The following is a 57,671-nucleotide window of genomic DNA, read 5'->3' as shown; positions in this document are numbered from 1 at the left end:
GTCTTCGCGCTTGAACCAGATTTGCGCCCCGCCCAGGCGCTCGGACCAGCGCCGCGCGTGGTACACCGGGCTGGGCCGCCCGACGAAGTGCTCGAGCTCGTCGGCGAACTCGCTGAGAAACTCGGGGTCGTCGCGGTAATGCGCGTAAGCATCACGCAGCGCATCCAGGGCGTGCACCAGGGTTTCGGCAACGAACGAACCACCAAACTGGCCAAAATGCCCCTGGGCATCCGGCATATGATAGGGTTTCAAATCCAGACTCGCTTCAAAGGATGGTGATGGGCACAGGCGCCCGGCACCTGTCAGCCAAACAGGCATTTTAGCAGTGCGGGCCAAACGCGCGCAGCCGGGCCGCACAACACAGGCTGGCGGCGTGGAGCCGACCAAGCAGCCGCAGCCACACCACCCGAGCCGGGCCACGCCTGGCCCCCGCCGCCTACTGGCGGCTGGCCTGCACGCCGGGCAATTCATTGACGGCGTCGAGCGCCTGGCGAATCTGCGCACCATCTTTCACCTCGATGGTGAACACCATGTGCGCCAGCGAGCGGCGGCTATGCGTGGTGACCCGCACCACCCGCAGGCGCAGGCGCGCAAAGACCTCGGACAGATCGCGCAGCAGGTTGGGCCGGTCTTGCGCATGGATGCTGAGATCGACCGGATACAGCGCCTGGCCGGTTTCGCCCCAGGCCACCTGGATGCAGCGCTCGGGATGGCGCTGCGCCAGCGCCGCCCACGACGCGCAGTCTTTACGGTGAATGGACACCCCACGCCCGCGCGTGACGAAACCCTCGATGGCATCGGGCGGTGCCGGGCGGCAGCAGCGCGCCAGCTGCGTGAGCAGGGAATCGACGCCCACCACCAGCACCCCGCTCTTGCCGGTGCGCGACACGCTGCCCGCGTCGCTGGCGTACACGCGGGCATTGTCTTCCTGCGGCGCCACGGGTTCGGGCTCGCGAAACACCTGATCCAGCTGGCGCAGGCTGAACTCTTCTTTGGCGGCGGCCACGTAGAGATCGTCGGCGCGCGCAAAGCCCAGCTGCTGGGCCAGGTGCTCTTGGTTGATGGCCGTCTTGCCCAGGCGTTGCAGCTCTTTTTCGATGAGCGTCTGCCCCTGGGCAATGCGCTGCTGCAGTTCGACGGCATTGAACCAGGCGCGCACCTTGGCGCGCGCGCGCGGGCTGGCCAGGTAGTTGAGCTGCGGGTTGAGCCAGTCGCGCGACGGCCCGCCCGACTTGGCGGCGATGATCTCGACCGTCTGCCCGGTGCGCAGTGGCGTGGACAGCGGCACCATCTGCCCGTCCACCCGCGCGCCCCGGCAGCGGTGCCCGAGGTCGGTGTGCAACAGGTAGGCAAAATCGACCGGCGTGGCGTGCTCGGGCAGTTCAAGCACACGGGCCTGCGGCGTCATCACGTAGATATGGCCTTCGCCGCGCGGCACTTCGGGGGCCGGCGCCGCGCCGCCTTCTTCCTTCCAGGCCAGCAGTTGACGCATCCAGGCGATTTTCTGGTCGTATTCGCCCGACGCCGATACCTGCCCGCCCCGGGCGCCGGCCTCTTTATAGCGCCAGTGCGCGGCCATCCCGTATTCGGCGAACTGGTGCATGGCCCGGGTGCGGATCTGCACCTCGAAGGCGCGCCCCTGGGCGTCGGCCACGACCGTGTGCAGCGAGCGATAGCCGTTGGGCTTGGGGCGGGCGATGTAGTCGTCGAACTCTTCGGGCACGGGCGTCCAGAGCGCGTGCACCAGGGCCAGCACCGAATAGCAGGTGCGTTCGTCGGCCACGATGACGCGCAGGGCGCGCAGGTCGAACAACTGGTGAAATTCGAGATGCTTGATGCGCATCTTGTTGTAGATGCTGTAGATATGCTTGGGGCGCCCGCTGATCTCGGCCTGGATATGCGCATCGGCCAGCGCGGCCTGCAGCCGCGCCACGACCGCGTCGATGAAGGCCTCGCGCTCGGCACGCTTTTCTTCGAGCTGCCGGGCGATGGCCTTGTAGGTGTCGGGCTGCAGGAAGCGGAACGACAGGTCTTCCATTTCCCATTTGAGCTGCCAGATGCCCAGCCGGTTGGCCAGCGGCGTGTAAAGCGCCATGGTGCTGCGGGCGAACGCGGGCGGGCACGGCGTCTTGCTGGCGGCATACCAGCGCAGGGATTGCAGGCGCGAGGCCAGGCGCATGAGCACGATGCGCAGGTCGGCGGCCATGGCGAGCAGCATCTTGCGCTGCATTTCTTTCTGATCGCCGCCCGCGTCGCCCTCGGTGCGCCCGGCCATCTCGCCCAGCCGCAGCAAGGCGCGCACCCCCTGTACCAGGGTGGTGATTTCCGGCCCGAAAGCCTTGCGCAGGGGATCGGTACGCGCCACCTCGCCCGCCGGCACGGGCTGCACCGCCAGCAAGGCCGCCGCGCGGGTCTGGGCGTCCGAGCCCAGTTCGCACAAAATGAGCGTGACCGCCGCACAGTGGGAATCGAGCGGTTCGCCCGTGCTGGCCTGCGCCTGGCGCAGCGGCTCGCGTACCCAATCGACCGCCTGCCGCAGCAAGCCCGCCCCGTCGGGATCGAGCCCCTGGGACGCCGCCTGGAACCACCCCGCGTCAAACGGGTCGGCGGATACGGTTTGCGAAGGAACACTCATGACGAAGGCAACAGAAAACAGTAAAAAATGAACCCCTCTATACTACTTGAGTCTCCCCGTCCTGCGCGCCGCGCGCGGCCTGGGCAGCGCCCCGGCCGACATGCTTGCCCCCGGCGCAAGAGACAGCAACCACCCCTGGCCGATATCAAGCTCTAGGGGTTGTCCCGGATAAATTCAGTAGAATATCAAAAGAGCCTATTCAGGCCTTTGTCTGTCCGGAGCCCCACATGACCCACGTCGTCACCGAAAACTGTATCAAATGCAAATATACCGACTGCGTCGATGTCTGTCCGGTCGACTGTTTTCGCGAAGGGCCCAATTTTCTGGTGATTGACCCCGAAGAATGCATCGACTGTGCAGTCTGTGTGCCCGAATGCCCGGCCAACGCAATTTTCGCCGAAGAAGACGTCCCCCAAGACCAAGTTGACTACATTCCGCTCAACGCCGAACTGGCCCCCACCTTCGGCCCCATCAACCGCTCGGTGTCGCCACTCGACGGCGCCGACGACTGGAACGGCGTGGCCGACAAGCTCAAGTACCTGCAACGCCCCTGAACCCGCCCCTGGCCCTGGGCTGCGCGCGCTTTTGCCCCGGCCCGCACGGCCAGGGGTTACAAGTCGTCTGCTAAACCCCACACAACACGGCAGGAAATACCCGATTACGGGTATTTCCTGTAGCGCCCCGTAACCTTTCCCGGTACTTTAGACCTGCACGAACGATTCCGACGTACGACCTGCGCCGGAGCAGATTACCGGAACGCATAGACCATGCTGTACGACCTTCACGAGCTGCAACGCACCCTCCTGGCCCCCTTCACCGCCTTCACGCAGACGGGGTCTCAACTGTTCTCCAATCCCTACAGCCCGTTGGCCTATACGCCGTTGTCGCGCCAGTTTGCCGCCGCGTACGAGCTTGCCAACCGCATGGGCAAAGAATACGAAAAGCCGGCCTGGAGCCTGCCTTTCACCACCATCGACAAGCACGAGGTCGCCGTCCACGAAGACGTGGTGCTGGCACAACCCTTCTGTCGCCTCATCCACTTCCGCCGCGACACGCGCCGCAAAGACCCGGTCATCCTGTTGGTGGCGCCTTTGTCCGGCCACCACGCCACCCTGCTGCGCGACACCGTGCGCGCGCTGCTGCCCCGGCACGACCTCTACGTCACCGACTGGATCGACGCCCGCATGGTGCCCGCCGCCGAAGGCACGTTCGGTCTGGACGACTACGTGCACTACGTGCAGACCTTCCTGCGCCATCTCGGCCCCGACACCCACGTGATGTCGGTCTGTCAGCCCACGGTGCCGGTGCTTGCCGCCGTGTCGCTGCTGGCCAGCGCCGACGAGCCCTGTCAGCCGCGCAGCATGATCATGATGGGCGGGCCCATCGACGCCCGCAAATCGCCCACGCAGGTCAACAAGCTGGCCACCACCAAGCCCTACGCCTGGTTTGAAGACAACCTCATCCATCGCGTGCCGGCCCGCTATCCGGGCGCCGGACGGCTGGTCTATCCGGGCTTTCTGCAGCACGCGGGCTTCGTCGCCATGAATCCCGACCGCCACGTCAAGTCGCACTACGACTTCTACCTGCACCTGCTCAAGGGCGACGAAAGCGACGCCGAAGCGCACCGCCGCTTCTACGACGAATACAACGCCGTGCTCGACATGCCGGCGCGCTTCTACCTCGACACCATCCGCACGGTCTTCCAAGAATTCCGCCTGCCCTGTGGCACCTGGGAAATCGACGGCCAGCGGGTCGACCCCTCCGCCATCCGCAAGACGGCGCTGCTCACCATCGAGGGCGAACTCGACGACATCTCCGGCGAAGGCCAGACCCACGCGGCGCACACGTTGTGTGGCAACCTGTCGCCATCCAAGCGCGAAATCTACACTGCGGCGGGCTGTGGCCACTATGGCATTTTCTCGGGTCGGCGCTGGCGCGCACAAATCTGCCCTAAAATCGCCGAGTTCATCCGCGCCCACGCCTGATTTCCGCCGGGCGGCCTGTCCACCGGCAGGTGCCCGCGCCATTCAGGCGGCGGCCCGGCCACGGTGCCCAGCACTGTTTTCAGCTCTTTTGGCCCGGGCATACCCGGGCCTTGTTCATTTGCCATGCCCTCTCTGACCGATGCTCTCGATGCCCTGCTGCCGCAAACTCAATGCGGGCAATGCGGCTTCGAAGGCTGCCGCCCTTATGCCCAGGCCATGGCCGAGGGGCGTGCCGACACCAACCGCTGCCCACCCGGAGGCCCCCAGACCATCGCGGCGCTGTCGCAGCTGCTGGGGCGCCCGGCCCGGCCACTGGATCCCAGCTGCGGCACGCACCAGCCCTTTCGCGTCGCCCTCATCGACGAAGAGCACTGCATCGGCTGCACCCTCTGCATCCAGGCCTGTCCCGTCGATGCCATCCTGGGGGCCAACCAGTGCATGCACACCATCATCGAGGCCGACTGCACGGGCTGCGAGCTGTGCGTGGCCCCCTGTCCGGTCGATTGCATCACCATGGTGCCCGCCGGGCGCGACTGGACGCCCGACGACGCCCACGCGGCGCGCGACCGCTACCAGGCGCGCAATGAACGCCTGAACGCGCGCCACGCCGAAGCCATCGGACCCGCGGCGCGCACGCTCGCCAACAAGCCTGCCCTGGCCACGCTCATCTCGGATCACGACAAACAAGACCGTATCGCTCAGGCCCTGGCCCGGGCGCGCGCACGCCGCTCATGAAACGCGCCGCCATCGAAGAATGCTTCCGCCGCCTGCGCGAAGCCAATCCGCACCCCAAGACCGAACTCGAATACGGCAGCACTTTCCAGCTGCTGATTGCCGTCATCCTCTCGGCGCAGGCCACCGACCGCTCGGTGAACCTGGCCACGCGCCAGTTCTTTCCGGATCACGGCACCCCCGAAGGCATTCTCGCCCTGGGCGAGGAAGGCCTGACCCAGGCGATCCGCACCATCGGCCTGTACAAAACCAAGGCGCGCAACATCATCCGCACCTGCGAGCTGCTGCTGGAACGCCACGACGGCCAAGTACCCGACCGCCGGGAAGCCCTCGAAGCCTTGCCCGGCGTGGGCCGCAAGACGGCCAACGTGGTGCTCAACACCGCGTTCCGACAACCCACCATGGCGGTGGACACCCACATCTTCAGGGTGGCCAACCGCACGGGCATCGCCCCGGGCAAGACCGTGCTGGCCGTCGAAAAGGCCCTGCTCAAGCGCGTGCCCAAGGAATACCTGCTGGACGCCCACCACTGGCTGATCCTGCACGGACGCTACGTCTGCGTGGCACGCAAACCCAAGTGCCCACAATGCCCGATCAACGACCTGTGCGACTACCCGGACAAGACCCGGCCCGGCGATTGACGCGGCGCAGCGTGGGGGCTCTTTTGCCGCCGGGCCGCCCCAAGGCAAAAAGCACCCCCTTGGGGGGAAGCAAGCCGAAGGCGCAGCGTGGGGGCTCTTTTACCGCCGGGCCGCCCCAAGGCAAAAAGCACCCCCTTGGGGGGATGAGCCAGGACACGAAATAGTCTCCGCAGACGATTTCGTGCCTGGCGAATCCGAGCAGCATGCAGGCTGCGAGGTGGAAGCAAGCCGAAGGCGCAGCGTGGGGGCCCCGTTCTCAGCCGGGGGAAAACTCTGTAAAACCCCTATGGAGCCTGCAGCCAAACCAGCCGATACTCGAAGTATTCCGCCACACGGCGCTGCACTGCGACAGAGGTATCTCGGCAATATGGGCACGGATCAATCCATCATTCTTGAAACCCGCGATCTCACCAAAACCTTTCTGGGCTTCACCGCCGTCGATGCCGTCAATCTGAAAGTCACCCGGGGCCACATTCACGCGCTCATCGGGCCCAATGGCGCGGGCAAGACCACCTGCTTCAACCTGCTCACCAAGTTCCTCACGCCCAGCCAGGGGCAAATCTTCTTCGACGGCCAGGAAATCACGGGCGACCAGCCCGCCGACATCGCGCGCAAGGGCATCATCCGCTCCTTCCAGATTTCCGCGGTGTTCCCGCAGCTGTCGGTGCTCGACAACGTGCGCATCGCGCTGCAGCGCAACACCGGCACGTCCTTCCACTTCTGGCGCAGCGACAAAAGCCTCGACCACCTCAACCCCCGGGCCCTGCAGCTGCTCGACGAAGTCGGCCTGGCCGAGTTCGCCCAAGAACTCACCGTCAACCTGCCCTACGGGCGCAAGCGGGCGCTCGAAATCGCCACCACGCTCGCCATGGAACCCAGCCTCATGCTGCTCGACGAACCCACCCAGGGCATGGGCCACGAAGACGTCGACCGCGTCACCCAGCTCATTAAGCAGGTCAGCGCCGGGCGCACCATCCTCATGGTCGAACACAACATGAAAGTCGTCTCCTCCATCGCCGACCGCATCACCGTGCTGGCGCGCGGCGCCGTCCTGGCCGAAGGCGACTACGCCACCGTATCCAGCAACCCCGCCGTCATGGAGGCCTACATGGGCACGACGCAAGGCGAACTCGAAGGGGCCCACGCATGAGCGCCGCCGCACTCGAAATTTCCAACCTGCAAGCCTGGTACGGCGAATCCCACGTGCTGCACGGGGTCAACATGCACGTCGAAGCCGGCCAGGTCGTCACCCTGCTGGGGCGCAACGGCGCGGGCCGCACCACCACACTGCGCGCCCTGCTCGGGCTCACCAGCCGACGCACCGGTTCGGTGCGCATCCACGGCACCGAATCCATCCACCTGCCCACTTACCGCATTGCGCACCTGGGCATCGGCTACTGCCCCGAAGAACGCGGCATCTTCGCCTCGCTGTCCTGCGAAGAAAACCTGCTGCTGCCGCCCACGCTCAACAACGCCCTGGGCGGGGGCATGTCGCTGGCCGAAATCTACGATATGTTCCCCAACCTGCTCGAACGCAGGCACTCGCCCGGCACGCGGCTGTCAGGCGGCGAACAGCAGATGCTGGCCGTCGCCCGCATCCTGCGCACCGGGGCCAACCTGCTGCTGCTCGACGAAATCTCCGAAGGCCTCGCCCCCGTCATCGTGCAGGCGCTGGCGCGCATGATCACCACACTCAAGGCCAAGGGCTACACCATCGTCATGGTCGAACAGAACTTCCGCTTCGCCGCGCCGCTGGCCGATCACTTCTACGTCATGGAACACGGCCAGATCGTCGAAGAATTCCCTGCGGCCCAGCTGCAAGAAAAGCAAAGCACGCTCGACAGCCTGTTGGGCGTCTGATGCACACTTCATCTGCCGGCACAACCGGCTTCCTCAGGAGACTTCCCATGAAATTGCGTACCCTTTCCGCTGCGCTGGCCGTTGCAGGCCTGGGCCTCAGCCTGTCGGCTCAGGCAGCCGGGATATCCGACGATGTCATCCGCATCGGCTTCATCACGGACATGTCAGGGGTGTATGGCGACGTTGACGGCCCGGCGGGGGCCGATGCCATCCGCATGGCCATCGCCGACATGGGCGGCGAGATCAACGGCAAGAAAATCGAACTGCTCACGGCCGACCACCAGAACAAGGCCGACATCGCCTCGGCACGGGCGCGCGACTGGTTCGACACGCAGCACATGGACATGCTGATCGGCGGCACCAATTCGGCCACGGCCCTGGCCATGGCCGGGGTGGCGGCCGAAAAGAAAAAACCCTTCATCGCCATCGGCCCGGGCTCGTCGCAGCTCACCAACGAAAAATGCACGCCCTACACCGTGCACTACGCCTACAACACCACGGCCCTGGCGCGCGGCACGGGCTCCGCCGTGGTGCGGGAAGGCGGCAAGAGCTGGTTCTTCCTCACGGCCGACTACGCCTTCGGCCACTCGCTCGAACAAGACACGGCCAAGGTCGTGAAGGACGCGGGCGGCAAGGTGCTGGGTGAAGTGCGCGCGCCGCTGTCCACCACCGATTTCTCCTCCTTCCTGCTGCAGGCGCAAAGCTCGGGCGCCCAGGTGCTGGGTCTGGCCAATGCCGGCGGCGACTTCATCAATTCGGTCAAGGCCGCCAAAGAATTCGGCATCACCAAGACCATGAAGCTCGCCGGCCTGCTGGTGTTCATCAACGACATCAACTCGCTGGGGCTCGACAACACGGCGGGCCTGTACCTCACCACCGCCTGGTACTGGAACCAGGCCGACGATTCCCGCGCCTGGGCCAAGCGCTTCTTCGACAAACACAACCGGGCGCCGTCCTTCCTGCAGGCGGGCGACTACTCGGCGGCGCTGGCCTACCTCAACGCCGTCAAGGCCACCGGCACCGACGATGGCGACACCGTCATGCAGTACCTGAAATCGCACAAGATCAACGACATGTTCGTGAAAGACGGCTACGTCCGCAAAGACGGCCTGATGATGCACGACATGTTCCTGGCACAGGTCAAGAAGCCGGACGAGTCCAAAGCCCCCTGGGATTACTACAACATCATCCGCAAGTTGCCGGCCGAGTCCGTCTACGGGCCCGAATCGCAGTCCACCTGCCCGCTGCTCAAGAGCTGACACCGGCGTTCTTCACGCATGCCCCCGCCTGTCGGCGGGGGCATGATTCACATCCAGCGTCTCCGTCACTTGCCTGTGCTGTAGCCCTATGACAGATCTCTTCGGTGTTCCCATCCAGGCCCTGCTGGGCCAACTGCTGCTTGGCCTGGTCAACGGCTCGTTCTACGCCGTGCTCTCCCTGGGTCTGGCCATCATCTTCGGCCTGCTCAACATCATCAACTTCACCCACGGGGCGCTCTACATGCTGGGCGCCTTCGTCGCCTGGCTGGGCCTGCAATACCTGGGGCTCAACTACTGGGTGATGCTGGTGCTCTCGCCCATCGTGGTGGGCCTGTTCGGCATCCTCCTCGAACGCCTGCTGCTGCGCCACCTCTACAAGCTCGACCCCCTGTACGGGCTGCTGCTCACGTTCGGGCTGGCGCTCATCATCGAAGGGGTGTTTCGCAGCATCTACGGCGTCTCGGGCCAGCCGTACTCGACGCCCGCGCTGCTGCAAGGCGGGGTCAACCTGGGCTTCATGTACCTGCCCATCTACCGCGCCTGGGTGGTGGTGGCCTCGGTGCTGGCCTGCCTGCTCACCTGGTTTCTCATCGAAAAGACGCACCTCGGGGCGCTGCTGCGCGCGGGCACCGAAAACGCCAAGCTGGTCGAGGCCTTCGGCGTCAACGTGCCGCTCATGATCTCCCTCACCTTCGGCCTGGGCGTGGGCCTGGCGGCCTTTGCCGGCGTGCTGGCGGCCCCCATCCTGCAGGTATCGCCACTCATGGGCTCGAACCTCATCATCGTCGTGTTCGCCGTGGTGGTCATCGGCGGCATGGGCTCCATCCTGGGCTCCATCGTCACGGGCCTGGGCCTGGGGGTCATCGAGGGCTTCACCAAGGTCTTCTGGCCCGAAGCCTCCAGCACCGTGGTGTTCATCATCATGGTCATCGTCTTGTTGTTGCGCCCGGCGGGGCTGTTCGGGAAAGAATCATGAATCGTCAACTCATCGGCTACCTGATCGCCATCGTCGTCATCGCGGCGCTGCCCGCGGCGGGCGCCTACCCGATCTTCATCATGAAGGTCATGTGCTACGCGCTCTTTGCCTGCGCCTTCAACCTGCTGCTGGGCTACACCGGCCTGCTGTCCTTCGGCCACGCCGCCTTTCTGGGGCTGGCGGGCTATAGCTGCGGGCAGGCGCTGGCCGTCTGGGGCTGGCCCACATTCGGCGGCCTGGTCTTCGGCACGGCCTGCGCGGCCCTGCTGGGCCTCATCTTCGGCATCCTGTCCATCCGGCGCAGCGGCATCTACTTCGCCATGATCACGCTCGCCCTGTCGCAGATGCTGTTCTTCTACTTCCTGCAGGCCCACTTCACGGGCGGCGAAGACGGCCTGCAAGGCATCCCGCGCGGCAGCATCCTGGGGCTCGACCTCAACCAGGACATCAACCTGTACTACGTCGTCCTGGCCATCTTCGTGCTGGGCTATGCGCTCATCTGGCGCACGGTGCATTCACCCTTTGGCCAGGCCCTGAAAGCCATCCGCGAGAACGAAGACCGCATGGTGTCCCTGGGCTATCACGTCGATCGTTTCAAACTGCTGGCCTTCGTGCTGTCGGCCACGCTGTCAGGGCTGGCGGGCGCCACCAAGGCCGTGGTGTTCGTCTCGGCCACGCTGTCGGACGCCACCTGGCAGATGTCGGGCATGGTCATCCTCATGACCCTCATCGGCGGCATGGGCACGCTCACCGGGCCGGTGCTGGGCGCCATCATCGTGGTCGCGCTGGAAAACAAGGTGGGCGACATCGGCCGCTTCCTCATGGACGAAACCGGCATCACCTGGTTCCGCGTGCTGGGCGAATCCGTCACGATCGTCATCGGCCTCATCTTCGTCATCTGCGTGCTCACCTTCCGGCGCGGCATCGTCGGCGAATGGCTGCACCACCTGCAGCTGCGCAGGGCGGCCAAGACCTCGTAAGCCACACAAGCAAATGCAAATGCGGGTGCCAACAGGCACCCGCATCGCGGTTCATGCGTCAGCCGCGGACGCGGCCAGGGTTCAATAGCGGAAACGGCCCCCCACGAAAATCGAACGGGGCGCGCCCGGATTCAGCACCCGGGCGTCGGCATCGGCCTGCGTCAGCACGGTCACAGCACTGACGTACTTCTTGTCGGTCAGATTGCTGAGTTCGGCATACAGATCCCAGCGATCACGCTCGACGCCCGCGCGCAGCCCCAGCAACTGGTAGGCGCCGACACGATAGGTATTGGCCATGTCGGCGTAGCGCGACCCGACGAGATCGAAGGTGGGCCCGGCATAAAAGCCCGTGGTCTGGTGGCGGTACATCACCTCGCCGTGGACGATGTAGCTGGGTGCCGACGGCAGCCGGTTGTTGCCGAACGCTGGGTCGTCCTTGAACCGGAAGCGCTGGTAGGTGGCGCTGACCAGCGGCTCGATGCGGTGCGGCGTGCCCGCCAGCGGAAAGCTCGCGCTGCCCAGAGCCTCGATGCCCTCGTGCACGGTCTTGCCGTAGTTGGTCGCCAGCATGCTGCCGGGTTTGGCGGGGTTGTCCACCGACAGAATCTCATTGCGGATGTCCGCATGATAGAGCGACAGACTCCAGCGCCCGGTAGCCGCGGCAAACGGCAGCGCCCCCTGGCCGCGCGTGCCGATCTCATAGGACACCCCATGCATGGCGCGCAACACCGCATCGTCCTGGCGCACGTCGTTGTCCAGATCGTAATTGTTGGGCGCCTGATACACCCGGCTGACGTTGGCAAACAGCTCGCTGTCCCGGTTCAACGCGTAAATGAGCCCCAGGCGCGGATTCACGGCAGAATACGTGGCATCCTGGCGCCGCTGGTCGCCGCTGGACAGCGTCGTGGAGCGCGAATCGCGCGAGGTAGCCACGCCCTGCGCGCCGTAGACCAGCGTCCAGCGCGGCGCGATATGCCAGCGATCCATCAGCGTCAGCGTGGCGTTGTCGGACTGCTGGTCGATGGCGGTCATCCGCGTACCGCGCTGGCCGCCATCATTGGCGTAGTTGCCGCCCTTGTTGCTCGTCTGCGCCAGGCTGAGGCCCGCCAGCAGCTCGTGATTGCCGGCCCTGAGGTGGTAGCGCAGCATCCCGCCCACCGTCTGCTGCCGCGTATCGACCAGCAGGCTGAAATAATGCGCGGGGGGTGTGGTGGCGAAATTGAACACGTCCACGATGGGGTGGTACAGGTGCTGCACCTCGTACGAAAGGCCAAATTCCAGGCGGCTGCGGGCATCGATGTCCCAATCACCCTTGAGCGCCACCCGATCCGTCTTGACATCCACGGCGTGATCGCCCAGCGCCGCCGAGGGGTCGGCCTGACGCGGGTCTTGCTCGAATTCCGAGCGCGTCAGCGCACCGGCCAGCTTCTGGCGGCTATCGACGTGCGAGGCGAACAGCCGCAGGCGCAGCCGGTCGGACACGCGCAAGCCGACGTTGCCTGACACACCCGTGCGCTCAAGCCCGCTGTGCTGCCGATAGCCATCGAAATGCTTGTTCTCCAGCGTCAGCAGGCCATCCAGCGAGTCTGCCACGCCGCCTACGCTGAGCTGGCCATTGAACAGACCGTGGCCGCCCGCGCTCAGGTAGATTTGCGTCGGATCGCTGTTTCTGGCCGTGCGCGAAATGGCGTCGATGGCGCCACCCAGCTCGCTGGCGCCATAGGTCAGCGCATTGGCGCCGTTGGCCACGATGAACTCGCTGGCCCCCAGGGGATCGATCAGGCGATTATGGTTGTTGCCGTCCGCCGCCGACACCGGCAGGCCATCCTGGAACAGGGCCACGCCGCCGTTGTCGTAACTGAGCGCGCTCAGGTTCGAGCCGCGGATGGACAGCACCTGATCGTCGCCCCCGGTATTGCTCTCGGCCATCACTCCGGGTACGTAGCGCAGGGCGCCACTGAGGTTGCTGACCGGACGCTGGTACAAAGAATCACCATCGACGACGTGTACGGCACCGGGGGTCAGGCGCTGTTCGAGCCGGACATCGGCGTCATCAGGGGTGGCGCTCACTTCGATCGGCGCCAGCTGGGCGGGCGTCGGCTGGCTGCCCGCGGCTGACGACGTCCCGACCGACACCGCCTGCGCGGACGATGGCTCCGCCACCCCCAGCGCCAGCGCCACGGCGGAGCCAAGCCACCACCACGCCCGGCCTGCCCAGGGAGCAAAGCGCAATACAGACACAAACTTGCTCATGATCCATTCCTTTCCTGCACGACGGGCGGCGCCGTCTGCAGCGTGATTTCATCGAAGTCATCGACCAGTACCGTCACCGTGATTTGCCACGAGGCCTGGGCTGACAGCGGTGGGATGGCGGCCAGCCAGCTGCCGTCGGCCTGGCGGCTGGCGGCACGGCTGAGCGGCTCGATGCCGCCCGCCGCATGGCTCAGGGACAGGGTCACGCCCTGGGCCTCGAACGGCGCACCGTCGGGCTTGAACAGCTGGATGTGCCAACCATCGGCCAGCGACGTGACACGCGCCCGCAGCCGCTCGTCGGCCAGCTCCACGGGCTGCGGCGCGGTCATCCGCGCCATGCCCGCCATGTCCGCCATGTCCGCCGTGCGCGGCGGCGGGGTGAAGCGCCACAGCGCGACGACCGAGAGGATCAGCACCGCCAGCACCACCTCCAGGCGGATGGCGGCCCTCAGCCGCCGACGCGCCGCTGGTTCCCCGGCCAGCGCCGCGCGCGTCAGCCCCCAGCGGTTATAGGCCGCCAGACACAGCAGCAAGCCCACCAGCGTGAGCTTGGCAAGCAGCACCCGGCCATACGCCGTGCGCCACAGGTCGCCGGGGCCATCGAGCTGCAAGCGGGCCAGCGTCAGGCCACTGAGCACCAGCAGCGCGACGGCGGGGACGATCCAGCGCGAAAAGGCCGCCAGCGGCATCGGCTCGGCGGCAGCCGACACGCGGCCCGCTGGCGCTGCGGCACGGACGCGCCCACGCGACAGGGCCCGCGCCAGCGGCACGAGCATGCCCACCCAGACCACCGCCATCATGACGTGCAGCACCACGGCGGGACGCGACAGCCATTGCGGCGGCGCGGTGCCCGCGTGACCGCTGACGGTCAGGGCCAGCCCCAGGCAGCCCAGGCCCGCCACGGCGGCGGCCTTCAGGATCGCTGAGCGCGCCGTGCCCAGCGCGACCAACGCAGCCAACAGCGCCAGCGCCTGCAGGCCCAGCGTGCTGGCATACGTGCTGGACAGCGCCTGCGCCCAGGTGGCGGATTCGGCCAGCGCGGGCCAGGAGGCGCCGCGCATGTCCAGCCCCTGCAGGCCCAGGTTCACGGGCAGCAGCACGAAGCCCAGGGCGATGGCGGGGCGCACCCAGGCCTGCCTGTCCAGCGGCTGGATCAGGCGGAACAGGGCCGCGCCAAGCGCCGCGAACAGGCACAGATAGCCCAGCCAGCGTGCCAGCCAGATCGCCAGCTTGAGCGAGCCCGGCGAGGCGCTTTGCGACACGCTGCCCAGCGCGCTGGGATGGCCGACCGAGTAATCCAGCGTCCCGCCCACCGGGTGACCGTCCGCGGAAGTCACGCGCCAGCTCAGCAGATAGGTGCCCGGCGCGGCGTGGCCGCCCGGCAGGGAAATCCTGACCTCCTGGTTGTGATCCATGACCGGCCCCGTGACGAGCTGCTGCCCGTCGGGCCCGAACAGCCGCAGGGCGGTCACCCCGACGGGTTCACTGAAGGTCAGCACAATGGCGCTTGGCGCCCGCTGCAGCACGGCGGCGGGCGCAGGCGAAGCGGCAACGAGCGCCGCATGTCCCCAGGCAGTCGGCGCGCACGCCAGCAGGCAGACGAAATAAAGAATCAGCCGTCTCATCGCGCATGACCCGCGGGCGCCGCCGGGCGCGTCAGTTCAAGGTGGGGTGCCGGCCCGGCGGCGTCGGGTTTGCCGGAGGTGTCGATCCAGCGCTCGACCCCCTTCTCGCACGTCTGCACGACGGGGAAATACAGCGGCTGCCCCGCGCTCAGCGTGGGCGACAAAAAGACGAAGAAGGCGAACTCGTCATAGTAGGCGTCGGGCAGCCGACCTCCCTTCCAGACCAGTTCGCGCACCCCGTGGTCGAGCGTCGCGCCGTGAAATTCCTGTGTGTGCTCGTAGGGCCCCTGGACGATGTTGATCGTCCAGCCCGGCTTGAGCTGGGGCTTGACACCCAGCACGCCCTCGGGGATGCGCACCCGCAACGCCGTCGTGTCGGAACCCTGGCAGCCGTGCGGCACGCGCAGCACGGCCTTGTAATAGCTGCCCACCGGGGCCTGCCGGGTTTGCAGCGTCACGTGGGCCTGCACCGCAGGCATGAACAACAGGGCGGCAGCCAGCGCGCCCAAGGCAAAAGATGCTTTCATCGAAACTCACCTGTATTCGTATTTCGCATTCGTGCGCGGACGAAGGCCACGCCACGAGGGCCGATGAAGCGGTCGCTCCACCAGCCTGGTTTCAGTCACAGAAAACAGCGAGTGTGCTTTTAAATGTACGGATTGACCGCGAACAGCACACTAGGCGAAATACGGCGGTGCGCGTGAACCGAGCGGCGAGCTGCGCACCCGGGAGGCGCGCCAGACGGCCACCGTGAAGACCAGGGCGACGAAGCCGCCGAACAAGGCCATGAACGCCGGGAACGCCACCGTGGGCAGCGGCGCCCCACCCAGGCACTGGGCCAGGAAGTGCAGCGGATTGTCGTAGGCGCTGGCGGCATTGGCGTGGTCGCCGTGCACCATGCCGCCCAGGCCCGGCCCTTGCATCTCGCACAGCGTGACCGTCGGCAGTTCGCCATTGGCGAAACTGGGCATATAGCCCGCGGGCACCAGTGCGCGCAGCACCAGTGCCAGACAAAGGGCCCACGCCCAGGAAAAGGCGCTGCCCCGAAGCGGACGACGGCCTTGGGGTTTCATGGAAAGGAAGTATACGCGCGGATCACGGGCCGCCACGCACGCGGCGCGGCGGCCCGCCTGGACAGCCGCGCCACGGCCTGATCATGCATCAGCCCTGTTTCACCAACGGGCAGGTGCTTTCGGACAAGGGCACCGACACCAGGCTGGCGGGCAGCGTGCGCAGTACCTTGTAGTAATCCCAAGGCCCCTTGGATTCTGCCGGGGTCTTGACTTCGACCAGGTACATGTCGTGTGCCATCCAGCCATCCTTGCGCACGACGCCGTTGTGGGCGAAGAAGTCGTCGACCGGCAGCTCGCGCATCTTTTCGGCCACCTTCTTGCCATCGGTGGTGCCCGCCGCCTTGACCGCCTTCAGGTAGTGCAGCGTGGAGGAATACACGCTGGCCTGCACCATGCCGGGCTCGCGGTGGGTGAGCTTTTCAAAGCGCGCCGAGAACTTGCGGCTGGCATCGTCGCGATCCCAGTAGAAGGGCGTGGTGGCCACCAGGCCCTGGGCCTTGTCCAGCCCCAGGGCATGGACGTCGCTGATGACGATGCCCAGCGCCACGAGCTTTTGCCCACCCTTGGTGAGACCGAATTCGGCCGCCTGCTTGATGCTGTTGCTGGTATCGGCCCCGGCATTGGCCAACGCCACGGCCTGCGCCTTGGACGACTGGGCCTGCAGCAGGAACGAGGCGAAATCGGAGCCGCCTACCGGGTGGAAGACCTCGCCCACGACCTTGCCGCCGTTTTTATCGACCACCTTGGTGAGGTCGGCGGCCAGCTGCTTGCCATAGGCGTAGTCGGCAGCCAGGATGAACCAGCTCTTGGCGCCTTCCTTGACCAGGCCCGTGGCCGTGCCCACCGAAGACGCGTAGGTGTCGAAAGCCCAGTGAAAGCCCGTCGGCGAGCAGGCCTTGCCCGTGAGCGCCGCCGAGAACGGCCCGGAAGCGATGGTGATCTTGCCCTTTTCCTGGGCCAGGCCCTGCACTGCCAGGGCAACCGCCGAATTGGTGAGATCGCCGATCATCTCGACGTGATCGAGATCGAACCATTTGCGGGCGATGGACGTGCCCACGTCGGTCTTGTTCTGGTGGTCGGCGGACAGTACCTCGATCTTGCGCCCCAGTACCTCGCCGCCGAAGTCGTCCACGGCCATCTGCGCGGCCGTGACGGACGTGACCCCGCCGAAATCGGAATACAGGCCCGACTGATCGTTGAGGATGCCGATACGCAGGGGCTCGGCGGCCCCGGCAAACTGAGGCAGGGCGGCGGAAAGCGCCATGCACAGCAACAACCGCTTCATTTTCATTGACTGTCTCCGTGGATATTGTTGTCTTGCAAGACCCCGGATGAGTCGGAACCAGCACCCCACGGGGACTTCTCCTTGAGGTTATCGTTCGGCGAATCCGCCTGTCAATGCGTCGGCGTGCGGAAAACAGGCGAAAAGCCTCCGGACAGGTCGCAACGCCTGCTTGCCGCTCGACGGGCTTCGGAGTTCCTTAACCATGTGCTGAAGCCATGTATTGCCTGAAAGCAAATCAGTGCGTGCTAGGATTTTCGAACAAACTTCATTTCTAAATTTTTTTGAAATGAAATAAACATTCCTGACTCAGCGGCCCGGCGGCTGGCGCCGGCCCAGAGATTACCAAGGAGAGGAGATGAGCGAATATGTATCCCCCGCGCTGGACAGACAGGCACTGCAACCCTCTGAAACCCTATCCCGACAGGCGCTGATCGCGCTGTACAAGCCCATGCAGCTGGCGCGCAGCTTCGAGACTCGGCTTGGGCGCCTCTACCGGCAGGGCAAGATTGCCGGGGCAGTCTACCTGGGCACCGGTCAAGAGGCGATCGCCACCGGCGTCACCAGCCTGCTGCAACCCGACGACTACATCTCCACGGTGGCCCGCAACCTTGCGGGCTGGTTCGTGCGCGGGGTAGACCCGCGCCACGTCATGGCCCGCTGGTTCGGCAAAGACCAGGCGCCCTCGCACGGCAAAGACCTGGGGCTGTTTCTTGCCGACCTCAAGCACTACGGCATCGCCCCCTATCACAACGGTTCCATGGCGTCGTGGATTCCATCCGGGGCCGGGTTCGCGCTGGCCTTCCGGCAGCGGGGCGAAAGCCGCATCAATGTGGCCTTCACGGGCGACGGGGCAACGAGCCCGGGCGACTTCTACGAAGGCCTGAGCATCGCCGCCATCCACAAGCTGCCCCTGCTGGTCATCATCGAGAACAACGGCTACGCCTACTCGACGTCGCCCGAACACGAAATGCCCGTCAAGCACGTGGCCGAGCGCAGCGCGGCCTTCGGCATTCCATCGGCCATCGGCTTTGGCAACGACGTCTTCGAGGTGCGGCGCATGGCCCGCGAAGCCATCGACTACGTGCGCGCGGGCAACGGCCCCTATCTGCTGGAATTCAAATGCTTCCGCATGCGCGGCCATGGCGAACACGACGACATGGGCTACGTCCCCGAAGCCCAGCGTGCCTGGTGGGACGCGCGCGACCCGGTCACTTTGCTGCGCACTTACCTGACAGGGCCCGGCGGTTTTTCTGAAGAGGAGGTCGCCGCCATCGACGAAGACTGCAAACAACAAGTGGACGAGGCCGTGGAATACGCACAGAACCTGCCCATGCCCGCCGCCGCCACCGCCCTTCAAGGAGTGTTCAAGGCATGACTACCATTTCATTTCTCGATGCCATCAGCCAGGCGCTGCGCGAAGAAATGCAGCGCGATGAACGCGTCTTTCTGTTGGGTGAAGATATCGGCGCCTTTGGCGGTGCCTTCAAGGTGACGCGCGGGTTCCTGGAAGAATTTGGCCAATGGCGGGTGATGGACATGCCCATTGCCGAAAGCGGCTTTGTCGGCATGGGCTGCGCCGCGGCCATCGAGGGCCAGATTCCGGTGGTCGAATTCCAGTTCGCCGATTTCATCGCCTGCGCCTTCGACCAGATCATCAACTTTGCCGCCAAGGTGCACTACCGCTGGGGCATGCCCTGCCCCATCGTCTTTCGCGCCCCTTGCGGCGGCGGCGTACGTGGCGGCCCCTATCATTCCGAATCGCCCGAAGCGTGGTTCACCAATGTGCCAGGCCTGAAGATCGTCTACCCCAGCACGCCCTACGATGCCCTGGGCCTGCTGAAATCCGCCATCCGCGACCCGAATCCCGTCATTTTCTTTGAGCACAAGCGCCTGTACCGCAAGATACGCCAGGAGATCCCTGACGGTGAAATTCTCGTCCCGCTGGGCAGCGCCGACATCAAACGTCCGGGCCACGATCTCACGATCATCACCTATGGCGCCATGGTGCACGACGCCATCGAGGCCGCCGAAACGCTCGGCCAGCAAGGGTACGAGTGCGAGGTGCTCGATCTGCGCTCACTGTGTCCGTTGGACGAACAGTCCATCTACCAAAGCATTGCCAGGACACACCGCGCCCTGGTGGTGCACGAAGCGCATCTCACGGGCGGTTTTGGTGGCGAACTGGCGGCCCGCATCGCCGCCGAAGCCTTTGACCAGCTCGACGCGCCCATCGCCCGCGTCGGGGCCGCGGACGTGCCCATTCCGTACAGCCCGCCGCTCGAAGACGCCGTCCTGCCCAATGCGGACAAAATCGTCGCAGCGGCCTTGCGCACCCTGGAATACTGAACTGGAGACGAACCCATGTCCTTAGTCGATGTCATCATGCCGCAGCTGGGCGAATCCCTCACCGAAGGGATCGTCAGCGAATGGCTGAAAGCCCCCGGCGACGCGATCGCCCGGGACGAACCGCTGCTCACGGTCGAGACGGAAAAGGTCAACACCGCCATCGAGGCCGAAATCAGCGGCATTCTGGAAGAAACCCTGGTCGAACCCGGCACCGTGGTCGCCGTGGGCACCGTGATTGCCCGCATCCGGCAGGCCGCCAGCACGTCGGCCAGCAGCGCTATGAGCGCACCGGCCGCCCCGTCCGGCACACCCACCGCATCCGACACCCGCACGGTCTCGGACATTGCCCCCGCAGCCCCTGCCCCGGCCGCCTCTGACGAACCCGCCAGTCGCGGACACCTGGGCGCCAACAGCCAGGCCACCCTTTTTCCGGCGCACACAGAGGCCCGCCAGCGAGCTGCCGCCACGCCGGCACACGACCTGCGCATCGGCAGCCGCGCGCAAGAGCTGGCGACACGCTACCACGTGACCGCGCAAGAACTGACACAGCTGGGCCGCTCGCTGGACAAGGCCCGGCCCAGCCCGCAAGACATCCTGCGTTACGTCGCCGACCGCAGCCTGCGCAACCCGCCACCGCTGGCCCCCACGGGCACCGTCCCGATGCAGGCCGCCCCGGCGGCACCCGCCCCAATGGCATACCCGCCCACGCCTCCGGCACGCTACCGCTATCGTCCCAATGACCGCGACCTGGTGCGTCATCTGTCGGCCAAGCGGATGGTCATCGCCGACCACATGAGCTGGTCGCAAACGATCTCGGCCCACGCCACGGCACTCATGGAAGTAGACATGTCGGCGGCGGCCCAGTTTCTGGCGACGCAGCGCGACGCCCATCAGGCCGCCACCGGCGTGCGCCTGACCTACACCACGCTCATCGCGTATGCGGCCGTCCAGGCGCTGGCGGCCTACCCCGAACTCAACGCCTCGGTCGTGGATGATTCCATCGTCATCAAGCCGTACGTGAATCTCGGCATTGCCGTGGCCACCCACGACAAGCGCGAACTGGTGGTGCCCGTGGTGCACGATGCCGATTCACTGCCCTTTGCCGAACTGGCGCGCCGCCTCACCGACCTGACACACCGCGCCCGCGCCCAGCAGCTCAGCCAGGCCGACGTTACCGGTGGGACGTTCTCGTTTTCCAACCCCGGCACCGTGGGCGGGCTCGCAGGCACGCCCATCATCAACCAGCCCCAGGTGGCGGTACTGGCGGCCAACGCCATCGTCCGGCGGCCCGTCGTTCTCGAAGGCAGCGACACCATCGTGATCCGCCCCATCATGGTGCTCTCGCTGAGCATGGATCACCGCATCATCGACGGCGCGCTGGGTTTCGCGTATCTGGCCGACGTGCGCCAGCGACTGGAGCAGTGGGCACCCTAAGCAAGAAACCCGGTGCCAGCCCCCAGCAATGGGGCGCTGGTGTCGGCGACCGCGCCCTGGCGCGACAGAAGCAGTCTGCCACGGCAAATCAGCCTGCTGTCTGGCGCCCCAGGCCCAGGTAGCTTTCAACCACGCGCGGGTGGCCCGCCAGCATGGCCGCCGGGCCGCTGAGCACGACCGCGCCGGTTTCCAGCACGTAGCCGGTATCGGCCACGTGCAGAGCGGCGCGGGCGTTCTGTTCCACCAGCAGGATGGACACGCCTGTCGTGCGCAACTGGGCGATGGTCTGGAAGATTTCACGCACCACGCGGGGCGCAAGGCCCAGGCTGGGCTCATCGAGCATGAGCAGGGCCGGGCGCGCCATGAGCGCGCGCCCCACGGCCAGCATCTGGCGCTCGCCGCCCGACAGCGTGCCCGCCAGCTGTGCGGCGCGCTCGCGCAGGCGCGGAAACAGGGCGTACACCTCGTCCAGGGTGTCCCGCCAGCCACGCACTCCCGCCCGATGCAGACGAAAGCCGCCCAACAGCAGGTTGTCATGAACCGACATGCTGGCAAAAAGCTCGCGGCGCTCGGGCACCAGGGTCAGCCCCTCGCCCACGCGGCGCTCGATGTCCCAGCCCTGGATGTCCCGCCCTTGAAACAGGATGTGGCCCCGGCTGTGCCCACGGTTGGGCAAGGCCCCCATGATGGCGTTGAGCAAGGTGGACTTGCCCGCACCGTTGGCCCCGATGACCGTGACGATCTGTCCTCGCTCGACGGTGAGGTCCAGGGGGTCGAGCGCGGCCACTTTGCCATAGCTCGCCGACAGCCCGCGCAGCGCCAGCAAGGTGTCGTGATCGGCCATCACGATCCCTCTCCCAGGCGGGTCGCCACGCCGGGCACCACCGGGGTGGCCGCAACCGGGGCGATGGCCGCCCCTGGCGCCCCGGTTGGGGCGGCAACGGGCACCTCCCAGTCATCATCCAGCCCGCCCAGATAGGCTTCAAGCACGGCGGGGTTGGCCTGGATGTCGGCGGGCACGCCTTCGGCCAGCTGGGTGCCGAAATCCATGACCAGCAGGTGGTCGGTCAGGTTCATGACGAAATCCATATCGTGCTCGACCAGCAACAGGCTCATGCCTTCGCGCCGCAGCTGGTCGAGCACGGCGGCCAGGGCCTGCTTTTCCTGGTAGCGCAGCCCGGCGGCAGGCTCGTCGAGCAGCAGCAAGATGGGGTCGCCGCACAGGGCGCGGGCGATCTCCACGACCCGCTGGCGCCCCAGCGGCAGACTGCCCGCGGGCTGCTCCATGACGTCGGCCAGCCCCACCCGCTCGATCTGGCGCGCGGCCTCGCGCAGCAGCGCGGCCTCGCTGGCCCGATCGAGGCGCAGCGCGGCGGCGGCCACGCCCGCCCGGCTGCGCAAGTGCGCCCCCAGGGCCACGTTATCGAGCACGCTCATGTCGGGCAACAACTGCACGTGCTGAAAGCTGCGCACCAGACCACGGCGGGCAATGTCGTGCGCCGAACGGCCATCGATGCGCTCGCCCATGAAACGCACCTGCCCGGCGCTGAGCGGCAGCACGCCGCTGATGAGGTTGAAGGTGGTGCTTTTGCCCGCGCCATTGGGGCCAATGAGGCCCATGATCTCGCCCGCGCACAGCTGGAAACTGATGTCGTTGACCGCCACCAGGCCACCGAATTCTTTGCGCGCCCGATCGACGTCCAGCACCCGCTCGCCCACAGCGGGCAAGGGCCTGCGCGGCAGTTCGGCGGCCTGGGCATACCAGGGCGCCTGCGCCGCCGCGGGCCGGGCGCGCAGGCCCAGCCAGCCGCCCGCGCGGGCGATGAGCGGCCAGACGCCGTCGCGGGCGTATTGCAGCACCAGGATCATCAGCACCCCGAAGGCGAGCAGTTCAAGGTTGACCCCCGATCCCACGAGCGTCGGCAGCACGTTTTGCAGCTGATCTTTGACGATGAGGACGGTGGCCGCGCCCGCCACCGCCCCCCAGACGCTGCCCGAGCCGCCCACCACCGCCATGAACAGGTATTCGATACCGTAGCCCAGGCCGAACGGGCTGGGGCTGACGGCCCGCTGCATGTGGGCGTAGAGCCAGCCCGAAACCCCGCCCAGCAAGGCGGCGTAGACGAACACCACCACCTTGTAGTGCGCCAGATCGACGCCGAACGACTCGGCCATCGAGCCGCTGCGCAGGGCCCGGATGGCACGGCCCGCGCGCGAGTCGAGCAGGTTGCGCGTGGCCCACAAAGCCAGCAGCAGCACCAGCCAGATAAGCAGGTACATGGATTCGCTGGCGCCCAGCGACCAGGGCCCCAGCGTGATGGGCGGAATGCCGGCGATGCCGTCGTAGCGCCCGAGGAAATCGAGGTTGCCATACAGGTAGTACAGCGCCAGGCACCAGGCCAGCGTGCACAAGGGCAGATAATGGCCCGACAGGCGCAGGGTGATGACCCCCAGGCCATAGGCTACGAGGCAAGTGAGCAGCAAGCCCGCCAGCAGCCCCAGCCAGGGCGAGAGCTGGGCCGCCGTCGTGAGCCAGGCCGTCGTATACGCCCCCAGGCCGACGAAGGCCGACTGGCCGAACGACGTCATGCCCCCCACGCCGGTGAGCAGCACCAGCCCCAGCACCACCAGGCTGTAGAGCCCGATGTAGTTCATCTGGGTGATCCAGAAAGCGGGCACCCCCGGCAACCAGGGCAAGGTCGCCAGCAGCAACAGGCACAGGCCCTGGAGCAATCGCACGCGCATGGGGTCAGTCCTCTTCATCGAGCTGGACGCTGCCAAACGAACGCCACAGCAGCACGGGAATGATGAGCGCGAACACAATGGCTTCCTTGAAGGGGCTGGCCCAGAAGGAGGAGAAGGATTCGAGGATGCCGACGAACAGCGCCCCCGCCGCGGCGGCCGGATAGCTGACCAGGCCGCCGAAGATGGCCGCGACAAAGCCCTTCAGGCCGATGATGAAGCCGGTATCGTAATAGATGGTGGTGATGGCGGCGATCAGCATGCCCGACAGCGCCCCCACCGCCGCCGCCAGGGTGAAGGTGAGGCTGCCCGCCACGCGGGTGCTGATGCCCACCAGCCGGGCGCCGCGCCGGTTGACCGCCGTGGCACGCAGCGCCCGGCCATACAAGGTGCGCGAGAAAAACAGCCACAGCGCCAGCATCAGGGCGGCGCAGCTGCCCAGCACGACGAAGGTCTGGGCCGTCCAGGCCACCGGCCCCACCTGCACCGAGCCGTCGAGCAGCGCGGGCGTGCGCCAGCCCTCGGCGCCAAAGAACAGCAGGCCCAGGCCGGTCATGGCAAAGTGCACCGCCACCGAGATGATGAGCAGCACGAGCACGCTGGCCTGCTCGACCGGCTGATAGACCAGGCGGTAGATCATGGGGCCCATGGGGATCACCAGCAGCAGCGCGAACACCACGCGCAATGCCAGCGGCACCCCGTCGGCGGCCACGAGCGGCGCCAGCCACCAGAGCGCCAGCGGCAGGCCCAGGGCCCACAGCAGCGTGCGCCCGTAGCCGCGCCACTGGCGGCTGCGCCAGGCGCTGGCGGCCTCGGCCAGGCACACCAGCACGCCCAGCAGCACCAGCAGCAGCGCCGTGCCGGGCACCTTGCCATTGACGAGAAAAGCCAGCGACAGGGCGCCGAAGGTGACGAACTCGCCCTGCGGGATGAAGATCACCCGCGTGACGAGAAACACCAGCACCAGAGCCAGGCCCAGCAAGGCATAGATGGCGCCATTGAGGACGCCGTCCTGCAGCAGGATGAGGACGATGGTCAGATCCACGACCATCCCCCCCACGCCGCGGACGCCCGCCCTGGAGCGGCCTGTATCATCGACAGGCCAGACGGCATGGGACAGGCAGCACACCCCCGGCACATCATCGGATGGCCGCTCAGGCCCTGGACATTGCTCACATCATGCTCACAGATCGGGCTGATACGTCCATTTGCCATCGATCACCTTGACCATCACGCGGCCCCGGGTGTCGAGCCCGGCGTGGTCGGTGGCGCTCATGTTGAATACCCCCTGCGAGGCGGGCAGTTCTTTGACCTGTTCGAGCGCATCGCGCAGGGCGGCGCGAAACGCGGGCGTGCCCGGTTTGGCCCCGGCCTTGAGCGCGCGCGGGATGGCGTCGTTGATGAGCTGCCCGGCATCCCACAGGTGGCCGCCGAAGGTGTTGGTGGCCCCCACGCCATATTTGGCCTCGTAGGCATGCACGTAGACCAGGGCGCTTTTCTTGACCGGATTGCTGTCGGGCAGCTGCTGGGCCACCAGCAGCGGGCCGGCGGGCAGGATCATGCCATTGCAGTCTTTGCCGCAGACCCGCAGCACGTCGTTATTGGCCGCCCCGTGCGTCTGATAGATTTGCCCCTTGTAGCCGCGATCGACCAGCTCGCGCTGCGGCAAGGCCACCGGCGTCCCCGAGGCGGCAATGAGAATGCCGTCCGGCTTGGCCGCCAGCAGCTTGAGCACCTGGCCGGTGACGCTGGTGTCGGGACGCGCAAAGCGTTCGGCGGCCACGAGCTTGATGCCCTTGGCCTCGGCGGCCTTTTTCATCTCTTGATACCAGCCGTCGCCGTAGGCATCGCTGAAACCGATGAAACCCAGGGTCTTGATGTGCTGCTTGACCATGGCGTCGGCCAGGGCGCCCGCCATCAGGGCGTCGTTTTGCGGCGTCTTGAACACCCACTTGCGCACGCCATCGACCGGCTGCACCAGCTTGGCGCCCGCCGCCACGCTGATCATGGGCGTGCCGGTTTCGGCGGCCACGTCGGACATGGCCAGCGAACCCGGCACCACCGACGTGCCCAGCACGACATCGACGTGGTCGTCGGCGGTGAGCTTGCGGATGTTTTTCACCGCCTGCGTGGTGTCGGTGGCATCGTCGAGCACGATGTACTCGACCTTTTCGCCGCCGATCTCGGTGGGCAACAGGGCCACCGTATTGCGTTCGGGGATGCCCAGGGACGCGGCGGGCCCCGTGGACGAGACCGTCACCCCCACCTTGATCTGGGCCGAAACCGCCAGCGGCAGTGCTGCCAGCAGGGCCGCGGCCCCCAGGCTCAGCCGAAAGGAACGTGCAAAAGTCATCCTTGTCTCCATCGATATCATGTGTTCTGGCGCAGACCTTGCCCTGCCTGTCCCGCCGGGGTCGTATCGTGCAATCAGTGATTACGAATCCGTGAAATTTCAGCACGAAACATAATCTGGCGTCATATTATCGCAGGCTTACGCAATTTGCTGCCTACGTCCGGGGCCCGGCACCGGCCCGCGGCCGACCCGGCACCCGAATCAAAGTGCAACACAATCACCGGCGCAATCGCAGACCCGCCATACCCCTGACGGAATAACTCGTTTAAGATAAGAGATTGATTAGTTTGAGGCACGTCGTGGACAAGGTCACGCGCACCGACGCTCAATGGCGGGATCAGCTCTCCGCCGACGAATTTGCCGTCACCCGGCTGAAACACACCGAACGCCCTTTCTCGGGCCGCTACTGGAACACCGACGAACCAGGCACGTACGTGTGCGTCTGCTGCGGTACGCCGCTGTTCGAATCCGACACCAAATTCGAGGCGGGTTGCGGCTGGCCCAGCTACTTCCAGCCCATCACGCCCGACCGCGTGCGCGAAGAACGCGACACCACACACGGCATGATCCGCACTGAAATCCTCTGCGCCACCTGCGACGCCCACCTCGGGCACGTCTTCAACGACGGCCCCGCCCCCACGGGCCTGCGCTACTGCATCAACTCACTCTCGCTCAAATTCGTACCGGCCGAATGAAAAAGCTGCTTTTCGACCTTTTCCCCCTCATTCTGTTTTTCCTGGCGTTCAAGTTCGCCGACATCTACGTGGCCACGGGTGTGGCCATGGTGGCGGCGGTGGCGCAGATACTCTGGTTGCGGCTCACGGGCCGCGCCATCGAGGGCACGCACTGGATCAACCTCAGCGTCATCGTCGTCTTTGGCGGGGCCACGCTGCTGTTTCACGACGACACCTTCATCAAGTGGAAGCCCACCGTGCTGTACTGGCTGTTTGCCGTCATCTTGCTCGGCTCGCGCCTGCTCACGGGGCGCAACCTGATGCGCCGCCTGATGGGCGAGAAAATCGCCCTGCCCGAACGCGCCTGGAGCCGCCTCAACGACAGCTGGGCCGCCTTCTTCATCGCCTCGGGGGCGCTCAATCTGTACGTGGCCTTTTCCGGCCATTTCACCGAAGCCCAGTGGGTCAACTTCAAGGTCTTCGGCCTGATGATCCTGCTGCTGCTCTTCGTGGTGGTGCAGTCGGTCTGGCTGGGCCGCCACATCCAGGCCGACGCCAGCGGCGAACAGGCCGTCACCGACCGCACCGACCCCTCGTAAGCAATGCCCGACACGCCATCCCCCACCGAGCTGCAGACGCAGATCACCCAGCGCCTGCAGGCCTTGAGCCCCACCACGCTCAACCTCACCGACGACTCGCACCTGCATGTCGGCCACGCCGGCGCACGCGGCGGCGCACGGCACTTTCGCGTGCAGATCGTGTCCAAGCAATTCCAGGGGCTCGGCACGCTGGCGCGTCATCGTCTTGTGTATGATTGCGTGCGAGATCTCATGCCTCACCCCATTCACGCACTGGCCATCGAGGCCACCACCCCCCAAGAAGGACATTCATGAAACGTTTTGCTGTTGTGGCCCTGGCCTGCTCTTTGGCCCTGCCGGTCTATGCCAAAGACCTCGTCACCGTCAACGGCCAGGGGATCACCCAGGCCAAATTCGACCAGTTCGTCAGCCTGCTGGTCAGCCAGGGCGCACAAGACTCGCCCCAGCTGCGCGATCAGGTGAAGCAAGAGATGATCAACCGCCTGGTGGCCGTGCAAGCCGCCGAGAAGGTCGGCCTGCAGAAAGACCCCGCCGTGCAGCAAGAAACCGAGCTTGCCTCGCAAAGCATCCTGGTGCGCGCCCTGATGGCCAAGTACCTGAAAGACCACCCGGTCACCGAAGCCGACCTGAAAAAAGAATACGACTCCATCAAGGCTGAACAGGCCGACCGCAAGGAATACAAGCTGCGCCACATCCTGGTGAAGGACGAAGACACGGCCAAGGCCCTCATCAAATCGATCAAGGCCAAGAAGACCACCTTTGAAGCCGCCGCCAAGAAAGACTCCATCGATACCGGCAGCGGCAAGAACGGCGGCGAGCTGGGCTGGGGCCCCACCAGCAACTACGTGCCCGAATTCGCCAAGGCCGTGGAAGCCATGAAAAAGGGCGAAACCAGCGCAACGCCCGTGAAGAGCCAGTTTGGCTGGCACATCATCCAGGTGGAAGACGTGCGCCCGGTGGCCTTCCCCTCGTTTGACGAGGCCAAGCCGCAACTCGAGGAAATGATGCGCCAGCAGGCCCTGGCCGCCTATCAGAAGAGCCTGATGAAAGACGCCAAGGTCGTGGACAACAGCGCCGCCGCCAAGTAGTCTCTCGCCCGAGCATCACCCGACAACGGCCTCTCACGAGGCCGTTGCCGTATCTGGCCCCAAGCAGCCCAGGCGCAAAACGCAGCAACGCGCTGCGGGGGCGGCTTGCCCGACCCCCGAGGAGCCGTGCGCCGACGGCTTCAGCCCCCGCCCAGCAAGGCCTGCAGGCCCGCCTCGTCCAGCACGGGCACGCCCAGCTCTTGCGCCTTGACCAGCTTGCTGCCGGCCTCTTCACCCGCCACCACCCAGGCCGTCTTGCGCGACACCGAGCCGCTGACCTTGCCCCCGGCGGCAAGAACCAGGCGCGTGGCCTCGTCGCGCGACAGCGTGGGCAGCGTGCCGGTGAGCACCAGCGTCTTGCCCGCCAGCGGCTTGTCGCCCGCGAGCGCCGCCTCGGCCTGAGGCTCGACCCCGGCGGCCTGCAGGGCCGCCACCACCTCGCGGTTGTGGGCCTCGGCAAAGAAGCGGTGGATCGAGGCCGCCACCACCGGGCCGACGTCGGGCACCTGGAGAAAATCGTCTTCGGACGCCTGCAACACCGCCTGCAGCGACCCGAAATGACGCGCGATATCGCGCGCCGTGGTCTCGCCCACGTGCCGGATGCCCAGGGCATACAGCAGCCGGGACAGGCTGGGGCGGCGGCTGCGGTCGATTTCGCGCACCAGGTTCTGCGCCGACTTCAGGCCCATGCGCGGATAAGTGGACAGTTCAAGCTCGCCCAGGCCGTAGAGGTCGGCCAGGGTACGGACGCGCCCGCCATCCACCAGTTGTTCGATGAGCTTGTCGCCCAGGCCGTCGATGTCCAGCGCCTTGCGGCTGGCGGCATGCCACAGCGTCTGCTTGCGCTGGGCCGGGCAAAACAGCCCGCCCGTGCAGCGCGTGATGGCCTCGCCCTCGGGGCGCTCGACCGCCGAGCCGCACTCGGGGCACACCGGACAGGCGGCGGCGAGATCGAAAGGCCGCGCGTCGGCGGGCCGCAAGTCGAGCACGGGGCCGACGACTTCGGGGATGACGTCGCCCGCGCGGCGCACCACGACGGTGTCGCCGATGCGCACGTCCTTGCGGTGGATTTCATCCTCGTTGTGCAAGGTGGCGTTGGTAACCGTCACTCCGCCCACGAACACCGGCTGCAGGCGCGCCACGGGCGTCAGCGCCCCCGTGCGGCCCACCTGCACGTCGATGCCCAGCAGGCGCGTGGTTTCCTCTTGGGCGGGAAATTTGTGCGCAATGGCAAAACGCGGCGCACGCGCCACGAAGCCCAGCACCGCCTGGGCACGCAGGTCGTTGACCTTGTAGACCACCCCGTCGATGCCGTAGGGCAGCCCGGCACGGGCGGCACCCACCTGTTCGTAGAAGCGCAGCAGCGCGTCCGCCCCGTGGCACAGGGTGCGCCCCGGACTGACGGCAAAGCCGAACGCGGCCAGCCAGTCGAGCATGTCGGCGTGCGTGGCGCGCGGCTGCAGCGCGCGGCCCGCCGCGTCTTGCACCTGCCCCCAGCCATAGGCGTAGAAGCGCAGGGGCCGGGTGGCCGTCACACGGGGATCGAGCTGGCGCAGGCTGCCCGCCGCCGCGTTGCGCGGGTTGACAAAAGGCTTGTCGCCACGGGCCACCTGGGCGTCGTTCAGGCGGGTGAAGTCGGCGCGCGCCATGAGCACTTCGCCGCGCACTTCCAGCACGGCGGGCGCCTCGCCCAGCAGGCGCAGCGGCACCGAGCGCAAGGTACGGATATTGGCCGTGATGTCTTCGCCATCGGCGCCGTCGCCACGCGTGGCGGCCTGCGCCAGCCGCCCGGCCTCGTAGCGCAGGCTGACGGCCAGGCCATCGAATTTGTACTCGGCCATGTAGGCCACACCCGGCGCCGCGGCGGCCGCCGGGGGAAAGAGGTCGGCCTGCCCGGCCTGGGCCGCCTGGCCCGTCACGGTGTCGGGTGCCTCGGTCGCGGCGGCCAGCAGGCCGGATTCGGCCAGGGCCGCGGACACCCGCTCGTCAAAGGCCTGGATGTCCTCGGCGGTGAAGGCATTGGCCAGCGACAGCATGCGCACGGCATGGTGCACCGGCTGAAAATGGCTCAGTGGCGCGGCGCCCACCCGCTGCGTCGGTGAATCGGGGGTGACCCAGTCGGGGTGCGCCTGCTCGATGGCCTGCAGCTCGACCATCAGCTGGTCGTACTGCGCATCGGAGATGATGGGAGCGTCGTCCACGTAGTAGCGGCGGTTGTGGGCCTCGATCTCGGCGCGCAGCTGTTGCAGATGATCGAACACGGCCCCTGAAGCAGACGGCATTATGAAAACACCCGTGCCGTGCGCTCGGTGCCCGCCAGAAAGCCGGCCTTGTCCAGCTGGTCGTACAGGGCGCTGATCTGCTTGTCGATGACCGGCGCCGACGTGTCCTGGAAGGTGCGCCCCTGGTCGTCGAGCACGTGGGCGTCCAGGCGCTGGGCCAGGTCGCGGCTCACGGCCACCATGCGGCTGAAGGCCTGGTCGTCCGGAATGCTGTTGGGCACGTCAAGGATGAGATCGACCCGGTGCGCAGGCTCGCCGCCCGGCTGGTCGATCTGCAGCACGAAGCGCGGCATGCCGTTTTCAGCCATCCAGGCCCACTGCCCACGGGTATGCACGAAACCCACGCCGGCCGCCGCCTCGGTGATGGCGCCCGCGGCCTGCGGCTGGTTCAGCTGCAGGATCAGGCCCACTTGCGCATCCATGGCCGCGCAGCCGGCATCGAGTTCGAGCGCCTTCTTCAGCACGACGTCCTGGTCGGGCGCTTCGATCTGGCCGTCGAAACGTTCGGCCAGGTTCTGCGCCAGCGTCCAGAGGTTCGACCATTCGATGGCCGTGAGCGGCCCGCTGCGGTTGGCCAGCACGACCACCAGCTGCAAAGCCACGTAGGCCTCGTCGGCCAGCACCCGGCTGCGATGGCCGCCGCCCTCGCGTTCGGCGAATACCCGCACCGCCTTCTTGCCCACGCGCGTGACCGAGTGCACGGCCTCGGCCAGCAGTTCGCCCGCCACCGGATGCGCCAGCGCGATGTCGATGACGGCTTCGCAGGCGGCATCGATCTCGGGGGCTTCGTCAGCAGGCACGGCGGCAGGCGCGGATGCGGGTTCGGCTTCCCAGAGGCCGGGTTCGCGCCGCGCCACGCTGTCCGGACGATCTTGCATGAGCACGTCATGCGCGGCTTCGGGTTCGGTCGCGCGCATGCTGCGTCGCGCCCGCCAGTCTTGCCAGCCGTTGTACAGCAGCACGACCACGATCAAGGCCGCGCCGATGGAAATCAGCAAAATCTGCAAATCGCTCATATCAACCCCATTCTCCTGCCTGTCCTGATTGCCTGAAATCGCCGGGCCGTCAGGCAACCCACTGCAAGGCCGAATCCATATCGACCGCCACGATGCGTGACACGCCTTGTTCTTGCATGGTCACCCCAACCAATTGTCGTGCGATCTGCATGGCAATTTTATTATGCGAAATGAAAAGAAACTGTGTCTGGTTGCTCATGCCCTTGACCAGATTGGCATAGCGCTCGGTGTTGGCGTCGTCCAGCGGCGCATCGACCTCGTCAAGCAGACAGAAGGGCGCCGGATTGAGTTTGAACAAGGCAAACACCAGGGCGGTGGCCGTCAGGGCCTTTTCACCGCCCGACAACAGGTGGATCGTGCTGTTGCGCTTGCCCGGCGGCTGCGCCATCACCTGCACGCCCGCATCCAGGATCTCGTCGCCCGTCATGGTGAGGCGCGCCTCGCCGCCGCCAAAGAGCTGGGGAAACAGGGCGCCAAAGTGCTGGTTGACCGTCTCGAAGGTCTGCGACAGCAGCTCGCGCGTCTCGCGGTCGATCTTGCGGATGGCGTTTTCCAGCGTGTCGATGGCTTCGAGCAGGTCGGCGCGCTGGCTGTCGAGATAGCCCTTGCGCTCGCGCGCGGTCGCCAGCTCTTCCAGCGCCGCCAGATTGACGGCCCCCAGCGCCTCGATGCGCCGCGTGATGCGCTGCACCTCGGACTGCAGCCAGTCGAGACGCTGCCACTGCGGCGGCTGTTCGGCCAGATGGCGCTGCAAGGCGGCGCGATCCACCTGGCGGGCATCCAGCTGCTCGGCGTATTGCTCGACCGACAGGCGCGAGGCCTGTTCCTTGAGCTGCAGCTCGGTGATGCGCGCGCGCAGCGGGTCGAGCCCGCGCTCGAGCGCCAGGCGGCCCTCGTCGGCCTCGCGCAGGGCCGCGGCCTGTTCATCCTGCCGCAGGCGGGCCTGGCGCAAGGCGTCTTCGCACGCGACGCGTGCCTCAAGGGCTTCTTGCAAACCCGCCTGGGCCACGGATTCGTCCAGTTCGAACAGCTCGCCCTGCAGGGATTCAAGCTCGGCCTCGGCACGCGCGGCCTGTTCTTGCGCCAGCTGCGCCGTGCGTCGCAGCTCGTCGAGGCGATGGCGCAAGGCGCGCACGGCGTACTCGGCCTCTTGTGCCGCCCGCTCTTGGTCGCGCCCCAGCTGGCGCGCCCGATCCGCCTGACGGCCCAGGTCTTCCGCCTGCAGATCCAGCGCGGCCAGGGCTTCTTGCTGCTCGGCCAGTTGCCCGTCCAGCTGCTCGAACCGCGCCTCGGCCTCTTCGCGGCGCAGCGCCAGCGCCTGCTGCTGGGCATCGATGTCCTGCATGTCGCGCGCCAGGCGCTGGGCCTGTTCTTCGGCGCGCGCCAGCTGCTGCCCCAGGCGATCGTGCCGCATCTGCGCTTCGTGCTGGGCGCGCATGCGCTCGGCAATCTGCAGACGGGCGGGCTGCAGGGCCTGTTCGAGCGCCGTGCGCGCCGCCTGCGCCTGCGCCCGCGCATCCAGCGCCTCGTCGGCGATCAGGCGCGCCGCCTTGATTTCCAGGGCCAGATTGTCGATCTGCTGCTGGCGCGCCAGCAGGCCGGCCTGGGCGGAGTCCTGCGCGTAGAAGCTCACCGCGTGGTGCGTCACCAGATGGCCCGAGGACAGCGCCCAGGCCCCGTCCATCGGCAGCTCGGCGCGGCGCGCCAGGGCCTGGGCCAGATCGGCAATGACGTAGACGCCGCGCAGCCAGGCGGCGAGCAAAGGCCGCAGGGCAGGTTCGCGCACCTGAACCCGATCGAGCAGGAGCGTGGCACCGGTCGGCGCGGGCGCCGCCTCGGGCGCCTGGGCGGGCGTCTGGTAGAAGGTCAGCCGCGCGGGCGGCGCATCCTGCGCAAAGGCGCGCACGTGGTCGAGCGTGCGCAAGCCCAGGGCCTGCATGCGCTCGCGCAGCACCGCTTCCAGGGCCAGCGCCCATTCGGCATCGACCTGCAGCTGCTGCCACAGGCGCCCCAGGCCCTGGAGTTCCTGGCGCTGCAGCCAGGGTTCGAGCGCATCTTCGGACTGAATTTTTTCCTGTAGCGCCACCAGTGCCTGGCGCCGCGCATCGAGGCGGTCGAGTTCCTGGCGCGCACTCTGGCTGGCCTCTTGAGCCCGGGCCAGCGCCGCCTCGACGCCAGGCTGGCGGGATTCGAGTTCGAGCAGGCGCTCCTGCGCCTCTTCCAGACGGGCATCCGCCACGGCGCACTCGCCCGCCCAGCGCTGCAGCTCGGCGGGGTCGTGCGCGCCCAGGGCCTGGCGCTCGGCCTGCAGGCGGGTGCGGCGGTCATCGAGCGCCCGCCATTGGTGATCGGCCTCGCGCTGGGACTGGGCCGCCAGCGCGAGGTCTTGTTCGGTGCGCGACTGCAGACGGCGTTGCTCGTCGCGCTGCGCCATCAGGGTGCGCAGGTGCGCCTCTTGCGCGGGCAGCGCGTCTTGCGCCGACTGCGCCTGCTCAGCCAGCGCTTCAGCCTGCGCCACGGCCTCGTCGATCTGCCCTTCGATCTCTTCGATGGACGCCTGGCTGTGGTTTTGCTGATCGCGCCATTCTTGCGCCTGCGCCTGCAACTGGCCGCGACGCTGCTGCACCCGCTGGCGCGAATCGACCACGTGGCGGATCTCGGCCTCGAGGCGGCTGACCTCGGCGCCCGCCTCGTATACGCGGCCCTGCGCCTGGTGCACCGCCTCGCTGGCGGCAAAGTGGCTTTCGCGTTGCGCTTCGAGCCCGGTTTCGAGCGCGCGCAGGCGCGCCAGCGCGGCTTCGAGTTCGGTCTGGGCCTGCTCGGTGTTCAAGGCCAGGGTCTGGCGGCTGTCGCGCGCCGCCTGTTCGCGCAGCAGCCACAGGATATGCTGCTTGAGTTCGCCTTCCTGCTGCAGGGCGCGGTAATCGGCGGCCACGCGAGCCTGGGATTCCAGTTTGTCGAGCTGACCGTCGAGTTCGCGCAGGATGTCGTCGAGCCGCGTGAGGTTCTCGCGCGTGTCCTGCAGGCGGTTTTCGGTCTCGCGGCGCCGCTCTTTATAGCGCGACACGCCCGCCGCTTCTTCGAGGTACACCCGCAGCTCTTCGGGGCGCGCCTCGATCAGGCGGTTGATCATGCCCTGGCCGATGATGGCGTAGCCCCGGGTGCCCAGGCCCGTGCCCAGAAAGATGTCGTGGATGTCGCGCCGCCGCACGGCCTGGTTGTTGACGAAATAGCTGCTGGCGCCATCGCGCGTGAGCACGCGGCGCACGGCGATCTCGGCGAAGGCCGACCACTGCCCGGCGGCCCGCCCCTGGCTATTGTCGAAGACCAGCTCGACCGACGCCCGCGCGGCAGGCTTGCGCTGCCCCGAACCGTTGAAGATGACGTCCTGCATCGACGCGCCGCGCAATTCGGACGCCTTGGTCTCGCCCAGCACCCAGCGCACGGCGTCGATGATGTTGGACTTGCCGCAGCCGTTGGGGCCCACGACGCCCACCAGCTCGCTGGGAGTGGGGATCACGGTCGGATCGACGAACGACTTGAATCCGGCAAGTTTGATCTGCGTGAGGCGCACGGGAATCTGGCAAGCGAAAAATCGGCTGTTTTCAACAGCGTATGATAACGCACCAGGATCACCCTCCAGACAGGGCGGGATGCCTGTACCTGTCCGTTCCGGCAGACCCGCTATACTGCAACTCCATTTTTACAGTCGCGCACCTCGGTGCCGACCCTTCCTCAACCATCTTCGGGGTCCGCGATTGAACAAGGGCTTTTTCATGGTCATGGCCGCACAGGCGTTGTCCTCGGTTGCGGACAACGCCCTGCTCATCGCGGCCATCGGGCTCATTGCCGACCTCAACGGCCCCGACTGGATGGCACCCATGATGAAGTGGTGGTTCGCCCTGGCCTACGTCGTGCTGGCCGCCTTCGTGGGCGCCTTCGCCGACTCCTTTCCCAAGGGCCGGGTGATGTTCACCACCAACGCCCTCAAGACGCTGGGCTGCCTGCTGATGTTCAGCTACGGCGCCTTCGGCCTCACGCACAACCACCAACTGGTGCTGATCTTCATCGCCTACACCGTGGTCGGCATCGGCGCCGCGGCCTACTCGCCGGCCAAATACGGCATCGTCACCGAAATGCTGCCGCCCGACATGCTCGTCAAGGGCAATAGCTGGATCGAAGGGCTGACCGTACTGTCGGTCATCGTCGGCACCGTGCTGGGCGGGCTGCTCATCAGCCCCACGGTGTCCGACTGGCTGATGTCCCTGGCCTGGATCGACGCGCTGGCCGACAACAGCGCGCAAAGCGCCATCCTGATGATCGGCGTCGTCTACGTCGCCGCCGCCATCTGCAACCTGCTCATCCCCGACACCCACGCCTTCTACCCGCGCCAGCAGACCCGGCCCGGCGCGCTGATCCGCAACTTCCTCACCTACGTGCGCATCCTCTGGTCGGACAAGCTGGGGCAGATTTCACTGGCGGTCACCACGCTGTTCTGGGGCGCGGGCGCCACGCTGCAGTTCATCGTCATCGAATGGGGCGCCCAGCACCTGGGCTACCGCCTGGATCAGGCCTCGGTGCTGATGGGGGTCGCGGCCTTCGGCACCGTGATCGGCGCCGTCATTGCCGGGCGCGTACCCCTGCGCCGCGCCCTGATGGTGCTGCCCGTGGGGGTCGCCATGGGCCTGGTGGTGTTGCTCATGCCCTTCGTCTACAAGGCCTGGGCGGTCTACATCCTGCTGCTGCTCATTGGCGGCCTGTCGGGCTTTTTCGTCGTGCCCATGAACGCCCTGCTGCAGCACCGGGGCCACGTGCTGCTCTCGGCCGGCCACTCGATCGCCGTACAGAATTTCAACGAGCAGCTCAACATCCTGCTGATGCTGGCCATGTACAGCCTCATGCTGTGGCTGGGCCTGCCCATCAACGCCATCATCGCGCTCTTCGGCATCCTCGTGGCCTGCCTGATGCTGGTGTTCATCCAGTGGAACCGGCTCAACCACAAGGCCAATCCGACGCTCGAACAGCTGATCGGCCAGACGGGCCACGGCACGGCGCTGCACTGAGCGGCGCAAGACCCCGGCCGCCCCTGCCGCGACCAGGTTTCAGCCGCCGGATTTCCGCTGTTTCGCGGGCCGCGCGCCCTGAGCGGCGGCGCGGCTGCCCTGCCGCTCAGGCGGCGCGCACGGCCTGCGCCAGGCCGACCAGGTCGCGCCAGGCCTCGGCCTTGAGCGACGAGCGCACCAGCAAGGACGCGGGCTGATGGGTCACCCAGACCGGAATGCTGCACCCATTGCTCGCGGCATAGGCATGCGGCCCGCCGTGCAGGACATCGAGCCCGGCCTCGCCGCCGAGCACCGCCTGGGCCGCCACCCGGCCCAGGGCCAGTATCCAGCGCGGCTGCAGCAGCTCGATCTCGCGCCGCAGATAGGGAACGCAGGCGGCGATTTCTTCGGCATCCGGCTCGCGCGCCGTCAGCGCCCGGCACTTGACCACATACGTGCTGTAGACGGAATCGAGGTGCGGCAGCCGGACCGAGGCCAGCATGGCCGCCAGCAGGCGCCCGGCATCGCCCTGAAACGGCTGGCCCGCCACTTCATCCGCGATACTGGGCTGCTCGCCCACGACGAGATAAAAGGGCTGCTGCGTCACCCCTGCCCCCGGCACGGCCCGGATGCGATGTTCGTGGCGCGGACACTGCCGACACGCCTGCACGGCGGCCGTCACCGCAGGCAGATCGGCCAGATCGGCGGCGCGCACCGTGGGGCCAGGCGCGGGTTCAGGGGCCTTGGCCGGGGCCACCCTGGAGACGGCCACACCCGCCGCGGCCAACGCGGCATCCCGAGGCGTCAGGGCGCCCGGTGAATCTTGAACCCCACCAGTATCCTGGCCCCCGCCGGAGTCTTGGGCATCGTGTCGACCGTCAATATCCCGAACGACCTGGTGCCGCTGGCCACCGTGCCCGGCTGACGTGCCAGAGGCGGGCGCCGTGTCGAGCCAGTGCACATCGACGCCGATCTCGGCCAGCCAGGCGGCCTGGATGGCCCGCACCTGCGGCTTCATGCCGGGGATTCCTGCAAGGTAAACGTCATGAGCCAGGCGTCTTCGCGCGCGCCGTGGGCCGCGGGGTAATAGCCCCGGCGCAGGCCCACCTGCTGAAACCGATGGCGCTGATAAAAGGCGATGGCCTTGGCGTTGCTGGGCCGCACTTCGAGCGTGAGCGCGGGCAGCCGCCCCTGGCGACAGTGCGCGATGCAGGCCTGCAGCAGGTGCGCGCCCACGCCCTGGCGCTGCGCGTCGGGGCGCACCCCGATGACCAGCAGATGCGCCATGTCGGGGGCATCCATAACGAGCGCAAAGCCCAGCATGGCGCCCAGCCGACGTACGACCCAGCCGCGATAGCCCGCGGCCAGGCCGTCGACAAAGTTCTGCCGCGTCCAGGGAAACGCCTGCACCTGGCGCTCGATGGCGGCCACCTCGTCGAGATCCGTGAGCGTCATGTCGTGCAGGGACAGGCGCACGGCGTCGGCGGCGGGGTTGCCCCCCAGGCCCTGCGCGCGCTCGAGCGTGGTGTAGGCGACCTTGTCGCGAACGTACGCCGGGGTGGCCTGGGCCGCGTCGAGCCGCTCGCCGCGCAGCCAGGCCTGTGCCGCCAGGCGGGCCACCGTGGCCGCCTGCGCCCGGGCGGGTATCCCGGCCCGCGCCACGCACACCCCCCCCAGGGCGGCCAGCGCATCCGCCAGCCCCGGGAAAACGTTCAGGGCATCGCCGTGCACCACCCATTGGCGGCCCGCCTGCATGGCCCAGACGGCGGACTCGGCGGCGGCCCACTGCGCCACGTCGGCCTGCGCCAGCAGCGCGGGCGCCTGCTGCGTGACCCAGGCGTCGCCGGTACACTGATAGACGGCGGCATAGACTTCGTTCATGCGGGCATCTTGCAAGACCACGTGTATCCCGGCCTCGTCCGCCTCGGCATCCTGCACCGCGACGGCGCACAGGGAATCGACCGGCAGCACCGGAACCCCCAGCGCCACCGCCAGGCCCTGCGCAACGCCGCACGCCACGCGCAAGCCGGTAAAACCGCCAGGGCCCTGGCCGAAGGCGATGGCGCTCAGCCCGGCGGGGGCCAGGCCCGCCTTGGCCAGCAGGCCCTCGGCCAGCGGCAAGATGCGCTCGGCATGCTCGTTGCGGCCCTCGTGCTGCGCCTCGGACAGGCGCAAACGCCCGTCCTCCCGAGACAGCAGCGCGACGCTGCACAGGGTGCTTGAAGTTTCAAACGCAAGAATGTGAAAATCGTCCATGGCAACCGCATTTTAATGGAGGACACTGACAGCGATACACGCGACAACGAAACGCTTATTGTGTAATTTCTTGTGATAAGCGCTGGTGCCGTTTTCTCGACCCTGTTACATTTTCCCCATGAACACACATACCCAGACCCTCACCCGCAAAATCCTGATCGTCGATGACGACCCCAGGCTGCGCGACCTGCTGCGCCGATATCTATCCGAGCAGGGCTTCAATGTCTATGTCGCTGAAGACGCGAAAGAGATGGGCAAACTCTGGCAGCGCGAACACTTCGACCTGCTGGTGCTCGACCTGATGCTGCCCGGCGAAGATGGCCTGTCCATCTGCCGCCGCCTGCGCGGCAACCACGATAACACCCCCATCATCATGCTCACCGCCAAGGCCGAGGAAATCGACCGCATCGTGGGCCTTGAAATGGGCGCCGACGACTACCTCACCAAACCCTTCAACCCGCGCGAGCTGCTGGCGCGGGTCAACGCCATTTTGCGCCGCCGCGGCACCGAAGAACACCCGGGCGCCCCCAGCCAGGAAAACGAATCGGTCGAGTTCGGCCCCTACGTGCTCAACCTGTCCACCCGCACGCTGACGAAAAGCGGCGAATCCGTGGCCATCACCACGGGCGAATTCTCCGTGCTCAAGGTTTTCGCCCGGCACCCCAAGGTGCCGCTGTCGCGCGACAAGCTCATGGAACTCGCCCGTGGCCGCGAATACGAAGCCTTCGACCGCAGCCTCGACGTACAGATTTCGCGCCTGCGCAAGCTGATCGAACCCAACCCGTCCAAGCCCGTCTTCATCCAGACCGTCTGGGGGCTGGGCTACGTCTTCGTCCCCGACGGCGGGCAATGAGACCACTGCCCGCGCCCGCGCGCCAGCCAGAGGCCCCGCCTCTCCTGGCGCGGGCGTCGTGTCCGCCACCCGGCTGACCAGCCGCCCGTGCTCTTTACCCAGAGCACCTCGCGCCGCCATCCACCGTCATGACGATTGCCAAGCACATCCGACACGCCATCCTGCCGCGTCTGCGCATGGGGCTGTTCACGCGTTCCTTCCTGCTGATCGCATTCCTGATGCTGGTCAGCCTGGGGGCGTGGCTGCAGATCGTCTTCAACATCGAAGAGGGGCCGCGTGCCGTGCAGCTGGCGCAGCGCATCGCCACCACCGTCAGCATCACCCGCTCGGCGCTGGTCTATGCGCCGACCAAGGTGCGGCCCGCCCTGCTGCTCGACCTGGCCACGCAGGAAAGTCTGCGCGTGCAGCCGCGCGACCCCTCCGACGTGCTCGAACCCCTGCCGCACAGCACCTATTGGGACAACGTCTCATCGGAAATCCGCAACCGCCTGGGTTCGCAGACCGCCATGATGTGGGCCGTCAATCAGGTGCCGGGCATCTGGATCAGCTTTCACATCGATGACACGCAATACTGGCTGGTCTTCGACCGCGACCAGCTGCGCCTGACCACGGGCCGCGAATGGCTGGGCTGGGTGGCGGCCTCGCTCATGCTGGCCCTGCTCGGGGCCGCCATCAGCGTGCGCTTCATCAACCTGCCCCTGGCGCAGCTGGCCAAAGTGGCGCAGCAGCTGGCACGCGGCCAGATGCCCACGCCGCTGCCGGAAAAAGGCCCCATCGAAATCCGCGACATGAACATCGCCTTCAACCGCATGGCGCGCGACCTGCGACAAAACGAGGCCGATCGTGAAATCATGCTGGCCGGCATCTCGCACGACCTGCGCACGCCGCTGGCGCGCATCCGGCTCGAAATCGAAATGAGCCACATGAGCGACGAAGCGCGCCAGGCCATCGACGAAGACCTGGCGCAGATCAATCACAGTATCGGCCAGCTGATGGAATACGCCCGTCCGGCGGGCCAGGTGCCCGAGGCCGGCATCGACGTTTCGCGCGTGCTGCAAGACCTGCTCGAACGCGAACGCAGCCACACCGAATCGCTGGGCGGCGAGCTGCAGGCGGGCATCGAGCCCGGCCTGCAGGCACGCATCAGCGCCAACGACCTCAAGCGCATCGTCAGCAACCTGATCGAAAACGCGCGGCGCTACGGCCGCAGCGCCAGCGACGACCGCGCGCACATCACCTTGCGCGCCTACCAGACGGGCAACCTGCTGCGCATCGAGGTGCAAGACCGGGGCGCGGGCATTCCGCACGCCGACATCCAGCGCCTGCTGCGCCCCTTCGCGCGCGGCGAATCGGCCCGCACGGGGGTCAGCGGCGCGGGCCTGGGCTTGTCCATCGTCGAGCGCCTGCTGGGCCAGGTGGGCGGCAAATTCGAGCTCATCTCGCAGCCCACCCAGGGCCTGCTGGCACGCATCGAAATCCCCAAGGCCAAGGCCAAGGCGCCCGCCGACAAAACCGCCTGAAACGACGGCACCAGGCGCCACACCCCGAGGCCGCACAGCCAGACGGCGGCGTCAGGGCCATAGCGTAGAATGAGCCCATCGCCCTTGCGGCCACTCACACAGGAGCCCCGATGAAAACCATAGGCGACAAGCTCGAGGCCTTTCGCGTCACCGGCGTCAAACCCGGGTTCAACCAGCCCGAAGAAAACGGCGTTTCCGCCTTTGAAGACATCACCGAATCCTCCTTTCCCGGCAAGTGGAAGGTGATCTACTTCTACCCCAAAGACTTCACCCAGGTCTGCCCCACCGAGATCGTCGGCTTCAACGCGCTGGCCGATGAATTCGACACGCGCGATGCCGTGCTCATGGGCGGGTCGAGCGACAACGAATACGTCAAGCTCGCCTGGCGCCGCGAAAACGCCGAACTCAGCAAGCTCAACCATTATCAGTTCAGCGACACCAACGGCGCGCTCATCGACCAGCTGGGCATCCGCGAAAAAACCGAAGGCGTCGCCCTGCGCGCGACCTTCGTGGTCGACCCCGACAACATCATCCAGCACGTGTCGGTCAACAACGTCAACGTGGGCCGCAGCCCCGAAGAAACCCTGCGCATCCTCGACGGCCTGCTCACCGAAGGCCTGTGCGCCTGCAACCGGGCCATCGGCGGCGCAACGCTTTAGGCCCGAACCTTCAGGCCCGCGCCCTGCGCGCCCTTCGCCCGCGGCCTTCAGCGGGCGGCGCCTGCCGCATCATGGCAGCCCAGGCCAGGCAGGGTGCCGACGGCGAGGTATAGGCAAGGGACATGCAAGGGCACAGGCGGGTTTACACGCGGGCCAGCAGGGCCACGGCACTGGCGGCAATGCCTTCGCCGCGGCCCAGATAACCCAGCCCTTCGTTGGTCTTGGCCTTGACGTTCACGTCGCAGGCCTCGATGCCCAGTTCTTGCGCGATGCAGGTTGACATGGCCGCCGCATGCGGGCCGATCTTGGGCGCCTGGGCGTGCACGGTGGCATCCACGTTGACCACGCCCCAGCCCGCCTCGCGGGCCAGCCGGGCCGCTTCCCGCAAGAACAGGCGGCTGTCGGCCCCCGCCCAGCGCGGGTCGCGGTCGGAAAAATGGCGGCCGATGTCGCCCAGCCCCGCCGCCCCCAGCACGGCATCCGTCACCGCATGCAGCAGCACGTCGGCATCCGAGTGCCCGGCCAGCCCCCGCTCGTAGGGGATGCGCACCCCCCCGATGATGAGCGGGCGTCCTGCCACCAGCACGTGCAAATCGTGGCCTTGGCCAATGCGAAAGGGAAAACGCTGCGTCATGAATGGCCTCTGCGGACGGAAGATCAGCAGAAGATTTTAGCCGGGATGCGGATCATGCTCCGGCCCCGCGACGCCCAACCTGGGTTCAGGTCGGCGAGCCGCCATGGCGACCCCGACCGCCATCACATCCAGCATCAGCAACTGCAGGATTCGCGACACCATGGTTCGCTGGGCCGCATCGTTCTCGACAGAATCAACCGCCAGGCAGATGTCGGCGTTTTGCGCCAATGGAGAATCCGCCCGCGTCACGGCGACCACCGGCACCCCCCGGCCGCGCGCCGTTGCCACAGCCGACAGCAGTTCTGGCTGGCTGCCAGTTTCTGAAACGGCCACCACCACGGCCTGCGCGTCCAGGGATCGGGCGGCGGCCTGCTCCAGCCGGGCGCTAGGGTAAACGGCGGCTGGAATCCCCAGATGCAGGAACGCATCCTGCCCGTCGAGGCCGGCCACCCCGGCACCGCCCGCACCGAAGATCTCAATTCGCTGCGCGGCCCGCAGCAGACGGATGGTGCGGCCGACCGCCTGGGCGTCAATGGTGTCACGCAGGCGCAGGATGGCCGATGCCGTATTGTCCAGCACCTTGGCCGACAGATCGGGCGTGCGGTCGCCCGCCTTGACCTGGCTGTGCTGCAGGGGAATGGAACTGCTCAGACCAGAGGCCAGCTTGCGCTTGAAATCCAGCAAGCCAGGAAACCCCAACGCGCGGCAAAACCGGATGACGGTCGGCTGGCTGACCCCCGCGTTGCGCGCGAGCGTCGCAATTGGATCTTGCACGAACCCGTGTGGTTGCGACAGCAGCAATTGTGCGACTTTCCGGCCCGCCGGGCTCATGCCCGGCAGTGCTCCCCGAACCCGATCCAGCAACATGGTATCCCCGCGCAGCAGGCGCAACTGCTGATCCAGGATCGCGGACACCCCCTTCAGACTGAGATCCTGGCTGGTCACGAGATACGTCGGAATCCGCCGCACGTAGTCGCTGAAGCGCCCCTTGTCCTCGAAGCGATCCCGGAACGGCGATTGAGCCAGGCGCCGGCCCAATTGCGGAACCAGCCCGCCGCCGATATAGATACCCCCCGAGGCACCCAGCGTCAGCGCCAGATCGGCCGCCGCCGATCCCAGCATGCCGCAGAACGTGTCCACGACATCGACAGCGAGCGCTTGCTCAGCCAGGGCCTGGGCCACAATCTCCACAGCCGCAGGAGCAGACGCCGCGAGCGTCCCCCGGCCCGCCAGCACGCGCCAGATCAGTTCCAGGCCGGGGCCGGACAACAGGCGCTCGGCCGACACATGGCCGAATAAGGTCCAGGCGTGTCGCAGGATGTCCAGTTCGCGGGGATTGCCGGGCGCGAAACTGACGTGCCCTCCCTCGCTGCCCAGCGTCACCCAGTGATCTGCCGCCGGAATCAGGCCCGACACGCCCAGTCCGGATCCCGGCCCGATCAACCCGATCACGCCCGGCTGCGGCTCGCCGCCCGTGCCAATCCGCAACCGATCGGCCCGCCCCAGACGAGGCAAGGACATGGCCATGGCGGTGAAATCGTTGACCACCAGCAGTATGTCCAGGCCCAGCGTCCGACGGGTTGCCTCAATGGAAAACCGCCAATCCCGGTTCGTCATGCGCACCTCGTCGCCTTGCACAGGGTTGGCGATGGCGATGACGGCATGGCGGGGCCGCTCTCCCTGGATGCCCTCCAGGTAGGCCGTCACGACTGCTGGCAGGCTGTCGTAGTCACGGCAGTTCAGCGTGGCGGATTGTTCCAGCCTCAAAGGGGCGGATTCCAGCGCGAACCGGGCGTGGGTCACCCCCACATCGGCCAGCAGGCGGGGGCCGCCGGGATGTGGTGCGTCGGCTTCGGGCGACTCGTCGCCGATCTGGCCCGCGTCGCTCATGCTACCCGCAGCCCGCTGGCCTGGTCAAAATAGACGGCCTTGGACAGATCAAACTGCAGTGCCATGGAAGCGCCCGGCGAAACAGCATGATCCGGGTGCACCCGGCAAGTGACGTCGCGCCCATTGAGTGACACCAAAACCATCGTGTCGGGCCCCGTGGGCTCGGTCAGCACGACGCGCAGGCGAGCCACCGAATCAGGGTCTTCCTGGCGGGCATGGGTGATCTGTTCAGGCCGGATACCCAACTGGATGGGCTGTCCTGCCCGGGACGCAAGCAGCGCCTGGGCCTGCCCGGCCACGGGCATCCAGTAGCCACTGCCGTCGGCATCCAGACGCACGCCCAGCCGCCCTCCCCGCGCCTCGAGCCGGGTGTCGATGAAGTTCATAGTGGGTGATCCCATGAATTCCGCCACAAAACGATTGGCGGGGTTGTCATAGATGTCCTGCGGTGTGCCGAACTGCTGCACCTCTCCGCCTTTCATGACGGCGATTTTATCGCCCAGCGTCATGGCTTCGATCTGGTCGTGCGTCACATAGATGATCGTGGTGCCCATGCGCTGGTGCAGACGCTTGATTTCAAGCCGCATCTCAATACGCAGGCGCGCGTCCAGGTTGGACAGGGGTTCGTCAAACAGGAACAGACTTGGCGCCCGGGCGATGGCGCGGCCCATGGCCACCCGCTGCCGCTGCCCGCCGGACAGCTGCGAGGGGCGGCGATCCAGGAGATGGTCGATCTGGAGGATCCGCGCCACGTCCAGCACAATGCGCTCGCGTTCGGGGCGCGGCACCTTGCGGATCTCCAGGCCAAAGGAAATATTGCGGGCCACCGACATGTTGGGATACAAGGCATAGGACTGGAACATCATGGCGATGTCACGATCCTTGGGCCCGAGATCATTGACCCGGCGGCCGCCAATCAAAATCTCGCCCTCATCCACCGGATCCAGCCCGGCGATCATGGACAGCAACGTCGACTTGCCGCATCCGGACGGCCCCACCAGGATCAGGAATTCTCCATCCTGGACATCCAGATTGATGCCTTTCAGGATTTCATTACCGTGATAGACCTTGCGTACATTGCGAATGGATAAAGAACCCACACTGAGTCTCCCTTTTGAAGCGGGCCTCAACCCTTGACGGCGCCGGCGGTCAGGCCGCGCACAAAATATTTTCCGGCGACGACATACACCAGCAAAGTGGGCAGCGCGGCAAAAATCGCGCCCGCCATATCGACGTTGTATTCTTTGACCCCGGTGGACGTATTGACCAGGTTGTTCAGCGCCACCATCAGCGGTTGACGCTCGCCCGAGGAAAAGACCACCCCAAACAGGAAGTCGTTCCAGACCTGGGTGAATTGCCAGATGATGCTGACCACGATGATCGGCCCCGACAAGGGCAGGATGATCGAGAAAAAAATCCGCCAAAAGCCAGCCCCGTCAATACGGGCCACCTTGACCAGCTCGTCAGGGATGGCCACATAGTAGTTGCGAAAGAACAGCGTCGTGAAGGCGATGCCGTAGACCACGTGCACGAACACCAGGCCCATCAGGCTGCTGGCAATACCCAGGGCGCCAAGCGTACGGGCCATGGGCAGCAGAATGACCTGGAACGGAATGAAGCAGCCGATCAACAGCATGCCGAAAAACAGATTACCGCCGCGGAAACGCCACTTGGTCAATACGTAGCCGTTGAGCGCGCCGATGGCCGTCGAGATCAGCACGGCGGGCACCGCGAACCGGACGGAGTTCCAGAAATAATCTTGCAAGCCCTGGCAGCGCACCCCCGTGCAGGCCGACGACCAGGCTTTGGCCCAGGGTTCCAGGGTCGGATCGGAGGGCAGGGCCAGCAGGTTGCCGGTGCGGATCTCCGCCAGGCTCTTGAAGGACGTGACCACCATCACGTACAGAGGCGCCAGATAATACAGGCACACCAGGCCCAGCAAGACATAGATCATCCAACGCCCCAAGCGGGCCGATCGGGGCCGACGTCCAGCCAGGGAATGCGTGGCATCAGCCATGAACAGGCCTCCGGAGTTCAGAATAAATGAGCGGAACAAGAATCGCCGCCACCGTCGCAAGCATCATGACCGCGCTGGCGGCGCCCAGGCCGACCTGGTTGCGGGTGAAGGCAAAGGCATACATGAACACGGCAGGCAGATCCGTCGCCAGGCCCGGCCCACCGTTGGTCAGGGCAACCACCAGATCGAAGCTCTTGATGGCGATGTGCATGAGAATCATGATCGAGGAAAAAAACACCGGACGCAGGCAAGGCAGGATGATCCGGCGATAGATGGTGGGCATGGACGCACCATCGACCCGAGCCGCCCGGATGATGGATTCGTCCATGCCGCGCAGGCCCGCCAGGAACAGCGCCATCACAAAACCCGACGACTGCCAGACGGCGGCAATCACGACGGTGTAGATCGCCCGATCCGGATCCACCAGCCAGTCAAAGCGAAACGAAGTCCAGCCGAGGCCACGCACCACATGCTGCAGGCCCAGGTCGGGGTTCAGCATCCAGCGCCAGGCGGTTCCCGTCACGATGAACGACAAGGCCATCGGATACATGTAGATGGCGCGAATGGCGCCCTCCGCGCGAATGCGCTGATCCAGCAAGACAGCCAGCAACAGCCCCACGACCAGGCACAAGACAACGAACAGGCTGCCGAAGATCACGAGGTTCTTCAGCGCCAGCCACCAACGATCATTACTGAACAGCGCGACATACTGCGCCATGCCGGCGAACTCATAGCGAGGCAACAGACGCGATGGGGTCAGGGATAACACGACCGTCCACAGCATGTAGCCATAGATGAACAGCAGCATGATCACGACACTGGGCGACAGCACCAACCGGGGCATCCAGGTGTCCAGGCCCCGCCCCAAACAGGCCAGCGCACGGCACCCGACCGACCGGGGCCGGGCGCCTGAAGCCATGTCCAGACTTTGTTCCATCATCAGCCTTTTTTATTGAATCCGGGCCGCCTGAGCCAGCCGGTCAAGCACATTGTCCACCGAGGCACCGGGCGCATTGAAGAACTGGGTCACGACATCCTGCATGGCTCCGGCAGTCGCCGCGGGCACGGCCATTTGATGGGCAATGCTGGGCACCAGCGTCCCGGCCTTGGCCGCCGCCTGGAAATCACGGGCGGACTTGCGGGCGCAGGCATCGAAGTCGGACAGATCCATATCCGTGCGCACGGGAATCGAGCCCTTGGCCAGATTGAAGACTTTCTGGAAGGCAGGGCTGAGCACGGCGGACGCCAGGGCATGCTGCCCTTTGGTCACGTTGGCATCGTTTTGCTGGAACATCACTAGGCTGTCGATGTTGAAGGTGAAGGCATTCTGGGAACCTGGCGCCGCCACACACTCATAATCCTTGCCCGGCATCTTGCCCGCCTGGGTGAATTCCCCCTTGGCCCAGTCACCCATCAGCTGCATGGCCGCCTTGCCGTTGATGACCATGGCGGTGGCCTGATTCCAGTCACGGTTGGGCGCATCGGGGTCGATATCAGCGCGCAAGGATCCGAAGACCTCGAAGGCATGCCTCATCGTATCGCTGTGCAAGGCCTTCTGATCCAGCTTGACCATCGCCTGGCGGTAGAAATCCGCGCCACCCACGCCCAGGACGACGGACTCGAATACGGTGAAATCCTGCCAGGGCTGGCCGCCGTGCGCCAGGGGAATATAGCCGGCTGCGCGAATTTTCTTTGCCGCCTCGGGGAATTCATCCCAAGTACGCGGGACATCCGCCCCGGCTGCTTTGAACACGGCGGGATTGATCCACATCCAGTTGACCCGATGGACATTGACCGGAACAGCCACGTAATGGCCATCGTATTTCATCACGTCCGCCACGACCTCAGGCAGCATGCGATCCCATTTTTCGACATTGGCCACCGGACTCAGGTCAGCCAATACGCCCTCGGCACCCCATTCCTGGATACTGGGCCCCTTGATCTGAGCGGCGGCCGGCGGATCGCCCGACACCACCCGGGTCTTGAGAACGGTCATGGCATTTTCGCCCCCGCCGCCTGCAACCGCGAAATCCTTCCAGGTGTAGCCCTTGGATTCCATGATGGATTTCAACTGAGCGGCAGCCTTGGCCTCGCCGCCGGAAGTCCACCAGTGCAGCACCTCAATGTTCGTGGCATGGGCCGCAACGCTGCCGAACAGCAGGCACCCCAATGCGCCGGCGCACAGGGCTCGCATCTTGAATTTCATAGAACTCCTCCTTTTAAGGAATTTAGTTTGACTACATATTAAGGATTTTTTACGTGTATGTAGCTTATGGAAATCCCTAACAACCCAGTTTATGTATATAAGGGTGAGGTAATTTAGCACTCGAATTAAATGTATTTTTACTACATAATAGCAACCTGTCTACTCCATCGAATGAGCCTCACCCAAAGACGGATCACACCATGAACTGCTCTCCAGACACCGACTTCATCCTGTTCGGCGGCACAGGCGATCTGGCCCGGCGCAAGCTGCTGCCCGCACTGCTGCACCTGCACGGCCAGGGGCTGCTGGGGCCACACACACGGATTTTCTCCGTCGCCCACAGCCCCGGGGACGACATTGCCTTCCGCCGCAGCCTGTCCCAGACACTGAAGCGCCCGGACGACCCACCGAACGACTGGGCATCATTTGAAAAAAGACTGCACTACGTCTCGCTGGACGCACGCCGAACTGCGGACTACGCCGCGCTGGCGGCCCGGCTGACGGCTGGCAGGCCCCGGGTGTTCTATCTGTCCACGGCGCCATCGCTGTTTGCCGCCATCTGCAAAGGTTTGCACGAACATGAACTGATCCGGCCGGACAGCCGGATCGCCATCGAGAAGCCGTTAGGCCACGATCTGGGCTCATCTCGCGCCATCAACGATGAAATCGGCCAGTATTTTCAGGAAACGCAGATCTACCGCGTCGACCATTACCTGGGCAAGGAATCCGTCCAGAACCTGCTGGCGTTGCGATTCGGCAATGTACTGCTCGAACCGCTCTGGCGCCGCGAATGGGTGCGCGATGTCCAGATCACAGTCGCCGAACAGGAAGGCATCGGCTCGCGCGGAAATTTCTACGACAACACGGGCGCCCTGCGCGACATGGTACAAAGCCACCTGCTGCAGCTGCTGGCCATCCTGACGATGGAACCTCCCCTCAGCACGCAGGCCGACGCCGTGCGCGACGAAAAGCTCAAGATCCTGGCCGCCCTGGAACCCCTACGGGATTCCGCCGTGCTGACCCATACCGTGCGGGGCCAATATCTGGGCAAGGGTGCCCAGTCAAGCTACCGGGACGAGGTAGGCGTCAAGACAGACAGCGCAGTCGAAACCTACGTCGCCCTGACCGCCCGCATCAACAACTGGCGCTGGGCGGGAGTACCGTTCTTCTTGCGTACAGGCAAGCGCCTGAGCCGGAGACTGGCCGAAATCGTCGTGACATTCCGCGACGTGCCGACCTCGATCTTCGACACCCCCGTGGCCGGCCTGCAGGCCAACCGCCTGGTGATCCGCATGCAGCCGCAGGAAACCATGACGCTGCACCTGATGTCCAAATCGCCAGGTGACAGCATGCGCCTGCGCCCCGTGGCGCTGAACCTGGATTACGTCCAGTCTGCCCAGCATCGGCAACTGGATGCCTACGAGCGCCTGATCAGCGATCTTCTGAACGGCAAGCTGACGCTGTTCGTGCGCCGCGACGAACAGGAAGCCGCCTGGCGCTGGATCGAACCCATCCTGCAGGCCTGGAACCGGATCGGCCAGGCCGCCCAGCCCTACGTCAGCGGCTCCTGGGGGCCCGCCGCTGCCGAGGCCATGCTGGCCCGCCACGGCCTGTACTGGCACACTGGCCTCGACCCCGAATCCTCCACTTCACCATGATGACGCAAACCGTTTCACTCATTTCACCAGACCCCACGTACCCGCGACTCGTCGGCGACATCGGCGGCACCAACGCCCGTTTCGCCATGATTCCGGCCGCAGGCGCAGCCATGACGGCAATCCAGACGCTGGCATGCGCCGATTACCCCGGGCCCGCCGAGGCCATCACCGCCTATCTCAAAGCCGCCCGACTGCCATCGCCGCGCTGGTGCGCCTTCGGCATCGCCAACCCGGTATCGAGCGACCTGGTGCGCATGACCAACCATCACTGGCAGTTCTCCATTTCAGCGCTGCGCGATGCGCTGGGCCTGGACGTCCTGCGGGTCGTCAACGACTTCACCGCCCTGGCCATGGCCATTCCCGCCCTGGGGCCCGCCGATCTGCGTCAAGTCGGTGGCGGAGCCATCCGCGCTGGTGCCGCCATCGGCCTGATCGGGCCCGGCACGGGCCTGGGCATCTCCGGCCTGATTCCCTGTCAGAACGATTACACGCCGCTGGCGGGCGAAGGCGGCCACATCACCCTGGCGGCACGCAATCGCGAAGAAGCCGCCCTGATCGACTGGGTGGGCAACCGACATGGACACGTATCGGCCGAGCGATTGATTTCCGGCCAGGGATTGGAAAACCTCTATCTGGCGCACGCCGCGTTGGCCGGGCACTCCGTCGAGCCCCTGAGCGCCGCCCGCATCAGTGAACAGGCATTGCGGAGCACCGACGCCCTCTGTCTGCGCGCGCTCAACAGCCTGTGCGCCTTTCTGGGAACAGTCACCGCCAACCTGGCCCTGATCCTGGGCGCCCAGGGAGGCATGTACATCGGCGGAGGCATCATTCCCAAACTGGGGCCGTTCTTCGACCGATCCCCCTTCCGGGCACGGTTCGAGGACAAGGGGCGCTTCCAGGGCTACCTGGGGCAGATTCCGACATTCGTGATCCAGGCCCGTCACCCCGCCCTGATCGGCGCGGCCCGGGCGCTGGCGCGCCAGGCCCAGGGCGGCGACGCATGAGCACCCCAACCTGGCATCTCTCCACGTCGGGCGCCGAACAGGCCTGGGCGCTGGCCCAGGCCATCGTGTGCGATCTACAGCGCGCGCTGCATGAGCGCGGGGCTGCCCACCTGGCTGTCTCGGGTGGCCGGTCGCCCGCATTGCTGCTGGAAACCCTGTCCCGCAGCCCCCTGCCCTGGTCGAGGATCACGATCTCGCTGGTCGATGAGCGCTGCGTGCCGCCGACATCCCCTGACAGCAACGAGGCCCTGATCCGGCGGCACCTGCTGCACCGGGCGGCCGCCCAGGCGCACTTCTCTCCCCCCAGGCCCGGCCCCGTCTCCGCAGCGCCCGACGTCATCGTATTGGGCATGGGCGCGGACGGGCATACCGCGTCCCTGTTCCCCGACGATCCGGTTCTGGACGCAGCGCTGAACCCAAACCGCCCCCCCGCCTACCTGGCCGTCGCCCCCGCCGCGTCCGTCTGGCGCCGCCTGACCCTGAATCTCAGCGCCATCGTGCAATCGGGCCATATTTATGTCGCTATCGAGGGCGCGGCCAAGCGGCGGGTTCTGGAACAGGCGCTGGCTGGCGCACCCGAGTTGCCAATACGGGCGGTGCTGATGGCCGCCCCCCATAGCAGGCTGTACTGGTGCCCCGAACCGAACCCGGAGCCTCTCTCGATGCACGCCGCCAAGACATCAGGCACCGATCAACCCCACTGAAAAAAGCTGGCCCCTTGCTCGGCACCCACCGCGTGCGCGCGCGCCACGGAAAATAGCTCCCGGCCGACACCCCAGGATGCCTCGCGCGGGTCGAACGGCGCCGGTTCACGATCCTGCCAGGTCGGCCCCCCCAGCACTTCCAGCACACCGGCACGTGCATCGACCCGGATCAGGTCGCCATCGCGTACCCGCGCCAGAGGGCCGCCCGCCTGAGCCTCGGGCGTGACATGAATGGCGGCGGGAATCTTGCCCGAGGCCCCCGACATGCGGCCATCCGTCACCAGGGCGACGTGATACCCCATGCCTTGCAGGACCGACAAGGCGGGCGTCAGCTTGTGCAGCTCAGGCATGCCGTTGGCACGGGGGCCCTGAAAACGGACGACAGCCACGAAATCCTGCTCCAGTTCGCCGCGCTGGAACGCATCGAGCAAGGCCTTCTGGCTGTCGAAGACCCGGGCCGGCGCCTCCACGACTTGGTGTTCCGACGCCACGGCGGACGACTTGATGACCGCGCGCCCCAGGTTGCCGCGCAGCAATTTCAAGCCACCATCCGGATTGAAGGGGGCTTCCGGCTCCCGCAGAACAGACGCGTCCGAAGAGGCCCGCGGCCCGTCTTCCCAGACCAGATGCCGCTCGCGCAATACCGGGACACGCTCATAGGCATCCAGCCCATGTCCCATGATCGTGACAACGTCCTCGTGCAGCAGGCCGGCCCGACGCAGCCCACGGATCAGGCACGCCATGCCGCCAGCGGCATGAAACTGGTTCACGTCCGCCGCGCCGTTGGGATAGACGCGCGCCAGCAGCGGCACCACCGTGGATATCTCGGCGAAATCGTCCCAATTGATCTGCACGCCCGCTGCTTGCGCCACCGCCACCAGGTGCATGGTGTGATTGGTGGAGCCGCCAGTCGCCAGCAGGCCGACGATCCCGTTGACCAGGGTGCGCTCGCTGATGACTTCGGCGATCGGCGTGAAATGCTCGCCGCTGGCAGCCAGGCCAAGCGCGTGACGGGCAGCCTCACGGGTGAGCGCCTCGCGCAGCGCCGTGCCGGGCGGCACGAACGAGGCACCGGGCAAATGCAGGCCCATGATTTCCATGAGCATCTGATTTGAATTGGCCGTGCCGTAAAACGTACAGGTGCCGGGCGCATGATAGGCCCGCAGTTCCGACTCCAGCAACGCGGCGCGATCGACTTCTCCCTTGGCGTACCGTTGACGCACCTTCGCTTTTTCATCATTGGATATCCCCGAGGGCATGGGGCCGGCGGGCACGAACACGACAGGCAGATGGCCAAACGTCAGCGCGCCGATCAACAGGCCTGGCACGATCTTGTCGCACACGCCCAGGCAGACGGCGGCGTCGTACATTTGGTGGCTGAGCGCAATTGCGGTGGACATGGCGATGACGTCCCGCGAGAACAGGCTCAATTCCATGCCCGCCTGGCCCTGTGTGATGCCGTCGCACATGGCTGGCACGCCGCCGGCGAACTGGGCGCTGCCCCCTGCGCCGAACGCCGCCTGCTTGATCCAGTCGGGATAGCGTCCCAGCGGCTGATGCGCCGACAACATGTCGTTATAGGCGGACACGATCGCCAAATTGGGGCGCTCGGTCGTCGTCAGGCGAGTCTTGCCGTCCGGGGATTCGGCGGCAACGGCATGCGCGAGATTCGTGCAACCCAGGATGCTGCGCTGCGCGCGCTGTCCATAGGCAGAGCGCGTGCGATCCAGATAGCGTTCCCGGGTGGCGCGGCTGCGCTCGATGATACGGTCAGTGACAGACTGAATGACGGAATGCGGATTCACGGCGGCCTCCTAGCTGAACAGGAAGGCCAGTATAGATCAATTTCTAGTAAAACTACATTTAAATCAGAAAATATTGATTTATTTGTTAAATAAGTAATTTTACTAGAAAGGCATGGCTGTCAGGCATCCTGCGGCCCGCCGCGCAGCCAGGCCTCAAACCACTCGAAGTCTCCAGGCCAGGTAAGTTTGTCATTCCAGCGACTGCCGGGCACCAGCACAGGCGGGCGTCCGCCCGACAATTCCACCGCCGAGGCCTCATCCGTGACACGCACGTCCTGCGCACAGGCGTCCAGGGCGGCGTGCAGTTCCCCCACACGGAACATTTGCGGCGTCTGCGCCAGCCATAGGTGCTCGCGCGGCAACGTCCGGGCGACGATCTCCGGCCCGGCGGCCAAGGACACAGGATCCGCCTGCTTGACCGTATCCGCCACAGGCACGGCCAACAAGCCCCCCCGATCCTGCGACAGGCAAGTATCGATCAGGCGCGCCAGCGCCTGCGGGGGAAGACCGGGGCGTGCCGCATCGTGAACCAGCACCCAGGTATCCGGCGCCAGGTTCGCATCCAGCAAAGCGGCCCGCACGGTCATGGCACGCGAGGGGCCGCCACACGGTCGCCACACCACGCGCGGCAAACCTGACAGCGCCCGCGCCACCCAGGGATCCCCCGCCGCCACCGCCACCCGCACCTCGGCGATGCGCACATCCGCCAGCAAGGCGCACACGGCGCGGCGCAGCATGGGTTCACCCCGCAACAGGCGATACTGCTTGGGCGCGTCGCCGACACGGCCCGCACGCGCACCGATTCCGGCGGCCGGCACAATGGCAATCAAGGTAGGCTTCATGATCGCGGATTTTAGCCGAGCCCCGTCCGGGCCCGCGCGGCGCTTTATACTAAGCGGCCAATGAACACACCCATCCTGCCTGAGCTGCGCAACCGCCTGCCGCACCTGAGCCGCGCCGCCACCCGCGTCGCCCGCCTGATCCTCGCGCGACCGGGCGATGCCTCGCGCATGGCTATCGGAGACGTCGCCCAGGCCGCCGAAGTCAGTGAACCCACCGTCATCCGACTGTGCCGGACACTCGGCTATGCTGGCTGGCCCGATCTCAAAGTTCAATTGGCGGCCAGCCAGCTCAGCGGGGTGCCCTACGTGCATTCCACCCTGCAGCCAGACGAGGGCATCCCCGCCCTGGCGGGCAAGGTCTTCGACAACGCGGTGTCGGCGCTGTTGCGCATCCGCGACGGCCTGGATCCCGACCAGATCGAGGCGGCCATCGATCGACTGACGACAGCCCGCCGCATTGAGTTCTACGGCATTGGCAACTCGGGCATCGTCGCCACCGACGCCCAGCACAAATTCTTTCGCTTCGACCTGGCCGTGGTGGCCTATGCGGACAGCCACACACAAAGCATGGCCGCCTCGCTGCTGGGCCCCCGGGACGCTCTGGTGGCGATTTCCCATTCCGGCCGCTCGCGCGAACTGCTGGACGCCGTTGCCCTGGCCCGCGACAACGGCTGCCCCATCATCGCCATCACAGCGTCGGGATCGCCGCTGGCAGCGCTGGCGACCATCTTGCTGCAAGCCGACACCCAGGAAGACACCGAGCTCTACAGCCCGATGATTTCGCGCCTGGCGCACCTGACCATCATCGACGTGCTGGCGCTGGGGGTCGCCCTGCGGCGCGGCGATCAGGCCAGCCAAGTGCTGGCCCGAACCAAGCAAAGCCTCAAGAACAAGCGGCGCCCAGGCTGAGTCATCAGAAGGTGATGCCGGTCTTCAGGCCCAGAATGAAGGCATTGCTGTTGCGCGACGTGCCACCCGGATGCATGACATACTGCACGTTGGGCCGCAGGAAGACCGACCGCACCGGCGACCAACTGTAGTACAGCTCGCCAGCGTATTCATAGTCATCGCCCACCACCGTATTGCTGCCGGTTCGCGCGTTGACCTGATGAACATAGTCCGCATAGCGGCCATTGTTGTGCGTGGCGCCCACGGCAACACCAATAGAATCCTGCAGACGGCCAAACGGCCCCTTGTACTGGACGCCAAGCGCCCATTGCCGATCCACCTGTGCGGTGGCTTGGTCGGCCTGCGACACGTTCAGAAACACAGTGGCGCCACGCCCGCCCGGCTCGCCGGTGATCTGTTGCTGCAGGCTCAAGTACGCGCCGTACTGGCCATCATGTTCCCGCGCGGGGTCGCCCGTGACCCCCATGGCTTGTCCGTTCACATCCTCGTACAGGTCTTGTCCGCGCGACGTGTTGTACCAGACCCCCACTTTGTATGAACCCGGGCGCCCGGCAACGCTGGGCAGCCAGCCGAATTCCAGGGGAATCAGGGCGCCGGTGGTGCCGCTCGGGTTGTCCAGGCTCAGCCCGTGGTGCCGGGCGTAATGATCGTCCACGTACTTCGGGTTGACCTGATAGACACCGATCTGGCCGTAGACGTCCTGGGTCGGACTGAACTTGACACGCGCGCCCCACTGGCTGGTCGGCCAATTCACCCAGTAGCCGCCTACCAGGTTGCCGGGCTGCGAACCGCAAAAGGTCAGGTTCTGGAAGTCACACGAAAAGGAAAAAAAATCCTCGCCCACCGTCACCCGCCCCGCCTTGATGGCCAGCCGCTCGTCAAACAACTTTTGTTCGAGCCAGAACTGCGTCAAATGCCAGGTCTGGCCGCGGCCATAGACTTCTTGCAGCAGCATATTGTTGCCGATCTCCGCATCGTCCCCCAGGTTGCGGCCATTGCGATCCGTGATGGTGGCCTGGAACGTCGCTCCGCCCCAGCCCACAAGCTTGTCCAGATCCAGCGTCGTCCCGATCACCCATTGGTCGGTGTAGCGCGTCAAGTGACGCGTACCGCCCGTCGCGTTGTGCGCGGCCTCTCCGCCGTAGCCCAGGTTGAAAGTCACGCCCTTGTCTGCAAGGGAGGTGCGCAGCCCCCCCCAATCGCCCAACAGATACGGGCTGTTGCTGAAATCGTAGGCCTGCGCGCCGGTCGCGCAGGCCGCCATGACGACCGCACCCGCCACGGACGCGATGCGGAATTTTAGGTTGGCTTTCATAGGCCGTCTCCTGATCTTATGAATACGCCGTCGCGAACCGACAGCCACGCGCCGCAGTTTCAGCGCTTGGCCATTATGTAGCAAAATTACATTGTTACAGCCTAGGGATTACCATGACAACAACAGCCAATCCATCTCTTCAGCAATTTTCTTGATAACTACAAAATTGTCTAAAAATCACGATTGCATGTATAAATTGCATCATTATTATTTTATAATCGGATAAATATGAAGATTAATAAGTCAGGAATCAGATCAAAAATCGCCAGTCCAAAAGTACTCATGTAAAGCTACACGTAATTTTGTAGTTAAATTCAATTATCAATTCTCAACAATCTCTCCAAACAGACGGCACCGATTGGATGGATCGCCCCACACCATGCATTGATGACAGAAGTCATCGACCGCAAAAGTAACAAAACGACAAAATGGCGACTAACACAAAAAAATATGGTAATTATGTAGAATCACTACAATTAATCCAGACCATCCGGCCAGGCCATCACCCCCCCCCCCCCC

General features: G+C 65.9%; 49 protein-coding genes (1 of these 49 running past the window's edge). 24 read left to right on the top strand and 25 right to left on the bottom strand.

The window, feature by feature from the left end:
* On the bottom strand, positions 1-252 hold the start of the coding sequence (gene trpB / locus CCA01S_RS12440) for a tryptophan synthase subunit beta (protein WP_066459000.1). Its footprint begins 948 nt before the window's first position; the window shows 252 of its 1,200 coding nt (coding positions 1-252); it begins with the start codon at positions 250-252; the stop codon falls past the left edge of the window.
* 184 nt (positions 253-436) lie between these two features.
* On the bottom strand, positions 437-2,635 hold the full coding sequence (locus tag CCA01S_RS12435; protein ID WP_066458996.1) for a RelA/SpoT family protein: 2,199 nt from the start codon (positions 2,633-2,635) through the stop codon (positions 437-439).
* 227 nt (positions 2,636-2,862) lie between these two features.
* Here CCA01S_RS12435 and fdxA point away from each other — a divergent pair, with 227 nt between their 5' ends.
* The 9 genes from fdxA (at position 2,863) to CCA01S_RS12390 (ending at position 11,068) form a co-directional block, all read left to right on the top strand.
* Positions 2,863-3,189 carry a ferredoxin FdxA gene (fdxA, locus tag CCA01S_RS12430; RefSeq protein ID WP_066458994.1) on the top strand — a complete coding sequence of 109 codons (327 nt, stop codon included), beginning with the start codon at positions 2,863-2,865 and terminating at the stop codon, positions 3,187-3,189.
* A gap of 213 nt (positions 3,190-3,402) precedes the next feature.
* Positions 3,403-4,620: a polyhydroxyalkanoate depolymerase gene (locus CCA01S_RS12425; protein ID WP_066458992.1), complete on the top strand. Its 1,218-nt coding sequence runs from the start codon at positions 3,403-3,405 to the stop codon at positions 4,618-4,620.
* 123 nt (positions 4,621-4,743) lie between these two features.
* Entirely contained in the window at positions 4,744-5,355 is a 612-nt protein-coding gene (locus CCA01S_RS12420; protein ID WP_066458990.1) for an RnfABCDGE type electron transport complex subunit B, read from the top strand.
* Positions 5,352-5,993: an endonuclease III gene (nth, locus tag CCA01S_RS12415; RefSeq protein WP_066458988.1), complete on the top strand. Its 642-nt coding sequence runs from the start codon at positions 5,352-5,354 to the stop codon at positions 5,991-5,993. Before CCA01S_RS12420 ends, nth begins: the two co-directional genes overlap by 4 nt.
* A 367-nt stretch (positions 5,994-6,360) precedes the next feature.
* Positions 6,361-7,143 (top strand): ABC transporter ATP-binding protein, encoded by a 783-nt coding sequence (locus tag CCA01S_RS12410; RefSeq protein WP_066458986.1) that lies wholly within the window; start codon positions 6,361-6,363, stop codon positions 7,141-7,143.
* The gene (locus CCA01S_RS12405; protein ID WP_066458985.1) at positions 7,140-7,853 is read left to right on the top strand and encodes an ABC transporter ATP-binding protein; all 714 of its coding nucleotides are present in this window, start codon (positions 7,140-7,142) and stop codon (positions 7,851-7,853) included. Before CCA01S_RS12410 ends, CCA01S_RS12405 begins: the two co-directional genes overlap by 4 nt.
* 47 nt (positions 7,854-7,900) lie before the next feature.
* On the top strand, positions 7,901-9,112 hold the full coding sequence (locus CCA01S_RS12400) for an ABC transporter substrate-binding protein (protein WP_066458984.1): 1,212 nt from the start codon (positions 7,901-7,903) through the stop codon (positions 9,110-9,112).
* Positions 9,113-9,200: 88 nt separating this feature from the next.
* On the top strand, positions 9,201-10,088 hold the full coding sequence (locus CCA01S_RS12395; protein WP_066458983.1) for a branched-chain amino acid ABC transporter permease: 888 nt from the start codon (positions 9,201-9,203) through the stop codon (positions 10,086-10,088).
* Positions 10,085-11,068: a branched-chain amino acid ABC transporter permease gene (locus tag CCA01S_RS12390; RefSeq protein WP_066458982.1), complete on the top strand. Its 984-nt coding sequence runs from the start codon at positions 10,085-10,087 to the stop codon at positions 11,066-11,068. The genes CCA01S_RS12395 and CCA01S_RS12390 overlap by 4 nt, the downstream gene beginning before the upstream one ends.
* Before the next feature lie 81 nt (positions 11,069-11,149).
* Here the strand turns inward: CCA01S_RS12390 and CCA01S_RS12385 are convergent, their stop codons facing one another.
* From CCA01S_RS12385 to CCA01S_RS12365, 5 genes are all read right to left on the bottom strand, one after another.
* The gene (locus CCA01S_RS12385; RefSeq protein WP_084386737.1) at positions 11,150-13,321 is read right to left on the bottom strand and encodes a TonB-dependent receptor family protein; all 2,172 of its coding nucleotides are present in this window, start codon (positions 13,319-13,321) and stop codon (positions 11,150-11,152) included.
* Positions 13,318-14,946, bottom strand: coding sequence for a copper resistance CopC/CopD family protein (locus CCA01S_RS12380; RefSeq protein WP_066458980.1), 1,629 nt, complete (start codon positions 14,944-14,946; stop codon positions 13,318-13,320). Before CCA01S_RS12380 ends, CCA01S_RS12385 begins: the two co-directional genes overlap by 4 nt.
* Positions 14,943-15,473, bottom strand: a complete 531-nt coding sequence (locus tag CCA01S_RS12375; protein ID WP_066458977.1) for a YcnI family copper-binding membrane protein — start codon at positions 15,471-15,473, stop codon at positions 14,943-14,945. The genes CCA01S_RS12380 and CCA01S_RS12375 overlap by 4 nt, the downstream gene beginning before the upstream one ends.
* Before the next feature lie 150 nt (positions 15,474-15,623).
* Entirely contained in the window at positions 15,624-16,019 is a 396-nt protein-coding gene (locus CCA01S_RS12370) for a DUF2946 family protein (protein WP_146030614.1), read from the bottom strand.
* A gap of 88 nt (positions 16,020-16,107) precedes the next feature.
* Positions 16,108-17,310 (bottom strand): ABC transporter substrate-binding protein, encoded by a 1,203-nt coding sequence (locus CCA01S_RS12365; RefSeq protein ID WP_066458973.1) that lies wholly within the window; start codon positions 17,308-17,310, stop codon positions 16,108-16,110.
* Positions 17,311-17,659: 349 nt separating this feature from the next.
* On the opposite strand from CCA01S_RS12365, the gene CCA01S_RS12360 reads away from it, so the two are divergent.
* Genes CCA01S_RS12360 through CCA01S_RS12350 form a run of 3 tightly spaced genes read left to right on the top strand, consistent with a single transcriptional unit; the run spans position 17,660 to position 21,084 of the window.
* The gene (locus CCA01S_RS12360) at positions 17,660-18,679 is read left to right on the top strand and encodes a thiamine pyrophosphate-dependent dehydrogenase E1 component subunit alpha (RefSeq protein WP_066458971.1); all 1,020 of its coding nucleotides are present in this window, start codon (positions 17,660-17,662) and stop codon (positions 18,677-18,679) included.
* Positions 18,676-19,650, top strand: coding sequence for an alpha-ketoacid dehydrogenase subunit beta (locus tag CCA01S_RS12355; protein WP_066458969.1), 975 nt, complete (start codon positions 18,676-18,678; stop codon positions 19,648-19,650). Before CCA01S_RS12360 ends, CCA01S_RS12355 begins: the two co-directional genes overlap by 4 nt.
* Before the next feature lie 15 nt (positions 19,651-19,665).
* Positions 19,666-21,084, top strand: a complete 1,419-nt coding sequence (locus tag CCA01S_RS12350; protein ID WP_066458968.1) for a dihydrolipoamide acetyltransferase family protein — start codon at positions 19,666-19,668, stop codon at positions 21,082-21,084.
* Positions 21,085-21,172: 88 nt separating this feature from the next.
* Here the strand turns inward: CCA01S_RS12350 and CCA01S_RS12345 are convergent, their stop codons facing one another.
* From CCA01S_RS12345 to CCA01S_RS12330, 4 genes are all read right to left on the bottom strand, one after another.
* A complete protein-coding gene (locus tag CCA01S_RS12345) occupies positions 21,173-21,928 on the bottom strand; it encodes an ABC transporter ATP-binding protein (RefSeq protein WP_066458965.1) in 756 nt (251 codons plus the stop codon).
* Positions 21,928-23,829, bottom strand: coding sequence for a branched-chain amino acid ABC transporter ATP-binding protein/permease (locus CCA01S_RS12340; protein ID WP_084386736.1), 1,902 nt, complete (start codon positions 23,827-23,829; stop codon positions 21,928-21,930). The genes CCA01S_RS12345 and CCA01S_RS12340 overlap by 1 nt, the downstream gene beginning before the upstream one ends.
* Before the next feature lie 4 nt (positions 23,830-23,833).
* Positions 23,834-24,871 (bottom strand): branched-chain amino acid ABC transporter permease, encoded by a 1,038-nt coding sequence (locus CCA01S_RS12335; protein WP_066459017.1) that lies wholly within the window; start codon positions 24,869-24,871, stop codon positions 23,834-23,836.
* Positions 24,872-25,009: 138 nt separating this feature from the next.
* The gene (locus CCA01S_RS12330) at positions 25,010-26,179 is read right to left on the bottom strand and encodes an ABC transporter substrate-binding protein (RefSeq protein WP_066458961.1); all 1,170 of its coding nucleotides are present in this window, start codon (positions 26,177-26,179) and stop codon (positions 25,010-25,012) included.
* Between the two features lie 299 nt (positions 26,180-26,478).
* On the opposite strand from CCA01S_RS12330, the gene msrB reads away from it, so the two are divergent.
* From msrB to CCA01S_RS12310, 4 genes are read left to right on the top strand one after another with little or no spacing between them, the layout of a single operon-like run.
* Positions 26,479-26,874 carry a peptide-methionine (R)-S-oxide reductase MsrB gene (msrB, locus tag CCA01S_RS12325; RefSeq protein ID WP_066458960.1) on the top strand — a complete coding sequence of 132 codons (396 nt, stop codon included), beginning with the start codon at positions 26,479-26,481 and terminating at the stop codon, positions 26,872-26,874.
* On the top strand, positions 26,871-27,452 hold the full coding sequence (locus tag CCA01S_RS12320; protein WP_066458959.1) for a septation protein A: 582 nt from the start codon (positions 26,871-26,873) through the stop codon (positions 27,450-27,452). The genes msrB and CCA01S_RS12320 overlap by 4 nt, the downstream gene beginning before the upstream one ends.
* 3 nt (positions 27,453-27,455) lie before the next feature.
* Positions 27,456-27,746, top strand: a complete 291-nt coding sequence (locus CCA01S_RS12315) for a BolA family protein (RefSeq protein WP_066458957.1) — start codon at positions 27,456-27,458, stop codon at positions 27,744-27,746.
* On the top strand, positions 27,743-28,540 hold the full coding sequence (locus CCA01S_RS12310; RefSeq protein ID WP_066458955.1) for a peptidylprolyl isomerase: 798 nt from the start codon (positions 27,743-27,745) through the stop codon (positions 28,538-28,540). Before CCA01S_RS12315 ends, CCA01S_RS12310 begins: the two co-directional genes overlap by 4 nt.
* A 140-nt stretch (positions 28,541-28,680) precedes the next feature.
* On the opposite strand, the gene ligA is transcribed toward CCA01S_RS12310, so the two are convergent.
* The 3 genes from ligA to smc are packed head-to-tail and all read right to left on the bottom strand — an operon-like array spanning position 28,681 to position 35,412.
* On the bottom strand, positions 28,681-30,822 hold the full coding sequence (gene ligA, locus CCA01S_RS12305) for an NAD-dependent DNA ligase LigA (protein ID WP_066458954.1): 2,142 nt from the start codon (positions 30,820-30,822) through the stop codon (positions 28,681-28,683).
* A complete protein-coding gene (locus CCA01S_RS12300; protein WP_066458953.1) occupies positions 30,822-31,838 on the bottom strand; it encodes a cell division protein ZipA C-terminal FtsZ-binding domain-containing protein in 1,017 nt (338 codons plus the stop codon). Before CCA01S_RS12300 ends, ligA begins: the two co-directional genes overlap by 1 nt.
* Before the next feature lie 49 nt (positions 31,839-31,887).
* Positions 31,888-35,412, bottom strand: a complete 3,525-nt coding sequence (smc, locus tag CCA01S_RS12295; protein ID WP_066458952.1) for a chromosome segregation protein SMC — start codon at positions 35,410-35,412, stop codon at positions 31,888-31,890.
* 184 nt (positions 35,413-35,596) lie between these two features.
* Between smc and lplT the strand changes: the two genes are divergently transcribed.
* Positions 35,597-36,901 carry a lysophospholipid transporter LplT gene (gene lplT, locus CCA01S_RS12290; RefSeq protein WP_066458950.1) on the top strand — a complete coding sequence of 435 codons (1,305 nt, stop codon included), beginning with the start codon at positions 35,597-35,599 and terminating at the stop codon, positions 36,899-36,901.
* A gap of 106 nt (positions 36,902-37,007) precedes the next feature.
* On the opposite strand, the gene CCA01S_RS12285 is transcribed toward lplT, so the two are convergent.
* Positions 37,008-37,898 (bottom strand): uracil-DNA glycosylase, encoded by an 891-nt coding sequence (locus CCA01S_RS12285; RefSeq protein ID WP_066458948.1) that lies wholly within the window; start codon positions 37,896-37,898, stop codon positions 37,008-37,010.
* Positions 37,895-39,136 (bottom strand): tRNA (adenosine(37)-N6)-threonylcarbamoyltransferase complex dimerization subunit type 1 TsaB, encoded by a 1,242-nt coding sequence (tsaB, locus tag CCA01S_RS12280; protein WP_066458946.1) that lies wholly within the window; start codon positions 39,134-39,136, stop codon positions 37,895-37,897. The genes CCA01S_RS12285 and tsaB overlap by 4 nt, the downstream gene beginning before the upstream one ends.
* A gap of 118 nt (positions 39,137-39,254) precedes the next feature.
* On the opposite strand from tsaB, the gene ompR reads away from it, so the two are divergent.
* The 3 genes from ompR (at position 39,255) to CCA01S_RS12265 (ending at position 42,168) form a co-directional block, all read left to right on the top strand.
* On the top strand, positions 39,255-39,989 hold the full coding sequence (gene ompR / locus CCA01S_RS12275; protein WP_066458944.1) for an osmolarity response regulator transcription factor OmpR: 735 nt from the start codon (positions 39,255-39,257) through the stop codon (positions 39,987-39,989).
* Positions 39,990-40,117: 128 nt separating this feature from the next.
* Entirely contained in the window at positions 40,118-41,509 is a 1,392-nt protein-coding gene (locus CCA01S_RS12270; protein WP_066458943.1) for an ATP-binding protein, read from the top strand.
* Positions 41,510-41,619: 110 nt separating this feature from the next.
* Positions 41,620-42,168, top strand: a complete 549-nt coding sequence (locus CCA01S_RS12265; RefSeq protein WP_066458942.1) for a peroxiredoxin — start codon at positions 41,620-41,622, stop codon at positions 42,166-42,168.
* A gap of 142 nt (positions 42,169-42,310) precedes the next feature.
* On the opposite strand, the gene ispF is transcribed toward CCA01S_RS12265, so the two are convergent.
* The 6 genes from ispF to CCA01S_RS12235 form a co-directional block, all read right to left on the bottom strand.
* Positions 42,311-42,802 (bottom strand): 2-C-methyl-D-erythritol 2,4-cyclodiphosphate synthase, encoded by a 492-nt coding sequence (gene ispF / locus CCA01S_RS12260; RefSeq protein WP_066458940.1) that lies wholly within the window; start codon positions 42,800-42,802, stop codon positions 42,311-42,313.
* Positions 42,803-42,838: 36 nt separating this feature from the next.
* Positions 42,839-44,692, bottom strand: a complete 1,854-nt coding sequence (glk, locus tag CCA01S_RS12255) for a glucokinase (protein WP_066458938.1) — start codon at positions 44,690-44,692, stop codon at positions 42,839-42,841.
* The gene (locus CCA01S_RS12250) at positions 44,689-45,792 is read right to left on the bottom strand and encodes an ABC transporter ATP-binding protein (RefSeq protein ID WP_066458936.1); all 1,104 of its coding nucleotides are present in this window, start codon (positions 45,790-45,792) and stop codon (positions 44,689-44,691) included. Before CCA01S_RS12250 ends, glk begins: the two co-directional genes overlap by 4 nt.
* Before the next feature lie 26 nt (positions 45,793-45,818).
* The gene (locus CCA01S_RS12245) at positions 45,819-46,709 is read right to left on the bottom strand and encodes a carbohydrate ABC transporter permease (protein ID WP_066458934.1); all 891 of its coding nucleotides are present in this window, start codon (positions 46,707-46,709) and stop codon (positions 45,819-45,821) included.
* The gene (locus CCA01S_RS12240) at positions 46,702-47,553 is read right to left on the bottom strand and encodes a carbohydrate ABC transporter permease (protein ID WP_232305105.1); all 852 of its coding nucleotides are present in this window, start codon (positions 47,551-47,553) and stop codon (positions 46,702-46,704) included. Before CCA01S_RS12240 ends, CCA01S_RS12245 begins: the two co-directional genes overlap by 8 nt.
* A gap of 105 nt (positions 47,554-47,658) precedes the next feature.
* On the bottom strand, positions 47,659-48,915 hold the full coding sequence (locus tag CCA01S_RS12235; RefSeq protein ID WP_066458933.1) for an ABC transporter substrate-binding protein: 1,257 nt from the start codon (positions 48,913-48,915) through the stop codon (positions 47,659-47,661).
* Between the two features lie 200 nt (positions 48,916-49,115).
* On the opposite strand from CCA01S_RS12235, the gene zwf reads away from it, so the two are divergent.
* The 3 genes from zwf to CCA01S_RS12220 are packed head-to-tail and all read left to right on the top strand — an operon-like array spanning position 49,116 to position 52,281.
* On the top strand, positions 49,116-50,573 hold the full coding sequence (gene zwf / locus CCA01S_RS12230; RefSeq protein WP_066458931.1) for a glucose-6-phosphate dehydrogenase: 1,458 nt from the start codon (positions 49,116-49,118) through the stop codon (positions 50,571-50,573).
* Positions 50,570-51,577 (top strand): glucokinase, encoded by a 1,008-nt coding sequence (locus CCA01S_RS12225; protein WP_198150009.1) that lies wholly within the window; start codon positions 50,570-50,572, stop codon positions 51,575-51,577. Before zwf ends, CCA01S_RS12225 begins: the two co-directional genes overlap by 4 nt.
* On the top strand, positions 51,574-52,281 hold the full coding sequence (locus CCA01S_RS12220; RefSeq protein ID WP_066458929.1) for a 6-phosphogluconolactonase: 708 nt from the start codon (positions 51,574-51,576) through the stop codon (positions 52,279-52,281). The genes CCA01S_RS12225 and CCA01S_RS12220 overlap by 4 nt, the downstream gene beginning before the upstream one ends.
* On the opposite strand, the gene edd is transcribed toward CCA01S_RS12220, so the two are convergent.
* Both edd and CCA01S_RS12210 read right to left on the bottom strand, forming a co-directional pair.
* The gene (gene edd, locus CCA01S_RS12215; protein ID WP_066458927.1) at positions 52,269-54,086 is read right to left on the bottom strand and encodes a phosphogluconate dehydratase; all 1,818 of its coding nucleotides are present in this window, start codon (positions 54,084-54,086) and stop codon (positions 52,269-52,271) included. The genes CCA01S_RS12220 and edd overlap by 13 nt on opposite strands.
* 119 nt (positions 54,087-54,205) lie before the next feature.
* Positions 54,206-54,928 carry an IspD/TarI family cytidylyltransferase gene (locus CCA01S_RS12210; RefSeq protein ID WP_066458924.1) on the bottom strand — a complete coding sequence of 241 codons (723 nt, stop codon included), beginning with the start codon at positions 54,926-54,928 and terminating at the stop codon, positions 54,206-54,208.
* A gap of 60 nt (positions 54,929-54,988) precedes the next feature.
* Here CCA01S_RS12210 and CCA01S_RS12205 point away from each other — a divergent pair, with 60 nt between their 5' ends.
* Entirely contained in the window at positions 54,989-55,837 is an 849-nt protein-coding gene (locus tag CCA01S_RS12205) for an SIS domain-containing protein (RefSeq protein ID WP_269747422.1), read from the top strand.
* Positions 55,838-55,841: 4 nt separating this feature from the next.
* On the opposite strand, the gene CCA01S_RS12200 is transcribed toward CCA01S_RS12205, so the two are convergent.
* Entirely contained in the window at positions 55,842-57,152 is a 1,311-nt protein-coding gene (locus tag CCA01S_RS12200; RefSeq protein ID WP_066458920.1) for a carbohydrate porin, read from the bottom strand.
* Between the last annotated feature and the right edge of the window lie 519 nt (positions 57,153-57,671).

It is taken from the genome of Castellaniella caeni NBRC 101664 (genome assembly GCF_001592225.1).
GTDB classification, from domain to species: domain Bacteria; phylum Pseudomonadota; class Gammaproteobacteria; order Burkholderiales; family Burkholderiaceae_B; genus Castellaniella; species Castellaniella caeni.
Note: the sequence above shows the minus strand (reverse complement) of the source record. Positions and strands in the feature narration are given on the sequence as shown.

Coding starts and splice junctions, on each gene's coding strand:
- CCA01S_RS12435 (WP_066458996.1), bottom strand. CDS start 2,635: ATGAGTGTTCCTTCGCAAACCGTATCCGCCGACCCGTTTGACGCGGGG.
- fdxA (WP_066458994.1), top strand. CDS start 2,863: ATGACCCACGTCGTCACCGAAAACTGTATCAAATGCAAATATACCGAC.
- CCA01S_RS12425 (WP_066458992.1), top strand. CDS start 3,403: ATGCTGTACGACCTTCACGAGCTGCAACGCACCCTCCTGGCCCCCTTC.
- CCA01S_RS12420 (WP_066458990.1), top strand. CDS start 4,744: ATGCCCTCTCTGACCGATGCTCTCGATGCCCTGCTGCCGCAAACTCAA.
- nth (WP_066458988.1), top strand. CDS start 5,352: ATGAAACGCGCCGCCATCGAAGAATGCTTCCGCCGCCTGCGCGAAGCC.
- CCA01S_RS12410 (WP_066458986.1), top strand. CDS start 6,361: ATGGGCACGGATCAATCCATCATTCTTGAAACCCGCGATCTCACCAAA.
- CCA01S_RS12405 (WP_066458985.1), top strand. CDS start 7,140: ATGAGCGCCGCCGCACTCGAAATTTCCAACCTGCAAGCCTGGTACGGC.
- CCA01S_RS12400 (WP_066458984.1), top strand. CDS start 7,901: ATGAAATTGCGTACCCTTTCCGCTGCGCTGGCCGTTGCAGGCCTGGGC.
- CCA01S_RS12395 (WP_066458983.1), top strand. CDS start 9,201: ATGACAGATCTCTTCGGTGTTCCCATCCAGGCCCTGCTGGGCCAACTG.
- CCA01S_RS12390 (WP_066458982.1), top strand. CDS start 10,085: ATGAATCGTCAACTCATCGGCTACCTGATCGCCATCGTCGTCATCGCG.
- CCA01S_RS12385 (WP_084386737.1), bottom strand. CDS start 13,321: ATGAGCAAGTTTGTGTCTGTATTGCGCTTTGCTCCCTGGGCAGGCCGG.
- CCA01S_RS12380 (WP_066458980.1), bottom strand. CDS start 14,946: ATGAGACGGCTGATTCTTTATTTCGTCTGCCTGCTGGCGTGCGCGCCG.
- CCA01S_RS12375 (WP_066458977.1), bottom strand. CDS start 15,473: ATGAAAGCATCTTTTGCCTTGGGCGCGCTGGCTGCCGCCCTGTTGTTC.
- CCA01S_RS12370 (WP_146030614.1), bottom strand. CDS start 16,019: ATGAAACCCCAAGGCCGTCGTCCGCTTCGGGGCAGCGCCTTTTCCTGG.
- CCA01S_RS12365 (WP_066458973.1), bottom strand. CDS start 17,310: ATGAAAATGAAGCGGTTGTTGCTGTGCATGGCGCTTTCCGCCGCCCTG.
- CCA01S_RS12360 (WP_066458971.1), top strand. CDS start 17,660: ATGAGCGAATATGTATCCCCCGCGCTGGACAGACAGGCACTGCAACCC.
- CCA01S_RS12355 (WP_066458969.1), top strand. CDS start 18,676: ATGACTACCATTTCATTTCTCGATGCCATCAGCCAGGCGCTGCGCGAA.
- CCA01S_RS12350 (WP_066458968.1), top strand. CDS start 19,666: ATGTCCTTAGTCGATGTCATCATGCCGCAGCTGGGCGAATCCCTCACC.
- CCA01S_RS12345 (WP_066458965.1), bottom strand. CDS start 21,928: ATGGCCGATCACGACACCTTGCTGGCGCTGCGCGGGCTGTCGGCGAGC.
- CCA01S_RS12340 (WP_084386736.1), bottom strand. CDS start 23,829: ATGCGCGTGCGATTGCTCCAGGGCCTGTGCCTGTTGCTGCTGGCGACC.
- CCA01S_RS12330 (WP_066458961.1), bottom strand. CDS start 26,179: ATGACTTTTGCACGTTCCTTTCGGCTGAGCCTGGGGGCCGCGGCCCTG.
- CCA01S_RS12320 (WP_066458959.1), top strand. CDS start 26,871: ATGAAAAAGCTGCTTTTCGACCTTTTCCCCCTCATTCTGTTTTTCCTG.
- CCA01S_RS12315 (WP_066458957.1), top strand. CDS start 27,456: ATGCCCGACACGCCATCCCCCACCGAGCTGCAGACGCAGATCACCCAG.
- CCA01S_RS12310 (WP_066458955.1), top strand. CDS start 27,743: ATGAAACGTTTTGCTGTTGTGGCCCTGGCCTGCTCTTTGGCCCTGCCG.
- ligA (WP_066458954.1), bottom strand. CDS start 30,822: ATGCCGTCTGCTTCAGGGGCCGTGTTCGATCATCTGCAACAGCTGCGC.
- CCA01S_RS12300 (WP_066458953.1), bottom strand. CDS start 31,838: ATGAGCGATTTGCAGATTTTGCTGATTTCCATCGGCGCGGCCTTGATC.
- CCA01S_RS12285 (WP_066458948.1), bottom strand. CDS start 37,898: ATGAAGCCGCAGGTGCGGGCCATCCAGGCCGCCTGGCTGGCCGAGATC.
- tsaB (WP_066458946.1), bottom strand. CDS start 39,136: ATGGACGATTTTCACATTCTTGCGTTTGAAACTTCAAGCACCCTGTGC.
- ompR (WP_066458944.1), top strand. CDS start 39,255: ATGAACACACATACCCAGACCCTCACCCGCAAAATCCTGATCGTCGAT.
- CCA01S_RS12270 (WP_066458943.1), top strand. CDS start 40,118: ATGACGATTGCCAAGCACATCCGACACGCCATCCTGCCGCGTCTGCGC.
- CCA01S_RS12265 (WP_066458942.1), top strand. CDS start 41,620: ATGAAAACCATAGGCGACAAGCTCGAGGCCTTTCGCGTCACCGGCGTC.
- ispF (WP_066458940.1), bottom strand. CDS start 42,802: ATGACGCAGCGTTTTCCCTTTCGCATTGGCCAAGGCCACGATTTGCAC.
- glk (WP_066458938.1), bottom strand. CDS start 44,692: ATGAGCGACGCGGGCCAGATCGGCGACGAGTCGCCCGAAGCCGACGCA.
- CCA01S_RS12245 (WP_066458934.1), bottom strand. CDS start 46,709: ATGGCTGATGCCACGCATTCCCTGGCTGGACGTCGGCCCCGATCGGCC.
- CCA01S_RS12240 (WP_232305105.1), bottom strand. CDS start 47,553: ATGCCCCGGTTGGTGCTGTCGCCCAGTGTCGTGATCATGCTGCTGTTC.
- CCA01S_RS12235 (WP_066458933.1), bottom strand. CDS start 48,915: ATGAAATTCAAGATGCGAGCCCTGTGCGCCGGCGCATTGGGGTGCCTG.
- zwf (WP_066458931.1), top strand. CDS start 49,116: ATGAACTGCTCTCCAGACACCGACTTCATCCTGTTCGGCGGCACAGGC.
- CCA01S_RS12225 (WP_198150009.1), top strand. CDS start 50,570: ATGATGACGCAAACCGTTTCACTCATTTCACCAGACCCCACGTACCCG.
- CCA01S_RS12220 (WP_066458929.1), top strand. CDS start 51,574: ATGAGCACCCCAACCTGGCATCTCTCCACGTCGGGCGCCGAACAGGCC.
- CCA01S_RS12210 (WP_066458924.1), bottom strand. CDS start 54,928: ATGAAGCCTACCTTGATTGCCATTGTGCCGGCCGCCGGAATCGGTGCG.
- CCA01S_RS12205 (WP_269747422.1), top strand. CDS start 54,989: ATGAACACACCCATCCTGCCTGAGCTGCGCAACCGCCTGCCGCACCTG.
- CCA01S_RS12200 (WP_066458920.1), bottom strand. CDS start 57,152: ATGAAAGCCAACCTAAAATTCCGCATCGCGTCCGTGGCGGGTGCGGTC.